This is a genomic window from Nakamurella leprariae (assembly GCF_016918035.1).
GTDB classification, from domain to species: domain Bacteria; phylum Actinomycetota; class Actinomycetes; order Mycobacteriales; family Nakamurellaceae; genus Nakamurella; species Nakamurella leprariae.
The window spans coordinates 1-57,671 of record NZ_JAERWK010000026.1; the positions used below are offsets into that span (position 1 = coordinate 1).

The window sequence follows — 57,671 nt, forward strand, 5'->3', positions numbered from 1 at the left end:
TCCGCCGCCTGTCCGAGCTGGCCCGCTACCGCGACGAGCTCACGGTGGTCGGCATCGGCGGGCGGTACGACGTGTCGCACGACTCGTTCCTGGGTGTCCAGGCGATCGAGCAGGTGGCCGGTATCCATGTCGACGCGGTGTTCATGTCCACCGCGGCCGTGTCCGGCACCGACCTGTACCACCAGGAGGAGCAGGTGGTGATGCTCAAGCGCCAGATGCTGGCCTCCGCCACCAAGCGCTACCTGCTGGTCGACCACCACAAGCTCAACCGTCGGGCGATGCTGAAGATCGCCCCGGTCAGCGAGTTCGACCTGATCATCACCGACAGCGGCGCCCATCCCGACCTGCTCGCCACGTGGCGGTCCAACGGCACCGCCTTCGAGGTGGTCGCGGTCGATCCCGCGGTCGACCGGTCCGACTGACCGGAGAGCCGGAACCCGGCCGACGCCGTACCGTCGGGCTCGACCTGAAGTCCCGCACCGTCGCCGCAGTCAGATCGCCAGACGTTGGCCCCGCCAACACCGTTCGTCACCACAGCCCGGCAGGGCCCGTTCGAAGGCATCGACCCATGACCCACGTGTACAACGATCCGGCTGCGTTCAAGGACGACATCCTCCGTGGGTTCGCCGCTGCGTATCCGCAGTACGTGGACCGGGTCGAGGGTGCGTCGGGCTTCCAGCGCGCGGGTGGGCCGCTGGAGGGCAAGGTCAGTCTGGTCATCGGGGGCGGTTCCGGGCACTACCCGTCGTACTCCGGGGTGACCGGCGTCGGCTTCGCAGACGCCGGCGTGCTGGGCGACCTGTTCGCCTCCCCGTCGGCCGAGCAGGTCTACCGGGTGGCCAAGGCGGCGCACGGCGGTGCGGGCGTGGTGCTCTCGTTCGGCAACTACGCCGGTGACCGCCTGAACTTCGCGGTGGCCCAGGAACGGTTGCAGGCCGAGGGCATCGACACCCGGATCGTCTACGTGACCGACGACATCGCGTCGGCGTCGGCCGACGAGCGGGGCAAGCGCCGTGGCATCGCCGGCACCTTCACCGTCTACAAGATGGGTGGCGCGGCGGCCGAGGACAGCGCCTCGCTCGACGAGGTCGAGCGCATCATGCACAAGGCCAATGACGCCACCTGTTCCTTCGGCGTGGCGTTCGCCGGCTGCACCATGCCCGGCGCGGACGAACCGTTGTTCGTGGTGCCGGACGGGCAGATCGAGTTCGGCCTGGGCATCCACGGCGAGCCGGGCATCTCGTCCTCGCCGACCATGTCGGCCGACGACCTGGCCGCGCAGCTGGTGGAGCGGGTGCTGGCCGAACGTCCGGCGGACGCCGACGGCCGTGCCGCCGTGCTGCTGAACGGCCTGGGCGCCACCAAGTACGAGGAACTGTTCGTGCTGTTCGGCCGGGTGGCGCAGCTGCTGGCCGATGCAGGCGTGACCATGGTGATGCCCGAGGTCGGTGAGCTGGTCACCAGTCTGGACATGGCCGGCTGCTCGCTCACCGTGACCTGGCTGGACGACGAGCTGGAGCGGTACTGGGTGGCGCCGGCCGACACCCCCGCCTTCCGTCGCGGCACCGCCGCCGGCAGCAGCAAGTTCACCACCCGGCGGACGGTGGCGGCCGACGAGCGGACCGCGGCGCAGGAGCAGGCCAGCCCGGAGTCGGTGGCCGCCGCGCAGGTGGCCCGGGACGCCGTGGTCGCGTTGAACCGGGTGGTCGAGGAGCACAAGGAGCGGCTCGGCCGGATCGACGCCATCGCCGGCGACGGCGACCACGGCATCGGCATGTCCCGCGGGTCCACCGCCGCGGCCGCCGCGGCGACCGAGACGCAGGGCGGGGTGCAGACCGTGCTGGCCGCGGCCGGAGCCGCGTTCGGCGACAAGGCCGGCGGCACCAGCGGCATCCTCTGGGGCATGCTGCTGGCCGGCGTGGGCACGGCGCTGGGCAACACCGAGGCGGTGACGCCGCAGCGAGTGGCCGCCGCTGTGCAGCAGTCGGCCACCGACCTGCAGGCGTTCAGCAAGGCCGAGCTGGGCGACAAGACCATGCTGGACGCGCTCTTCCCGTTCGTCGACGAGCTGGTGGCCGAGGTCGGCAAGGGACGGTCGCTGGCGCAGGCGTGGGCGACCGCGGCCGCCGCGTCGGTGGCCGCCGGTGAGGCGACCGCATCGCTCGTGCCCAAGATCGGCCGGGCCCGGCCGCTGGCCGAGCGGTCGGTCGGCACGCCGGACCCGGGCGCCATCTCGATGGGCCTCATCGTCACCGCGGTCGGCGAGGTGCTGGCCACGGCCGACTGCGGCTGAGGCAGGACCCGACTCAGGCGGCAGCACCGACCGGGCCGGCCGGTCGGCGCGGTCGTGCTCGACCGGTCCGTCTTGTCCGAGCTGGGGCGAGCCGGGGCGGGAGTCCGCGCCGATCGTCGTGATCCGCGCCGGATGCTCGAGTTCGCGCCGCCTGATGACGGCGTGTTCCCGGTTCTCGGGCGCGGGAGTGCCGCAGTACAGCGGTCGGAGGATGGAGCCGGTGTTCCGTCGTCGGGCCTGACCGGTCCCTCCGCTCTGCTGCGCGCGATGGTGCGCGGAGCCGCCGAGCTTCAGGCCGCTGGGCATCTTGCTGCCGATGGCAAAGGGCGCGCTGACGCCGCCGACCTCGTCGGGGACTTGCTGAGCCTGCTCCGGCGTTGAGGCGCGGTGCTCAGCCCTTCATCGCCCCGAGAAGACGTCCTGCACGAAGTATCGCTGGAGGAGAGGTGCGGGTCGGACGGACCGAGTCGGCCGCCACCGCGCACACGGCGACCGGCGACGAGCGGGACCGGCTGTGGCAGATGATCATCGCGGCCGCCCCGGTGATGAGCGACGACCAGCGGCGCACCACTCGCCGGCTGCCGGTCGTGTGATCACGCCGGCCGGCTGACCGCCGGACCGGCGATACAGTCGCCCACGGAGGCGTCTGTGTCCTGGTGGGCACCGCGGTCTTCAACACCGTCGTGGCCTGGTATCCAGGTCAGGTGGGTTCGATTCCTGTCCGCCTCCGCGACGCGCAGCTCCCGTCCGTGCGCCTGACGCAGTTCGCGCACGGCGGGGGCTGTGCGTGCAAGATCCCGCCCGGAGAGCTCGAGGCGGTGGTGGCCGGCTTCGCTGGTGGCCTGCCGATCGAGGCGCCCGAACTGTTGGTGGGCCTGGACTTCGGCGACGACGCCGCCGCGGTCCGGCTCGACGGCGACACCGCCGTCATCGCCACCACCGACTTCTTCACCCCGGTCGTCGACGACGCCTACGACTTCGGCCGGATCGCCGCCACCAACGCGCTGTCGGACATCTACGCGATGGGCGGGACGCCGCTGGTGGCTCTCAATCTGCTCGGCTGGCCGCGGGACGTGCTGCCGCTCGAACTCGCCGGCGAGGTGCTCCGCGGTGGTGCCGACATCACCCGCGAGGCGAACTGCCACCTGGGGGGCGGGCACAGCATCGACGACCCCGAACCCAAGTACGGGCTCGCGGTGACCGGTGTCGCCGACCCGGAGCGCCTGCTCCGGCTCGAGGCCGGCGCGGCCGGCGTCCCCATCTCGCTGACCAAGCCACTGGGCGTCGGGGTCCTCAACAACCGGCACAAGAGCACCGGCGAGGTGTTCCCCCAGGCCATCGCCACGATGACCACGCTGAACCGGGACGCCTCGCGGGCCGCGCTGGCCGCCGGCATCCGGTGTGCCACCGATGTCACCGGGTTCGGGCTGCTGGGACACCTGTTCAAGTTGGCCCGGGCCAGCGGCGTCACCGCCCGGCTCGACCCGGCGGCGGTGCCGTTCCTGGACGGGGCACGGCAGGCCGCCCGGGACGGCTTCGTCAGCGGCGGCACCCGCCGCAACCTGGACTGGGTCGCCCCACACACCGAGTTCGGCGCCGGTGTGGACGAGCTCGACCGGCTGCTGCTGGCCGACGCGCAGACCTCCGGCGGCCTGCTGGTGGCCGGCGAGATCCCCGGCGCCCCGGTGATCGGGGAGCTGGTCCCCCGGACGGAGCACGTGCTTGTCGTCGGGTGAGGACGGCGATCCGCGGCGTCGGGTGCCGCGCACCGACACCCTGCTCGCCGACACCCTGCTCGCCGCGGCCCGCGACCGGCTGGGGGATCGGGTGGTCAAGCGGGCCGTGCAGATCGCGCAGGACCGGGTGCGGCGCGGCGAGTTGCCGGTCGGCCGGCTGCTCGACACGGTGCTGGACAGCCTGCCGGATGCGCCCACCTCGCTGCGACGCGTCATCAACGCGACCGGCGTGGTGCTGCACACCAACCTGGGCCGGGCGCCGCTGTCCGAAGCGGCCGTCGCCGCGGTGAACACGGCCGCCGGGTACGTGGACGTCGAGTTCGACCTCACCACCGGGACCCGAGCCCGTCGCGGTCGCGGCGCGCTGGCCGCCCTGCTGACGGCGGTCCCCGATGCGCAGGACGCCCTGGTCGTGAACAACGGGGCGGCCGCGCTGGTGCTGGCCGCGACCACGCTCGCCCCCGGCCGCGAGATCGTGATCAGTCGTGGCGAGTTGGTGGAGATCGGCGACGGCTTCCGGATCCCGGAGCTGCTGCAGAGCACCGGCGCCCGGCTCCGGGAGGTGGGCACCACCAACCGCACCCACCTGGCCGATTACGCCGCCGCCGTGTCCGACCGGACGGGGTTCATCCTCAAGGTGCACCCGTCCAACTTCTCGATGCACGGGTTCACCGCCTCGGTGCCGGTGGACCAGCTGGCCACCCTCGGCGTCCCGGTGGTGGCCGACATCGGGTCGGGGCTGCTGGCCGCCGATCCGCTGCTGCCCGGGGAGCCGGACGCGGCGTCGTGGTTGCGGGCCGGCGCCGGCCTGGTCACGGCCAGCGGCGACAAGCTGCTGGGCGGTCCGCAGGCCGGGCTGGTGCTGGGCACCTCCGAGCTGGTCGGACGACTGCGACGGTCGCCCATCCACCGGGCGCTGCGGGTCGACAAGCTGACGCTGGCCGCCTTGGAGGCCACGCTGACCGGGCCGCCGACGCCGACCCGCGCGGCGCTGCGGGCCGATCCGACGGTGCTGCGCGGGCGCGCGGAGCACCTGGCGCGGTCCCTGCAGGACGCCGGCGTGCCGGCCGCGGTCGTGCCCAGTGACGGCCTGGTCGGGGCGGGTGGCGCGCCCGACCTGCGGCTGCCCGGCTGGGCGGTGGCGCTGCCCGAGGATCACGCCGCCGCGCTGCGCACCGGCCGACCGGCGGTGGCCGCCCGGGTCGAGGGCGGCCACTGTCTGCTCGATCTGCGCTGCGTCCCGACCGTCGACGACCGGGCGCTGCTGGGCGCCGTCCTGGCCGCCGCCGGCCGGATCGACGGGACCCCGCCGTGCACGTGATCGCCACGGCGGGCCACGTCGACCACGGCAAGTCCACGCTGGTGCGGGCGCTGACCGGGATGGAACCCGACCGGCTCTCCGAGGAGCAGCGGCGCGGGATGACGATCGACCTGGGGTACGCCTGGACGACGCTGCCCGGCGGCGACACGGTCGCGTTCGTCGATGTCCCCGGCCACCAGCGCTTCGTCACCACCATGCTGGCCGGGGTCGGCCCGGTGCCGGCCGTGCTGTTCGTGGTGGCCTCCGACGAAGGCTGGAACGTGCAGAGCACCGAGCACCTGGACGCGCTCGACGCACTGCAGGTCAGCCGGGGGGTGCTCGCGCTGACCCGAGCCGACCTGGGCGACGTCGAGCTGGCCGAGGCCGAGGCCCGCGACCACCTGGCCGGGACCGCGCTCGCGGACATGGAGGCGGTCGGCGTCAGTGCCGTCACCGGCGCCGGGGTCGACGACCTGCGGTTCGCGCTCGACCGGTTGGTCACCCGGCTGCCGGCCCGGGTGGACGGTCGGGTCCGGCTGTGGGTCGACCGGGTGTTCAGTGTCCGTGGCGCCGGCACCGTCGTCACCGGCACCCTCACCGCGGGCACCATCACCGTCGGTGACGAGCTGCAGGTCCACCCGTCGGGTGCACGGGTGCGGGTCCGGGGCATCGAGTCCCTGAAGCGGACGGTCGATCGGGTGCACGGGGTCGCGCGGGTCGCCCTGAACCTGCGCGGGGTGAGCGCCGAGGCGCTGCACCGCGGCGACGCGCTGGCGGCGCCCGGCGGCTGGGCGGACGTCGACGTGCTGGACGTGCGGCTCAGCCGGGCCGCGCGGCCCCCGACCGAGCTGGTGTTCCACCTGGGCTCGGCCGCGGTGCCGGCGCACGTCCGGCCGTTGGGGGAGGACACCGCCCGGCTGACGCTGGCCCGGCCGCTGCCGACGGCCATCGGGGAACGCGGGGTGCTGCGCGACCCGGGGGCCCAGCAGGTGGTGGCCGCGGCGACGGTGCTCGACCCGATGCCGCCGCCGCTCACCCGGCGCGGCGCCGCCCGACGGCGGGCCGACGAGCTGGCCGGGGTCGGTCCGGTCCCGGACGCGTCCGGCGAGGTGGCTCGGCGCGGCGCGGTACGGCGGGAAGACCTGGTGCGGGCGGGGGTCCGGATGTCCGGCGCGCCGCCTGGCGCGGTGGCGGTGGCCGGCTGGCTGATCGACGACGGCCGCTGGCAGCAGTGGCGCGAACGGCTGGGACCGGCCGCGGACGCCTGGGCGGCCGCGCACCCGATGCTGCCGGCCCTGCCCCGACGGACGGCCGTCGATGCCCTGGCCCTGCCCGATCCCGCCCTGCTGGAGCCGCTGGTCGGGCAGACGGACCTGGTCCTGGACGCGTCCGGGGTGGCCCGGCCCGGTCAGCGGGCCAGCCTGCCTGAGGCGCTGGAGCGGGCGCTGGCGCAGGTGCTGGTCCGGCTCGCCGCCGATCCGTTCGCCGCGCCCGAGGCACCCGACCTCGCCGCCGTCGGCCTGGACGACCGTGCGCTGGCCGTGGCGGTCCGGCAGTGTCGGCTGGTCGAGCTCGCGCCCGGCGTCCTGCTGCGCCCCGAGGCCCTGGACGAGGCCGTGCGCCGGCTGACAGGGCTGCCGCAACCGTTCGCGATGACCGACGCCCGGCAGGTGCTGCGCACCACCCGCAGGGTCGCCGTGCCGCTGCTCGAACACCTGGACCGGTCCGGGCGGACGGTCCGGGTGGACAGTCGGTTGCGACGTGTGGCCGAATCGTGATCTCGCCGTGACCGCACGCGGGCACACATGTTGAACACCTGTGAGCGGCGTTGAAATCGTCTGCCTCGCCGCGCTCCTCGCGGTGATCGGCGTTACGGTCGTTCACGTTCGGTGTCATCGACACGTCGGGGTCCGTCGCTGAGACGGGCTGGCGACCCGAGAGAGGGGAACGGACATGAGCATGGGCGACAAGATCAAGAACGCGGCCGAGGACGCCATGGGCAAGGTCAAGGAGGCAGCCGGTCGGGTCACCGACGACGAGGAGCTGCAGGCCCGCGGGCAGGCCGACCAGGCGTCCGCGTCGACCAAGCAGGCCGGCGAGAACGTCAAGGACGCCGCCAAGAACGTCTTCAAGAACCCCTGATCCCTGCGGGTCCGTACCGGGCCCGATCCGCGCAGCCGGGGCGATGGTCACCATCGCCCCGGCTGTTCCGCGTCCGGAGCCAGATCCCACCGCCCAGACACGGCGGCCACCACCGCACCGGTTGGCCGTGGCCACCGGATCCGACTGGTGCTGGCCCACGACGACCGTGGTCAGGGCGGGACGACCGTGCTCGGCCTCACACACACACCCCGGTCGGTGGGACGAGCCACACGGTGGTGGCGTCGTCGTCCCGGCTGCTGCTGCCGATCGTCACGACGTCGGACTGACGGCGCCGCCGACGGGCGAGTCGGTCACCCGTCCGGGAGCCCGGTGGTGGTCCGCGCCGTTCCGCCGAACGGGACGATCGCGTGGTCGGCCGCTGAGCATGATCGACGCGGGTGGGCACCCCGTGTAGTTTGCAAGATCATCAGATCGAAACCAGGGACCCCGCAGCGCATCCCGTCCGAAGTGGACGGATGAGCCTGCGGGGTCCTGGTGTGTTCCGCCGGGGGGCGGAGGGGGGACGGCACTGCCGCATGCGCAGTTCGGGGGAGAGGCGGACCGCCGGCGGTCTGCGACGGTTGGCCGGGCGGATGCGTCGGCCGGGGCGGGCAGCCCGGGTGGGGATGACGGCGGCGGTCGCCGGTGCGTTGGTGATCCATCCGATCCAGACGCCGGTCAGCTCGGCGGACACCACGGACGGGACGCCGCTGGCCGCGACCTGGACCGACTCGCTGGCGTCGTCGACGAACGTGCTGAGCAAGGTCTTCAACTGGTCCAGCACCAGCCTCGTCGGTGCGCCCGGGATCGAACTGGCCCTGACACTGGCCGGTCCGATCCTGACCAGCATCCTGGGGGATGAGGGACCCGACCTGCAGGACGTGCTGGATGAGCTCGACGACCTCCAGGACGACCTGCAGCAGATGCAGCAGGAACTGTCCACGATCAGCACCCAGATCCTCCAGGACGGCGTCGACACGGAGGTCGGTGACTGCGATCTCCAGATCAGTGAACTGGAGTCGTACCGTTCGACGATCGACGAGGCGAACGAGGACTACCTGGCCTGGATCACCGCGTTGCAGGACGTCCGGACGTCAGGGACGGCTGATGCCAAGAACGCCAGGGACCAGTTCATCAACTCGGTGATCGGTACCGATCTGCTGGTCTTCGACACCGAGCTGGCCAACGCCATCGACACCATCCACACCTCACTGACCAGTCAGGCCGGAATCATCCAGACCTGTGGCCAGGCGTCGATGACGACCTGGAAGGCGGACAACCTGCCACCGGCGACGGTCGGTGCAGACTCATCCGGTGCGTGGGTGGATGACCGCGAGTACTACGACGGTGTCACCCAGGTGGTCCAGTTCTGGCAGATCGCGGAGAGCCACGCGCTCTTCCTGCTGCAGCAGGCGGTGCTGATGAAGCTGGGCAGCGAGTGGCCCCGGCACACCGACGAACTGACCCGCGAGGACAGTCAACAGATCTGCTCGCTGGCCGTGACGGCAGTGCCCCATCTGCACTCCCTGTGCACTTCGATGCAGTCCTACGGGTCGACGACGGCGTACGGCTACTTGACGGCGGAGTGGGCTGCGGCGGGCGTTCCGTACACCGACGACGACGTCATCCTGTCGATCGGCTCGTCGACGACCAGCGGCGTGCCCGGTTCGGTGCCCTTCACGGCTTGGGTCCGTGACCCCGGCTCGTCCGGCATTCCGTGGGCCACCACGCCACAGTCATGGGCGACCACGCAGACCGCGGCCACGTTCGACGGGATCGACAACTGGCTGCCGGCGGGGAGCGTCCAGTGGGAGGGGCTGAACAGCGGATACCTGGCGACCCACACCTCGGTCGCGCCGGCCGAGTATCCGGCACGCGGTGCGTGGTACACCGGGAGCGGAGGATCGAGCGACATCTACGCCGGATCGAACCTCCCCGAGTACCGGCAGTTCGACCTGTTGACCACCATGCAGTCCGTCACGACGACCGACGGCGCGGCGTTCACCACGGCTGGCGTGGACCAGGTCTGGATGCCGAACGAGACGGCGTCCCAACCGCTGAACTCCTGGGACATCGCGGCCGGGACGTGCTGTGACAACACCAACCCCGGCTACGGGTTCCCGCCGACCTGGGTGACCGAGGGCACCGCGCTCGACGCGTCGACCCATGACGCGAACCCGTTCTACGGCGACACCGGCCTGACCGTCAAGTGCATGGTGCTCACCCCGGACGGCGTCCTGTGCGGCGACGCCACGGTCGCGTCCTGGTGGGTCGGCCAACTGCAGTCCAGCTTCTCGGTCGTCTCCTCCAACTTCTTCACCGGCAACTGGACCGCGTCCGGCTCGTTCTCGGTGACGCCGAGCAGCAGCACGGCCGGGGCGTTCGTGGCCTCGGGGCTCAACGCGGGATGCTCGCCCGGCCCGTGCGGTGTCGGCCTCAACACGATGACGAGCCTGCCGGGTTGGATCGTCGACTTCACGTCCGTCGACCAGGTCGCGTTCGACGCACCCGATTCCCCGGCTGCGGTGTGGCCGGCCTCCTCGGTGCCGACCGATCCGTCCTGCCTGTCGAACTGGGGGATGCCGACGCGGTGCGGCCCGGCCATGCAGGCATGGCTGGCTGCCAACGTCCCGAACCCGAACGTCACGGGACCGGTCGCCAGCACCGGGCCGACGATCACCGACAGCCCTGCGGGCCTCGTGTGTGGGGCACCGACCTGGGCCGCTCCCACCGACGCGGGCGGAGCCGCGCTGGTCACCGGGCCCACCGTCACATGGACCGCGACCGGCCCCGACGGGACGACGAGTTCGGCCACGTCGACGGGGACCACGCCGCTCCCGGTCAGTCAGCTGGTGACTGCCGCCATGGATGCCCCGAGCGCACTGAAGGTCGCGTGTTCGTGGACGGCGTGGTTCGCCGACGCCGCGGCCAACGTCACGCACACCACCTCGGAGTCCACCCCGGTCGCCCTGGTGAGCGGTGCCTGGGTGGTCGAGCATGCCGCGGTGGACGTCACGCTCGACGCCGCGCACCTCGAGGACGGTCGGCGGGCGACCGCGAAGCTCACCGTGACCAACACCGGCAACGTGCCGCTCCACGACGTGCAGGTCAGCCACCAACCGGGGACCGTCGGGTCGCCGGCCATGTCCTGGCCGGGCCGGACCGGGGCGCTGCAGCCCGGCGAGACCGCCACCGGGACCGCGATCGTCGATCGCAGTGCGACCGCCGACCCGGGCGCGGCGGTGCCGGTCGGCAGCCGGGCGGGACGGTCGGGTGGGCTGCTGATGACCGCGGCCGGCATCACGGTGACCTCGACCGTCCAGGGCACAGCCCCGTCCGGCACCGTGGTGACCGACACCGACCGCCGGGACCTGCTCTTCGCGGATCCGACGGCCGATCCGACCAGCCCGACGGATGCGGCGCCCACGGTCACGGTGACCGTGACGCCGACCACCCCGGAGCAGCAGGAGGCCGGGTCGGGCGATGGCTTCCCGTGGAACAGTGACCGCAAGGCCGGGCCCGGTGGGTACCCCGGGGACGGTCCGGGGAACGCGGCGGCGCAGTCTCCCTCGGGCGCACCGCTGGCGTCCACCGGTGCGGCGATCACCCCCGTCCTGTGGGTGGGGGGCGTGCTGCTGCTGGCCGGCGTGACCGTGCTGGTGCTGTCCCGGAACCGTCTGCTGCGTCATCGATCCCAGCACTGACCTGCGGCGGTGGCCCCTCAGCTCGGGACGGCGCTGCGCCGCCGTCCCGAGCTGCAGTGGTCCACGGCGGGTCCGACGATGCTGTCTTCATGATCGTGTCGGGTGCCGTTCACCCGGCGGCTTGATCGGTCCCGCACAGTTGACCGGCCCGGATCCCGACCGCTCGGACGCCAGGATCGGGTGAGCGCGGGCTCGGATGCGGGCCGGCGCGGGGACGTCCGGGACGCTGATCCGCCGGGGGGCGGGGGGACGGGGCCGCTGCATGCCCAGCACACGCACGACGGAAGCGGGTCGACGCCCGCGGCTGCGCGGCCGGCTGGTCGTGGCCGCCGTCCTGGCGGCCGGTCTGGTCGTGGTTCCGGTGACGCCGCCGGCACACGCTGTGAGCCAGCCACTCTCGGCCCTGTGGCTCAACGGCCTCGGGACCACCATGCGAGTGGTGAACAAGGTCTTCAACTGGGAGACCAAGCTGGCCGGCGGTGCCGGAGTGGCCATCGCGCTGTCCCTGGCGGCACCGCTGGTGTCCTCGCTGTTCGGGGACAGCGGCCCCTCGACCCAGGACGTGCTGGACAAGCTCGACGACATCGAGGGCGACCTGGATGCCATGGAGCTGCAGCTCGATCAGGTCGAGCAACAGGTGCTGCAGGTCGATGTCGACACCCTGATGGGCACGTGCCAGATCCAGACGAACCGGCTGACCTCCATGCTGGCCCAGATCGACCGGGCCACCACGAACTATGCCGAGATCGTCAACGAGATGCGGTCGTTGGAACCAGGTGACGACCCGGGCGTGCTCAAGGTCTCCATCGCAGACTTCCTGCGGACCGTGGTCGGGGACGCCAAGGTGGCGACGAACGCGCCGCTCGCCGCGGTCATCGCCGACATCCATCAGGCGATGGTGACCTCCGGGGGCGGCGCCGGCGTCATCGAGACGTGCGGCAAGGCCTTCCTCCAGCAGTGGCGGTCGTCGACGACCACGTCGGGCCCCGCCGCCGGGAAGGCGGCCACCGACAGCGCCGGCTGGGTGGATGATCGGCAGTACTACGACCGATTGAGCGACCTGGTGCGGTTCTGGCAGACCGCGCAGGCTCACGCCCTGTTCCTGCTCGAACAGGCCGTGCTGATGCAGGTCGGCCAGGTCTGGATGCGGCAGCAGCAGCCGCTGACCGTGGACGACGCCGAGAGCATCTGCCGGCTCGCCGAGACCCGGCACGTCGCTGACGCGCAGTCGTTGTGCCGGACCACGTCCCGCTTCGCGACGACCGTGCACACGAACGTGCTCACCGAGTGGTCACAGGTGGGTGTGCCGTACTCCGACGACCAGGTGGTACTGTCGCTCGGCACGGACGTGACTGAGCTGCGCGGTCCCAAGAACGCAGTCATCCCGAGCACCGCGTGGGTGCGCGACCCCGCCGCGTCGTCCATCCCCTGGGCCACTACGCCCCAGTCCTGGTCGGCCCGGCCGACACCCGGCACCGTCGGTGACCTCACCGGCTGGCTGCCGGCGAACTCGGCGCAGTGGACCGGACTGTCCTCCGGCTACCTGGCCTCCCATCCGTCGGTGGCGCCGAGCAAGGTCGGGCCCCGGCAACGTTGGGCGATCGGCACCAGCACCTCGCCGGACGCGTTCACCAGCTCCCACGTGCCGGCGTTCCAGCCGCTGGACGTGCTGGCCACGATGGATCGGGTCACCCAGCCGTCGGCCCCGGTCGCCGGCGGCGCCCCGGCCTTCAACACCCGAGGCGTGCAACAGGTCTGGATCCCCAATGAGACGGCTACCAAGAACCTGAACTACCACTTCAACGGCGGTGGCCTGTCGTTCCCCCAGGGGACCTTCCTCCCCGGCAACACCAACATCTGGGGCAAGAAGTTCCTGCCCTACTACGCCGACAACGGGTTCACGGTCAGGTGCATGGTGCTCGCCGGGGACGGTGTGCTCTGCGATCCCGACACGGTCGGCTCCTGGTGGGTCGCGCAGCAGGAGACCGAGTACTGGGTGGTCTCGTCGAACTGGTTCACCGACAACGACACCGGCGCGGCGAAGTTCACGGTGTCGCCCACCAGCGGGGCGGTCGAGGGGCTGGTGGGGTACGGCCTCAACCACGGCTGCACCGGCGGCCGGTACTGCGGGGTCTCCCTCAACGGTCTCGGGTCGTACCCGGGGATCACCAGCGTGCCGTCCTGGATCGCCCCGCACACCTCGGTGTTCGGTGTCGTCACCACGCCACCGGACCGGGCGCACTCCGTCTGGCCCGCGCTGACGCTGCCCACCGGACCCGGCTGCACCACCGTATGGGGTGCACCCACCCGGTGCGGGGCCGCACTGCAGGCCTGGTTCGCGGCGACGATCCCGGACCCGGCGGTCAAGGGGCCGGTGGCAGCCACCGCGCCGGCGGTGGTGGCGACGCCGACGTCGACCGCGGCGGACGGCATCTCGTGCCGGCAGCCGCAGTGGGCGGCGTCCGCCGATCCGGCCGGTCGGGCGCTGGTGGTCGACCCGACCACGACCTGGACGGTGACGACGGCGACCGGCAGCGGCACCGTGCCGGGCGCGGCCACGACCACCCTGAGCGCCCTGGCCGCGTCCGGCGCCGGGCCCGGCACGACGACCTTCACCCTGACCTGCTCGGTCACGGCGTCCTTCGCCGGCGCGGCGGCGACCCGGACCCCGTCGGACTCGACGACCGTGCAGGCGGCGCTGGTCGACGGTCGGTGGGTGATCGAGACACCCGACCTGACTGTCGATCTCGTGGTCGACCGGACCGACCCGACCGTCCGCGAGGCCGCCGCCTCGATCGTGGTGATCAACACCGGGAACGTCCCGATCACGCAGCTGGACGTCCAGCACGACGTGCCCGGGGCCGTCGAGCTGACCCTGGACTGGCCCGGGCGACCGGGCGTGCTGGCCGCCGGCGAGCGGGTGACCGGATCCGGCAGTGTCGACGCCGACGCGGTGGCCGACGCGGCAGGTGCGGCCGGCCTGGTGGGCGGCCCGGGCCGGTCGGCGTCGGTGCACCTCGAACTGGCGTCGGTGAGCAGCACGGTGCACGGCCGCGCCCCGTCCGGCGATCCGGTGACGGCGTCGGACACCGAGACGGTGCTCATCCGGGTGCCGGACGCCTCGACCACACCCACCACTGCGGCCGGGCCGACCGCTGCGACCAGCCTGCCGAGCATCCCGGGCGATCCGGCCGACGCGGCCGGACCCGGTCCCGACGAGACGATGCCGAGCGCCCCGCAGTCGACGGCCGGCTCGCCGGACACCGCGGCACCGGTCCCAGCACTGAGGGACCGGACTCAGTCGTAGACCACCGACGTGCGCAGCAGCACGTCCTGCACCGACCGGTTGCGCCGGCTGATCAGCACCCAGAGCAGGCCGGGCAGGAACACCACGCACAGGGCCGCCCGCACCGCAGCGCGCCACGGGGACAGCCGTGCGCCGCGCCGGTCGGTGACCCGTAGCCCCAGCAACTGGGCGCCCTTGCTCCGCCCCGGTCCCGCCCACGCGGTCGCCCAGTACACGAACAACCCGAGGGCGAAGGCCGCCAGCACCCAGCCGTACGTGGGGGCCGTCGGGCGGAACGACGTCGGGGCGAGCAGGAACCGCAGCCCGACCCAGCCGGCGTACCCGAGCCCGACGGCCAGGACCACGAGCACGATGTCGACCAGGTTCGCCGCCCCGCGGGTCACGATGCCGGCGGGCCGGCCGTGCGCCAGCACCCGCGGGGACGGTGGATCGGGTGGTGGTGGTGGCACCCGCCACGGGAACGGGCCCGCCTCGGCGTGAGTCATCCCCGACCGCCCGGGGCGCCCTCGTGGCGTCCGGTGCGCCGCAGCAGCAGACGGTCGACGATCCGCTCCACGGCCCGGTCCGCGTCGACGCCCTGCGCCCGGACGCTGCTGACCATCTCGTCGGAGACCGCGGCCGTGGACGTCCGGATCAGCGCGGCCAGGTCGATCTCGTCGATGACGTACCGGGCCAGCTCGACGATCCCGGCGCGGGCGATGATCGGGTCCACGTCCAGCCGGGCGGCGGCCCGGTCGAGATCCACCCGGGCGACGATGGCGTCGAGGTCGAGGCGGTCGATGACGGCGTCGAGGTCCACCCGCGCGACGATGGCATCGAGGTCCAGGCGGTCGACGACCGCTCCGAGGTCGACCCGGTCGGTCACCCGGCGGACGTCGACTCTGTCCACCAGCGTGTCGAGGTCGAGCCCCGCGGCGATCGCGTCCACGTCCACCCGGTCCACGACCCGACCCACGTCCAGCCGGGCCGCCACCGCGTCGACGTCGAGCAAGCGGGCGATCCGGTCGACGTCGACGTACTCCTCGATGAGCGCGGCCACGTCGATGCGGGCCAGCACCGCGGCGATGACGCGGGAGAGCGCCGCGTCGACGAGCGGACCGAGGTGACGGCGACCGGCGTCACGGACGTCGGCGGTGGCGGCGTGCAGCCCGCGACCGAGGGCCGGTGGCGGCGCCGGGCGCGGCAGCGTCACCCGGGCGGCGCTGCGAGCGCTCTGCGCGAGGTCCCGGGCGATCCCCGCGGAGAGCGACACCGCCGCGCCGGTCGCCGCGAGCGTGCCCCCGACGGCACCTCCGACGGCATGCCCGAGGACAGTGGTCACCGACCGCGCAGTCCACCCCATGGGTCCTCCCGCCGATCACCGTCCGTCGTCGTCCGGGGGACTCCGACTCTACCGTCAGCGACGGATGCGGCCGGGCGTGACGGGAGTCGAGCGATGGTCGCCTGCACGGGGAACCGCTGGGCCGGACGGGTCCTCGGGTGCGTCGGATCGCCCCGTGCGGGACGCGGGATCACCGACCCCCGACGCCGGTGACCTCCCCGAGCCTGCCCGGTACGGGTGAGCGACGACACGGCCAGAAGTCCTCGGTGCCCGGGCCGTCCGTCCGGCACACTGGGACCGTCGTGCCCCGGAGGTCCAACAGGGGGTTCCCAGGACGCGACGGTGTACCGCATGAGAATGTTCCAGCAGTCCAGCAGGACCCGCTCTGAGACCCACGCTCGGCCCGTCGAACAGCCTGCGAGCCGAGCGTGATCGACATTCCCAGCACGTCAACACGGCCCGGGATGGTGGCGACACCGTCCCGGGCCGTTCGCTGTCCGGGGCGGGTGCGTGCGCCGACCCGCCTTCATCAGTCCCGGAACGACCAGTGCCGCGGGAACGGCAGCCCGAAGTACAGCTCGCCCAGGGCGGCGATCTGCGTGGGCGAGGCGACGACCTGCTCCAGCCGGGCTCGCTGCAGGCCGCGATCGAACTCGTCGCCCGGGAAGCGGTGCAGCATGGTGGTCATCTGCCAGGAGAACAACTCGGCCTGCCAGATCCGCGGCAGGCTGGTCCGCGTGTACTCGGCCAGGTGGTGGCTCCCGGCGCCCGCGTAGTACCCCCCCAGTGCGTGGGACAGCACCGAGACGTCCGACACGGCCAGGTTGAGTCCCTTCGCCCCGGTCGGCGGCACGATGTGTACCGCGTCCCCGGCCAGGAACATCCGCCCGTACTGCATGGGTGAGAACACGACGCTGCGCAGCGGGGCCAGTGTCCGGTCGATGACCTCACCGGTGGCCAGCGGCCCGACGTCGTCGGCGGCATGACGGCGGGTGAGCTCGGTCCAGATGCGCTCGTCGGGCCAGTCGTCGAGCACGGTGTCCGCCGGGACCTGCAGGTACTGCCGGGTCAGTTCGTGTCCGCGCATCGAGTGGACCGAGAGCCCGTCCTGGTGGGCGCTGTAGACGACCTCGGGCAGCGTCGGCCGGGTCCGGGCCAGGATCCCCAACCAGGCGAACGGATAGGAGCGCTGCGCTGCGGTGATCGTCCCGGGCGGGATCGCGACCCGGCTGACGCCGTGGAACCCGTCGCAGCCGGCGATGAAGTCGGCGGTCAGCCGGTGCTCGCCGTGCTCGTCGCGCCAGGTGACGACGGCCGGCCCGTGGCCGTCCAGCGACTCGAACCCGGTGGGGGTGACGGCCTCCGCCTCGAACACCAGCGGTCGTCCGGTGGCCCGGCGGTGCCGGATCAGGTCCTTGACCACCTCGGCCTGGCCGTAGTTCATCGCCTGCCGCCCGGTGGTGCCGGCGAAGTCCAGCTGGTGGGTCCGGCCGTCGAAGCGCAGGTGGATGCCGTGGTGCTCGACGCCCTCGACGGCCATCCGATCGGCCACCCCGGCCTCGCGCAGCACCTCGACCGTCGGCGACTCGAGCAGTCCGGCGCGCACGCGGCCCAGCACGTACGCCTCGGAGCGCTGCTCCAGGATCACCGAGTCGATGCCCTGTAGGTGCAGGAGCTGGGCCAGCAGCAGACCCGCGGGCCCTGCGCCGATGATGGCCACCTGGGTGGTGGCCACGGCCGGCATCACGGTCGAGCTCGGGACGGCACTGCTCACGGTCACGCTTCCTTCTGCGACGGCGGGACGGGACCCGGGGGGACGGGCTGCGATTGGGGGACGGGCTGCGCCGGGCCGCCCGGGCGGAGCCGGTGTCGGCCGCCGTGGTGGCCGGTGTGATGGCCGACATGGTGGCCGGAGAACGCCCCGGACTCGCGGACCCACCGCACCAGCGGCACCGCGACGATCATCGCCGCGGCCACCTCGGCGATCACGTAGCTGACGCCCACACCGGGCACGCCGAGACGGGGCACCAGCAGCAGGCAGCCGGTGATCTGGGCGATCGTCACCACGGTCTGCAGCACCACGGCGAGCCTGAGCTTGCGGTGGATGCGGGCCAGCGCCCCGTACAGCACCGGCACGGCGGTGAGCAGCAGTCCGGCCGCCATGATCCGGGTCAGATCACGGCCCTCCTGGCCGTAGTCCTTGCCCAGCCAGCCGAGCACGATCGGCGCCCCGACCAGCAGGAACAGCGCGCCGCCGCCGGCCACCGCGCCCATGAGCAGCACGAACCGGCGCAGCAGCGGGCCGAGCCGGGACGGGTCGGTGGAGGCCTCGGCGATGAACGGGCCGACCACCGTGCCGAGCAGCAGCAGCAGCGCACTGGACAGTGTCCAGGCCATGGTGAAGTAGCCGTTGGCCTCGGTGCCCAGGCTCTGCACCACGACGAGCGGGGTGACCAGCGCCGGCAGGCTGGCGATGACGGTGAGGCCGTAGGTGCTGCCGAAGAAGTGCCACAGCTCGCGGTTCGGCGGCAGGTCGGGATCCGCGGCGTACTCGGGGCGGCGCAGCCACCAGCCGAACACCCACACGAGCACCGCCACCGCCATCACCGCGGCCGGCACGATCCACGCGACCACGATGGAGAAGCCGGTGGCGGTCGCGCCGAGCGCGATGACCAGGCCGAGCTTGACCACCGCGTGCACGACGTTCTTGAGCGCGGCCCAGCGGGCCAGGTGCAGGCCGACCAGCAGGTTGTCGTGCAGCGCGAACGCCGACAGCGCCCCCACGAACAGCGGGAACGACCACCGTTCCAGCGGGGTGGTCAGGATGCGTTCCGACGGCCCGATGAGCACGAACCCGGCGGCCAGGACGAGCGCCAGCGCGAAGGCCAGTGCCGAACTCGCCGCGATCGCCGGACGCGCGCGCCGGCCCGCGACCGGCAGGAACCGCTCGTACATGCCGCCCAGGCTCAGGTTGGCCAGCGCGGCGAGCATGGTCGCGGTCGAGATCGCAGCCGAGCCGCGCCCGACCTCGGAGACCGTGTACGAGTGCGCGGCCGCGGCCCAGAAGACCAGGCCGAGCACCCCGTTGATCAGCGACGCTGCGGCCAGGGACAACGAGCTGACGGCGAAGTCGGGACGGGTGCGACCCGGCGGCCGGCTGGGCTCCCCGGGCGGCACGTCGGCGGTGGCGGCCGTCGACGACGGCGGGTCGGCCTCGGTCACATCGACCGTGTCGCGGTGGGACACCAGGACGTTCCTCCGGACGGGACGACGGCTGACGGGGGCTGGGGTGGCATGCGAACGCTCCGCGTGGACCGTGCGCGACACCGGCAGGCCGTCACTCACGATAACAACGAAGGGCACCCTCACCGACCCGTTCGGCCCAGTCCCGGTGATCGCGGGTGTGACGGTGGTTGCGCTCGGCATGAGATCACGGCCGTCGGAACTAAGGTGAGGACACCCTCACCGATCGCTGCGCGACTGCCGCGCGTCCTCGTCCCCTGGAGTCCCCGAGTGCCTGGTCCCGGCCGCAGCGTGTCCGCCGGCACCGACCTCGCCGATCAAGACGCCCCGGTCGCTGACCGGTCGCTGACCGAGGAGATCCTGGCCAGGGGCAGGGTCACGGACCCCGGCAGCCCGCCGGCTGGTGAGCCGCCGTGGGCCGGCTCCCGGTGGGAAGCGCCCCGGTGGCCGGGCGGCCGGCGGCTCGGTGCCGTCGCGGTGGGCGTGGCCACGGTGCTGGCCGTGGCTGTCCCGCTGCTGGCCGTGGCCGACATCGCGCTGCCCGGTCGGGCCGTGCTGGCCGTCGCGTTCCTGCTCGCCGTGCCCGGGGTCCCGATCGCGGTCGCGCTGCGGCTGCCGGACGGCCGGGTCACCGCCGTGCTGGCCGTCGCCCTGTCCGTCGCGGCCACCGAACTCAGTGCGTCGATCGCGCTGGTCATCGACTCCTGGGACCCCGGGCGTTCCGCGGTGCTGCTGGGGGTGCTCGGGGTGGCCGCCGCGGTGCCGGCCGCGCTCGCCCTGCGGGCGCCGGAGGCCTCGGCAACCCCGGAGGCCTCGGCAACCCCGGAGGCGCCGGCCGGATCGGACGAGCGGGCCGGGTCCGGCCGGCGCTTCCGGCTCGCCGCGCTGTTGGTGGTGGCCGGCGGGGTGCTCTTCTGGTTCGCGGCGACCCGGACCGTCGACCTGCCCGCGGCCGGACGGCTGGGACTGTTCCCGGTGCTGCCGTGGACGTTCTGGCTGGCCGTGGTGCTGATCTCGGTCACGGTCGCGGTGGCCCTGCTCCGGCCGGCGGTCGACCACGTGGTCGTGGGGGCCGGTGTCGTCGCGACGGTGCTCGTGCTGTCCGGCGTGGTCAACGTCGCGGGCGGAGCCGGTTCGATGGGCGCCGGCTGGGTGCAGGTCGGGTTCATCGACGTCATCTCCCACACCGGCGCCCTGGCCGACGGCATCGACGCCCGGTTCAGTTGGCCCGGGTTCCTGGGCGGCTCGGCCCAGGTGGTCGACTGGGCCGGACTGTCCGACGCCGGTCCGCTCACCGTGCTGGCGCCGGTGTTCTTCGGGGTCCTGCTCATCCCGCCGGTGTGGCTGATCGCCCGCATCGTCACCGGCAGCGCCCGACTGGCCTGGCTGGGAGTGCTGCTGCACCAGCTGTTCAACTGGTACGGGCAGGACTACTTCTCGGCGCAGGCCACCGCCTGGGTGCTGGCGGTCAGCGTGGTCGCGGTGCTGTTCTGGGCGTTCGCGGCGGCACCGGCGCCGGCCCCGGTCGCCCGGCACGCCGCGGTCCGCTGGCTCGCCGCGGTCCGGCGCATCCCCGGTCGCCCGGCCGGGATGACCCCCGGCCGCACCGTGCTGGTCGAACTGACGCTCATGGTCGTGGTGACCGCCGTGGTGGTCGGCCATCAGCTGACCCCGGTGACGCTGACCGGGCTGCTGCTGTGGTTCGCACTCACCGGATGCACCCGGTGGCGCACGTTGTGGCTCACCGCCGGAGTGATCACCGTCGGGTGGTTCTCCTACGGCGCCACCGACTTCTGGTTCGGCCACCTGCAGACCGTGCTGGGCGACCTCGGCCAGGTCGGCGACGTGGTCAGCGGCGGCCTCACCGACCGGCTGTCCGGCGACGCCGTCTACCAGGGCATGCAGGGCGTCCGGATGGCCTGGACCGGGCTGCTCGGGGTGCTGGCCGTGGCCGGTTGGTGGGCGATCCGGCGCCGGCGGGACGCGGTGCTGCTGGCCGGTCTGGCGGCCGCGCCGTTCGGGCTGATCCTGCTGCAGTCCTACGGCGGCGAGATGCTCATCCGCTGCGCCCTGTACTCGTCGGTGTTCCTGGCGCCGCTGGCCGCCATCGCGGTGGCGCGCGCCGGGCTCGCCGTCACCCGGGCCGCCCCGGCCGGGCGGACGGGGGTGCGGACCGCCCTGCTGGCCACCGTCCTGGTGCTCGCGGCGTTCGGCCTGACCGTGACGCGCGGCCTGAACGTGTCCTTCGAACGGGTCAGCGACACACACATCCGGGTGGTCCAGCAACTGATGGCGACCGTGCCCGACGGTGCCTGGGTGGGAACCTTCGGCCGGATGGGGACGTTGCCCCTGGGCCGTGTCGGGACCGTGACCGTCGAACCGTTGTTCTCCGCGTCCTGCGGGGTCGACTCCACCGCCTGCGTCCTCGACGCGGTCGGGGCGGACGGCGGTGACGGCCCGGACTGGGTGGTGGCGGCGGCCACGGCCGAGGCGGCGGGACGGTTGCAGGGCGGCCGTCCGGCGGGGTGGGTCGGGGCCGGCGTGGCCGCGCTGCTGGCGACGGGTGGGTACGAGACGGTGGTCACGGATCCGGAGATCGTGGTGCTGCGTCGCGTCGCGTCGGGACAATCGGTGGGGAGCGGGACCGACCGCGGCCCGGACGGGGCGGACGGTACGGCGGTGGGCGACTGATGGGAGTGCAGGAGTGGTTGATCTCGGGTGCCGGTGCCGCGACGGTGCCGATCGCGCTCGTGCTCATGGTGATCTCCGGGGTGCTGCGCGAGCGGGACGTGGACGCCGGGGGCACCGCCGACTCGGGACTCGGACGGTTGCAGTTGGACGAGTCGGGACGGCCGTTGCGCTGGTCGACCGGCCTGCTGGTCGCCCGGCGGATCACCGTGCTCCTGCTGGCGGTGACGGTGACCGTGTTGGTGGTCGCCACGGCGACCCGGTTCGCCTTCCTGGCCTGACGGTTCCGGGTCCGAGCGCGCCCGGCGCCCGGACGGTGCGATGAGCCGCCGGACGTCCCGCGTCCCCGCAACCCGCCCGGCCCGTCGTCGATCACGCTCGGCGATCATCTGCTTGCTCAGCGTTCTGCTGGTGGTGGCCGGCTGCTCGAGCCCGTCCCCCCGCGCAGTGCCCGCCGAGCCGGGGTGGTCCCGCAGCCCGTCCGGGCTGTCGATGCCGACCGAGAGCCCCCAGGACTGGGACCTGCTGTTCACCGACGACTTCGACCGGGACGAGGTGGGCGGCGACTGGGGCGTCTACAGCGGCTCCCCGGGCGGTGATCCGTACAGCCACTGGGATCCCGACCAGGTGCGGGTGGCCGACGGGCTGCTCACCCTGCACGGATCGCAGGACGACGACGAGCAGTGGGTGACCGGCGGCGTCTCCAACTGGCCGGTCAGCCAGACCTACGGCAAGTGGGAGGTGCGGTTCCGCGCCGACCCCAGCGACGAGGTCACCTTCCACTTCCTGCTGTGGCCCAAGTCCGACCAGTGGCCGCCGGAGATCGACTTCCTCGAGGACTTCGGCGGCGACCGCACCGAGGTGTCGTCGTTCCTGCACTACCGGGAGTCCGACGGCGACCGGAACCGCAAGCAGTGGCAGCTCTCCGGCACCGACTTCAGCCAGTGGCACACGGCCGGGGTCGAGTGGATGCCGGGCAGCGTGAAGTTCCTGGTCGACGGCGAGGTGTGGGCGGAGACCACCGAGCAGCAGGCCGGGATCGTCCCGGACGAACCGATGTGGCTCGGTCTGCAGGCCCAGTCCGGCGGCTGCCAGCGCAAGATCGACTACGGCTACCCGGACTGCCCGATCGTCGGCGTCCCGGACACGGCCGACGTGCAGATCGACTGGGTCGCCGTCTACGCACCGGCGTCCCTGCCGTGACCCGTCGCTCGATGACCGTCCGCGCCCGGCTGCGCCGCTCGATGGCCCTGCTGGGGGTGGCCGCGGCGACGGTCGTGCTGGCCGGGGCCTGCAGCAGCGGGCCCGACGTGCCCCCGCTGCCGGCCGTCCCGGACGGCGTGGTGGCCGGCGCCGAGATCCTCCGCAACGTCCCGTACGCCGACGCCTCACCGGCCCAGACGCTGCACCTGTCGCTGCCCACCCGGACCGGGTCCGTGGTGCCGCTGGTCATCCTGGTGCACGGCGGCGGCTGGTTCTCGGGTGACCGGCACGACGTCGTCCAGCAGGTGCGCGACCTGAACGCGGCCGGCTACGCGACCGCGGCGATCGGCTACCGGCTGACCGGGGAGGCGCTCTTCCCGGCCGCCGTCCAGGACGTGAAGGCGGCCATCCGCTGGCTGCGGGCCAACGCCGCCGTCCACGGCATCGACCCGACCAGGTTCGCGCTGTGGGGGTACTCGGCCGGCGGCAACCTGGCCGATCTGGCCGCGGTCACGGGTACCCACCGCACCGAGTTCGACGACGACGCGCTCGGCCACGCCGACCAGTCGTCGGCCGTGCAGGCGGTGGTGAGCTGGTACGCACCGACCGACTTCGGCACCATGGACGCGCAGAACGAGGACCCCGGCGGCTGTCAGGGCACCCCGGAGGCGCACGGCGGGGCGGACTCGGCTGAGTCCCGCTGGCTGGGTGCGCCGGTCGAGTCCTCGCCGGAGCTGGTCGCCCGGGCCGCGCCCGCCACGTACCTGGACGACGCCGACTCCGACGCGCTGCCGCCGTTCCACCTGGCCCACGGCGACCGCGACTGCACCGTCCCGTACGGGCAGATGCTCGAGTTCGAACGGGCGCTGCAGGAGGCGGGCGTCCCGGTCACCGCCACGGTCGAGGAGGGCCAGGAGCACGCCACCTGGCAGTTCGCCGACGCCCAGTACGCCGAGTCGCAGGCGTTCCTGGACGAGGTGTTCGGCTGGACCGAGCCGTCCGACGGCTGAGCGCCGTCGGGCGACACCCCGCTCAGCGACGGCGGCGCCGGTCCCCGGCGGTCGCGGGCGGGCCGAACAGCGTCGGCGTGAACCACTCGGTGATGAGTGCCAACGGCCGACCTGAGCTGGTCGCCCGCATCCGGTAGGAGCGGGCGGGGACCGCGGCGGCCGGGGCGACGGCCAGCCGCTCGGCCAGGTCGCCGGCCGGCCGCAGGCCCCAGCGCACCAGTTCACGCCGCACCTGGATGCCGTGGGCGGCCAGCAGCCGGCCGATCGGCTCGTCCGTGGTGCCCAGCACGTGCACCAGCGACGGGGGCAGCACGCCCATCACCGCGACCAGGGTGGCGCAGGCCAGGATGCGGCCGGCGCCGAGCAGGTCGAGCTCGCGGACCAGCAGCGACTCGCCGACCTGGGCGTCCAGGTCGTCGATCCCCAGCTGGGCCCAGCGGCCCGGCTCGGTCGCGGCCATCCCGGTGTAGCCGTCGGCGCCGGCCAGGTCGTCCGCGCCCGGCGTGGGCTCGCCCCCGACCCGGTTCAGCGCCCGGGAGTCGGCGTGCAGCGGGAGCATCCAGTGCGCCCGGACCGCCGTGGTGATCCGGGCCCCGGAGAGGATCTCCAGGCTGGTGGTGGTCAGTCCGTCGCCGCGCAGCACCAGCTGCTCGGCCAGTCCCAAGCCGGGGACGGCGCGCGGCTCGCTCACCGCTCGCCGCTGCGCAGCACGACGTGGGTCGTCGACGGCGCCCCCCACCACTGCCGCAGCCGCCGGCCGACCGGGCCCGCCGCCACCCGCTGCAGCAATGGCGAGCCCGGCCGTCCCGGCGCCGTGCCCGCGCTCCCGGACTCCGCGGAGGCGGCGGCCGCCCGGTCGGCGAACTCGGCCAGGGTGGGCGCGAGGGCCAGATCGGTGGTGCGCAACCGCACCCCGAGCCGGTCCGAGACCAGCGCCAGCATCTCCTCGGCGTCCAGCGAATCGCCGCCGAGCTCGGTGAAGTCGGCATCCCGCCCGACCACCGGGACATCCACCACCGCCGCCCAGATGTCGCCGATCATGGCCTCCCACGAGGTGCGGGCCGGCTCGACCGGACCGGCCGGCGCGGGCGCCGGCAGCGCCGAGCGGTCGATCTTGCCGCGTTCGTTGCGGGGCAGCTCGGGCAGCACCACGATCGCCGACGGCACCATCCACTCCGGCAGCCGGTCGCGCACCAGCCGCCGCACCGCGCTCACCGACAGCGCCCGTTCCCGTGACTTGGGGGCCAGGTAGGCGACCAGCCGCGCCGGGCGCGCCGGCTGATCGGTGGTGTCGGCGGGATCGCCGGCGCCGTCCCCGGTCCCGGGGAGCGGCTCGCGGTGCCCGACCACCACCGCCTCGGCCACGTCGGGGTGGGTGAGCAGCACGCCCTCGATCTCGGCCGGCTCCACCAGGTAGCCGCGGATCTTCAACGCGGAGTCCCGGCGGCCCAGCAGGTGCAGCGTGCCGTCCGGGTCGAAGCGACCGAGATCGCCCATGGTGTACCGGGTCCGGCCGTCCGGGCCGGGGAAGAACCGTTCCGCGGTCTGGGCGGTCAGCGCTCCGTCGGCGCCCAGGTAGCCGTCACCGAGATACGCCGATGTGACGGTGATCTCGCCGATCTGACCGGCCGGCACCTCGGCGCCGGTGCCGTCCAGCAGCCGGACCTCCTTGTTGGTCGCCGGTCGGCCCACCGGCACGATGCGGTCCGGGATCGGGTCGGTCGGGCCGAGGCGGTGGAACGCCAGGTGGCCGGTCTCGGACGACCCCGACCAGGACGAGTAGTGCGCGTCCGGATCGAGATGCTCCCGCAGCAGGTGGATGTCGCGGCCGTGCACCGCCTCGCCGCAGGTCGTCACCAGCCGTACCCCGGGTAGCCCGCCGCCCGGCGGCAGCACCGCGAGCAGGCTGCGCAGCAGGGACGGGGTGGTGTGCACGGTGGTGACGCGGGCGTCCGTCAGGAAGGTCGGCAGGTCCCGCATGCCGGCCAGTCGCGGATCGGCCGCGCACACCGTCGCCCCGTTCAGCAGACCCATGAACAACACGGTCAGACCGGCGGCGAACGCGGCCGGCAGCACCAGGGCGGTCCGGTCACCCGGCCCCAGGTCGAGCGCGTCGGCCGCGCCCAGTGCCTCGTTGAGCAGCCAGCCGTCGGAGTAGCTGACCGCCTTGGGCACTCCGCTCGAGCCGGAGGTGAACACGATGCAGCGGCGGCCGTCCGGGACCGCCGGCCGATCGGCCACGGCCGGCGCGGTGAGCAGCTCGGTCACGTCGAGGTGGCCGATGCCCAGGTCGCGGGTCAGGTCGGCGCCGGTGTCGCGGAACCGCTCGTCGGTGCACAGCGCCACGGCCCGGGCGTGCCGCAGCACGGTGACCAGGCGGTCCGGCGGCAGCAACGGGTCGGCGAGCACCAGCGGGCGGCCGGTGGCCAGCACGGACAGGGCCACGGTGAGACTGTCGGTCGCCTGTTCGGCCAGTACGGCGACGGGTCGGTCCAGGGAGGTGCCGGTCCCGGTCGCCGTGGTCAGGGCGGCGGCCACCGCGTCCATCCGTTCGGCCAGCTCGGCGAACGTCACCGACCGCCCGTTCGAGGCCAGCGCCTCGGTGTCACCCTGCCGGTCGGCCAGGTGCCGCAGCCGGGCCACCACCGTCGGGCGCGACGCCGCCGGGTCGGGCACGGCCGGCAGCAGCAGCGGCGCGGGGCCGTCGGAGGTCACGGTCACTGGAGGTCGACCAGCCGCGCCGGCGATCGGCAGCCCGGCGATCGGCAGCGGGGGGTGGCTCACGGATCAGCCCTTCCGGCAGTTCTGTCGTCGGCGTCCGGGACAGCACCGATCGGACGACGCGGTTCGGACAGCAGGGCCGGACGACGGGTCGGACGACCGGCCTGGACGGTCGGCGCGCCGGTACGTCGGTGGACCCGGAGGTCAGCCTAAGGGCTCTGGGTGACCGTTCACCGATCAGCAGTGTCCGGTTCACCCGACCGGGCCGTCCCGAACGGGCGTGCGTCAGCAGGGTTCCGGGAGACGCTCACCCGACCGCTGGAGCAGATCCACCGTCCGGGTCGCCCCGGCGGAGGTACCGGACTTAGGTAGGGATAGCCTAACCTTCGCTTGGAATCGTCCGAGGAGAGGAAGAGGATGGCGCACCCTGGCGTCGCACAGCGGCGACGATCGAGATGGGCGGTGAGCGGCGCAGCCGCCAGCGCTCTGGCAGTGGTCCTGGGTCTGGTGGTCGCGCCGGCGACCGCGAACGCCCAGACCTACACCGGGACGACCGACCCGACCGTGACGTTCACGGTCGAGGACGAGCTGGAGGTCGGCGAGCCCATCACCGTCTCCGGCACCGGTTGGACCGACCGGGCCGGCACCGCCGGTTCGGTGATCGCGGTCAAGCTCAACGACGGCGGCGTCTCCACCACCGGCACCGTGACCAACCCGGCCACCGGTGTGGTCGCCCCGGACAAGACCGTCTGGAGCATCATCCAGGCCGCCCCCGACGGGTCGTTCTCCGTCGAGCTGCCCTACCCGACCAGCTCGAACGCCACCTTCACCGGGACCGCCTGGGCGGCCGGGGACAGCGTCGCGATCCGCATGCTCACCGGGTCCCTGCTGACCGGAGACAAGGTCCGCTCCGAGGTGGCGAACTCCACCCTGGTCTCGGCCGGCACCGAGCCCACGGAGCCGACCGAGCCCACGGAGCCGACCGAGCCCACCGAGCCGACCGAGCCGGGTACCCCGGCCGGCTGGACCTTCGACGTCGAGGACCCGTTCACCGTCGGCGAGGGCGTCTACCAGGCCGCCTACTCGGAGCGCAACAACTCCATCTGGATCACCCGGTCCGTCGGCACGCCGCCGATCCTGGATTCGGAGTTGATCGAGATCGATGCGGACACCCACGAGGTGCTGCAGGAGATCACCCCGCCGGCCGCCTACGACGGCGCCGGGCTGGAGGCCGTCTACGGCATCGCCGTGGACGACGAGCACAACACCGTCTGGGTCAGCACCACGCGGCAGAACGGTGTCGACGTCTACTCGCAGGAGACCGGCGAGCGGCTGGCCACCTTCCCGAACACGATCAACCACTCCCGCGAGATCGTGGTCGACCCGATCGGCGACGCCGTCTACGTCAGCGCCGTGTACGGCAACGAGGTCGTCAAGTTCAGCTCCGACCCGGCGCAGGACTTCGGGCTGCTCGACCGCATCGCGGTCCCGGGCCAGCCGATGGGCCTGGACATCGACGTCGAGGGTCGCAAGATGTACACCTCCACGTTGACCGGCGGCGAGCTGGTCATCTTCGACCTGGCCGCCGGCGCCTCCACCCGGCACGACCTGCCGGGTGCGGTGCGCTCCTCGAACGTCGCCGTGTACCCGGCGCTGAACCGGGTGTACGCGGCCAACCAGGACTCGGCCGACGTGACCGTCCTGGACGCCACGACCGGCGAGTTCATCACCTCGATCCCGACCGGCAACGGGTCCCTCGCCCTCGAGGTCGACGAGGTCACCGGCCTGCTGTTCGTGGCCAACTTCTTCGACGCCTCGATCTCGGTCATCGACACCGCGACCAACACCACGGTCGAGAAGCTGCCGCTCGAGGAGTACAGCCCGAACTACGTGCTGGGCGTCAAGGGTTCGATCTACGTGCTGGAGAAGTTCGGCGCCGACGGGCAGGACCCGATCACCAAGATCACCCCGGTGGCGGTCACCGAGCCGACGGAGCCGACCGAGCCGACGGAGCCGACCGAGCCGACCGAGCCGACGGAGCCGACCGAGCCGACGGAGCCGACCGAGCCGGGCACTCCGTCCGCCTCCGGCGCGATCACCATCTCGGCGGTCGTCGAGGCCGGTCAGACCGACGGCCCGCTGACCCTGACCGCGGCCGACTCGGCCGTGACGCTGTCCCGCAGCGGTGACCTGGACGACCGGCTCAGCTACACCGGTCTGCTGCCGATCATCAAGGTGACCGACGCCCGCAACGACGCCACGGCCGCCGGTGGCGGCTGGGCCGTGTCGGCGCAGGCCTCGGCCTTCTCGGCCGGCGCCAGCACCGTCTCCGCCGCTCACCTGGGCTGGACCCCGGAGATCGTCACCCCGAAGAGTGGCGTGACCGCCGGTCAGGCCGTCGCCGGTGAACTGGACGGCGGTGCGGGTCTGGCCGCGCCGGCCGCGCTGGCCACCGCCGACGCCGCCGGACGCTCCGGCGACACCCAGCTGGGCGCCCAGCTCGCCTGGGACGTGCCGGTCGACACCGCCGCGGGTGAGTACTCCTCCACCCTGACGGTCTCGCTGTTCCCGACCGACTGATCCGTTCCACCATCCCCCTGACCGTCCCGGGCCCGCGCACGTCGCGGGCCCGGGACGGCCGCACGAGAGGACCGACCATGGCAGCAACTGCCGTCGCCCCGCGGCGACGATCCCGGTGGGTGACCGGGATGGCCGCCGCCGCGGCCGTCACGACGGTGTTCGGGTTCCTGACGGCGCCGGTGGCCACCGCCGCCACCGTCCCGGGCACCAGCGACCCCGCCGTCACCATCACCATCGACGACGAGGTGACGGTCGGTGAGCCGATCACCGTGTCCGGCACCGGCTGGACCACCCAGGCCGGGGACGCCGGCTCCGTCATCGCGTTCAAGCTCGATGACGGCGGCATCTCCACCACCGGCACCGTGACCCACCCGGTCACCGGCGCAGCCCAGGGCAACAAGACGATCTGGGCCATCGCGGCGGCGGCCCCGGACGGCTCGTTCTCCATCGACCTGCCGTTCCCGACCTCGGCGAACGCGACGTTCACCGGCACCCCGTGGGACGTCGGGTCGCCCGTCTCGGTGCGCATGCTCACCGGCAGCCTCACCGCCGGGGACGTGATGCGCACCGAGCTGGTCACCTCCACCGTCGTCCCGGCCGGCACGCCGACGGAGCCGACCGAGCCGACCGAGCCGACCGAGCCGACGGAGCCGACCGAGCCGACGGAGCCGACGGAGCCGACCGAGCCGACCCAGCCGGGTGAGCCCGCCGGCAGCACGGCCATCACCATCTCCGCGGTGGTCGAGGAGTCCACCGGTCCCGTCGACGGGCCCCTCAGCCTGACCGTCGATCAGGGCGCCGCGGTGCAGCTGACCGCGGACGGCCAGCAGGGCGACCGCCTGGCCTTCTCCGGCCTGCTGCCGGCCGTCGAGGTCAACGACGCCCGGTCCGAGGAGACCGCCGCCGGGGGCGGCTGGGCCGTCTCGGCCCAGGCCGGTGCCTTCGCGGCCGGCGAGGCCTCGGTCGGGGCCGATCACCTGGCCTGGACCCCCGAGGTCCTCACCCCGCGCGCCGGCGTCACCGCCGGTGCCGCGGTCGCCGGGGCCCTCGACGGTGGCGCCGGCCTGGCCCAGCCGGCGTGCCTGGCCAAGGCCGACAGCAGTGGCCGGGCCGGTCTGACCCAGCTGGGCGCCCAGCTCGCCTGGGACGTGCCGGTCGACACCGCAGCGGGTGAGTACACCTCGACCCTGACGGTGTCGCTCTTCCCGACCGACTGATCCCGGTCACCGGCTCGTCCGCGACTCCGACCGGGGTCGCAGGCGTGCCACAGTGCAGTCGAGCGTTCCCGGGGGTGGGCGTCGCCGTGTGCGATGCCCGCCCCCGGTGCGTGTTCCGGAGCCGACGTGAGGATTCCCCGCAGTGACCGCAGCACTCCCGTCCGTGAAGTCCTCCGCGTCGGTGACCGATGTTGGGCCGGGCGCCGGCGTCCGCCGCGCGTGGCCGGCGCGTCTGCTGGCCGTGCTGGCGTTGGTCCTGTCCGTGGCGCTCGTCGGGGGCGGCACGGCCGGAGCCGAGCCGTCCGGATCGAGCAGTGCGCCGAGTGACGGCACGACCGTCGAGCTGAGCCCGGGCAGCACCAGCCCGTACGACGGCCAGGACGAGCCGCCGGCCGACCAGCGGGTGACCTGGGCGGTGGAACCGTCCACCGCCGACGGGCCGGACGGCCGGGTGTCGTTCCGGTACGAGCTGGACGGCGGAGCCGTGGTCGACGACTTCGTGACGGTCAGCAACTACGGGCAGAGCGACGTCACGTTCCGGCTGTACGCCAGCGACGGCATCACCACCGAGGAGGGTGTGTTCGACCTCCGGCCCGGGGCCGAGACGCCCACCGATTCGGGCAGCTGGATCCAGCTCGCCCAGAACGAGATCACCGTGCCGGCCCGGTCCCGCGCCACGGTGCCGTTCCGCATCACCGTGCCCGCCACCGCCACCCCGGGCGACCACCCGGCCGGCGTCGTGGCCTCGTTGTCCGGTGCGGGCGCCGACGGGTCGGTGAACGTCGAGCAGCGGGTCGGCGCGCGGGTGCACCTGCGGGTGGCCGGTGAGCTGACGCCGCGGCTCGAGGTGCAGGACCTCGCCGCGGACTACCGGGGCGGCTGGACGCTCGGCGCCGGTGGAACCTCGACCGTGGGCTTCGACGTGGTCAACACCGGCAACGTCCGGCTGTCCGGCACCGCGACGCTCACCGTGGAGGCGCCGTTCGGGGTGTGGGACCGGACCGTCGAACTGGGTCAGGTGCCGGAGATCCTGCCCGGCAACCGGGTGCACCTGACCGCCACCGTCGACGGCGTGCCGCCGCTGCTGGTGCTGAGCCACCGGGTGAGCCTGACCGTGGCTGCGGTGGCGAGCGACGACGTCGGCGCCCTTCCCGGTGCCACCGAGGCGACGGCGCGGTCGGCGGCCATGCCGTGGCTCTGGATCGTCATCCTGATCATTGCGGTCGCCGTGGTCACCATCCTGGTGCAGCGGCGCAGCCGCAACCGGCGGGTGCTGGCCGAGGCGGTGGCCAAGGCCCGGGCCGAGGGCCGGGAGGAGGCCCGTCAGGCCGAGGCCGTCGGCGAGGAGGTCGGGGCCGTCGGCGAGGAGGTCGGGGGCGGTGGCGGCACGACCGCCGACGAACCCGGTCCGCGGCGCCGCGGCGGCGACCACCGCTGAGCGCCCCGGGTGGCAACGCTCACGCCCGATGGATGATCGCGTCAAACGAAGGTTATGCTGACCTCACTTCGGCTCGACCAGGATGTCGGTCGGCCGCAGCGTCCGAGAGGAAGACCATGCGCCTGGCCAGTTCTCACAGCGCCACCCCGAGCGTGCTGACCCGCTGGGGCGTCGGGACCGTCGCCGTCGGCGGCGCGGTCCTGGTCGGCATGTTCGGCTGGCAGACGGCGAACGCCGCCGGTATCGGCGCCTCGGACGTGCAGGTGCTCGCCGTCGCCGCGGCGCCGGTCCCGGCAGCCGCTCCTCAGCCCGCGGTCGGGCAGGTCGTCATCAAGCGACTGCCTCCGGGCGGCGCCAGCAACAACACCGAGGGCACCACCTCGTCGGTCAGCCCGGGCTCGGTCGCCGTCGGCGGCACCCTGTCCTTCTCGGTCACCGGCTACCCGGCCGGCGAGACGGCCTACGTGAAGATCGACGACGGGCAGTACACCGGCGACGCGGTCATCCAGGGCGCCGACGTGGTCGCAGCCGTCCCGATCGGTGCCGACGGCGTGGCCTCCGGGTCGCTGACCATCCCCGCCGACCTGGCCCCGGGCGAGCACTGGCTGCGCGTGCTGGCCTCGACCCGGCCGGCCACCGGCTCCGGGGTGCTCGGCTTCACCCACGCCACCGACACCTTCACCGTGACCGCCGCGGCCGCGCCGACGACCTCGTCCAGCGTCGCGCCGACGACCTCGTCCAGTGTCGCGCCGGCGCCGAGCCAGTCGAGCTCGTCCTCCTCGAGTCGCCCGTCGGGCAGCTCGTCGAGCGCCGCCCCGTCCGCGTCGTCGGTGACGACCGCGCCGCTGAGCCCCGGCAGCCGCACCACCACGACGAGCGCGCCGGCCGCCTCGGGTGGATCCTCGGGCACCCCGACGAGCGGGCAGCAGCTCGCGTCGACCGGTCCGACCGAGGACGCCGCGCTGGCCATCGGCGGCGGCCTGCTGCTGGCCGGCCTCGGCCTGACCATCGCCGGTCAGCGTCGCCGGTCCAGCGCGTCCTGACGCGTTCACCCGCCCTGGTCCCGATGTCGTGAGGTCCTGCTGATCGTGCGCCCCCGTGTCTCGTCCCGCTTGTCCCGCTCCCGGGTCGCCTCGCTGCTGGTGGCTGTGTCCGCGGGGATGGCCCTGACTGCCTGTGGCGGCGGATCGGGCGCCGTCGAGGTCTCGGTGTCGGACCCGGACGCCGGCGCCGGGACCGGTGTCGCGACCGCCGCGGAGCGGACGGTCGTGGGTGCGGACGAGGTCGCCCAGCAGGTGCCGGGGGAGCCGCGGCAGGTGGTGACCCTGTCCGAGCCGACGCTCGACGCGGCCATCGCGCTCGGGGTCACCCCGGTCGGGACCGTCGCCGCCCGTGGGCAGTCCGGGGTCGCGGCCTACCTGGCCGGCGAGGCGGCCGAGGTGCCGATCGTCGGCGCTGTCGCGCAACCCAACCTGGAGCAGATCGCGCTGATCGCACCGGATCTGATCCTGGTCGACGGCACCTCGGTGAACAACGCGCCCGGGATGATGGAGGCGCTGCGCGGCATCGCGCCCACCGTGATGACCGGCTACGCCGGCGGCGACTGGCGGGCCAACCTGGCCCTGACCGCCGAGGCGCTGGGTCGCGAGGACGAGGAGCAGCAGGTCCTCGACGCCTACCAGGACCGGGTCGACGACATCCGCAGCCGCCTCGGCGACCAGCAGGACGCGCAGATCTCAGTGGTCCGCGCCCAGTCCGGTGGGTTCTCGCTCATCCTCAAGGAACTGCTGGCCGGCCAGGTGCTCACCGATCTGGGTCTGCCTCGCCCGCCCGACCAGGACCGCGAGGGCCGCGGGCACTCCGAGCCCATCTCCGAGGAACAGCTGTCGATGATCGACGGCGACTGGATCTTCATGGGCACTCTGGGCGGCTCGTCCGTGGGCAACCCGAACGGCGGCGGTGCCAGCGACCAGGGGGCGGCCCAGCGCGAGATCGACGAGGCGGCCGCGTCCATCCCCGGCTTCACCTCGCTGCGCGCGTACCAGGAGGGCCACATCGTCCCGGTCGACGGCTCGGCCTGGACCTCCACCGGCGGCCCGCTGCTGCTCAACACCATCCTCGACGACATCGACGCCGCGCTGACCCAACCCAGCTGACCCAACCCAGCTGACCCGGAACGGTGCCCGGCTCGCCCGCTCGGATCCAGGTCGAGGCAGGACGAGCGGCAGGCGGACGACGTGCACCCCGCGGAACCGCCGTCCCGAGCACCTGATCAGCGAGCCGCGTCGTCCCGTTCAGCGGCGCGTCGCTCCAGCTCTGCCGCCCGCCCGGCCAGGTGACGCTGCTCGCGCACGTTGCCGGCCCGGCGGGCGGCCTCCCGGTACCAGTGGGCGGCGGCGGAGCCGTCACCGGACCGTGCGAGCAGATGCGCGCGGACCGCGGCCACCCGGTGGTGCCCGGCCAGCGGACCGTCCTGCAGCGCCTGCAGCTCGTCGAGACCGGCGGCCGGACCGCCGACCATCCCGACCGCGACGGCGCGGTTGAGACTGACGACCGGGCCGGGCGTCAGCCGCACCAGGACGTCGTACAGCGCGACGATCTGCGCCCAGTCGGTGGCCGCGGCGGTGGGTGCCTCGGCGTGGACCGCCGCGATGGCCGCCTGCACCTGGTACGGGCCGAGTGGTCCGCTGCGCAGAGCCGTCGTCACCAGCACGGTGCCTTCGGCGATGGCGGCCCGGTCCCACCGGGAGCGGTCCTGCTCCTCGAGGACCACGAGCTCGCCGTCGGGGTCCGTCCGGGCCGCCCGCCGGCTGTCCTGCAGGAGCATCAAGGCGAGCAGGCCGGCCGTCTCGGACGACGACGGCAGCTTCCGGTGCAGCGATCGGGCCAGGCGCATCGCCTCGGCGGTCAACGCCGGTCGCATCAGGTCCGGTCCGGCTCCGGCCGTCCATCCCTCCGTGAACATCAGGTACAGCACCTGGTGCACGATGTCGAGCCGACCCAGCAGTTCGGCGCCGGCCGGGACGGTGAACCGCGCGCCCGCCGCCCGGACCGTCGCCTTGGCCCGGGAGACACGCTGCGCCACGGTCGCTTCCGGCAGCAGCAACAGGCGGGCGACCTCCGGGGTGGTCAGGCCGCCGAGGGCTCGCAGGCCAGGGTGAGCTGCGCCGGGGCGGTCAGCGCCGGATGACAGCACAGGAACAGCAGCGCCAGCGTGTCGTCGCCGGTGACGCCCGGCTGGTCGGCCGCGGGCGCGAACAGCCGGACCTGGGCGGCGATCCTGGCCTCGCGCCGCTCCCGGGCGGCGTCGGCCCGGATGCCGTCGACCAGACGACGGGTGGCCACCGTGCGCAGCCAGCCCAGCGGATGCTCCGGGATGCCGGCCCGCCGCTGCTGGTGGGCGGCGATCACCGCCTCCTGCACGGCGTCCTCGCAGCGCGCGAAGTCGCCGTGGCGGCGCACCATGGCCGCCAGGACCTGGGGCGCCAGCCGGCGCACCAGGTCCTCGGCATCCGGCTCGCCGCTCACGCCGGCGGGGCTCCGTGGGTCATCAACGGCCACACCTCAAGGCCACCGCCGCGGGTGCCGTGCCGCAGCCCGGGGTAGGACGAGGCCAGTTCCAGCGCCCTGGCCTCGTCGGCGACGTCCAGGACGAAGTAGGAGCCCACGTACTCGGCCGCCTCCAGGTACGGGCCGTCCGACACCACCGGCTGCCCGCCGGCCACCCGCACCGCGTGCGGCCGGGATTCCAGTCCGTCCACCGCCACCATCTCGCCCGACGCCTGCAGCTCGGCGTTGAACCGGTCGACGTCGGCGACGAGCGCCGCGAAGTCGACGGACGGATCGCCCCAGATCGCGTCGTTGCCGTACACCATCACCAGGAACTTCACGGTGTCCTCCTGTTCCGGCCGGCCCGGTGGCCCGGCTCCGCTGGTGGATCGGCGCCGACGCAGCGTTCTCGACACGATGCCGGAACGATCTTCCTGTGCGGGCGCCGGGATGGCCCGCTGGCGGTGGCACGGGCACCGGGCGATCGTCCCGGGGATCTTCCTGGATCACCGTCGTATCAGAGGCCGGCTGGACGGCTCCGACCTCCTGTCACCGCGACGCACCACCGCGCCACGGACGAGAACCCGTTCAGTGCAGCGTGATCGGGCCGATGGGAAGGAGCCCCGCGTGTCCGCCGAGAAGCTGTTCGGAACCGCCACCACTCGGGTCGAGTTCGAGGAGACCGCGGCCCACTGCTGACCCGCCCGCCTGACGGTCACCTGAGCACTCCGGACGACCGACCCACCGCCGCACCCGCCCTCGCTCCGTCCCCGGCTCGCCTCGAGGAGTCCGTCATGCCCGCGTTGTCGCCGACCCGAGGCCCGCAGGCCGTCCCGGCACCGACACCGGTGCCGAGCGGGCCGACCCCCGTGCCTACCCGGGTCTCCGCGGACGCCCTCGACCTGCTCACCGATCTCACCGCGGCCGGCGTGCTGGACCTGGCCGCCGTCACCGACGTCCAGATGGTGCACCGGCGCAGCGCCGGCTACCGCATCACCCTGCAGGACGGCCGTCGGTGGTTCGCCAAGCGGGCCCAACGGCGGGTCGACGGCACCTGGTCGGCCGACCTCACCACCGAGGGCGCCAACCACCGCGTCGCGCTGGGTCTGCCGGGTGTCCGGCCGCTGCTGCCGCGCCTGGTGCACGCCCGGCACGACATCCTGGTCACCGAGTGCATCGACGACCACCGGCATCTCGACGACCACCGGGCCGCCGCCGGGGGCACCGACCCCGTCGCGGCCGCCGCGCTCGGCTCCGTCGTCCGCCGCCTGCACGCCGCCGGCCGGCGCGCCACCGGCGCCCGCCCGGTCAACCACGCCGCGGCGGCCGTCGGCACCTGGTTGTCCCCGACGCCCACGCTCGTCGCCCAGCACCCGGCCGGGTTCACCGAGCTGACCGTCCGCATCCGCGCCGCCGGCCTGGCCGCGCCGCTGACCCGGCTCGCCGCCGGGTGGCGCTCGATCACCTTCATCCACGGAGACCTCAAGTCCGACAACTTGTTCCTGCGGGCAGCGGACGACGATGGGCATCCCGCCGTCCGGATCATCGACTGGGAGACGGCCGGCCTGGGCGATCCGCGTTGGGACGTCGGCTCGCTCATCGGCAACCATCTGTTCAGCTGGCTGGCCGGTCTCGACTTCCGGCAGGGGCAGACCCTGGCCGACTGGCTGGCCGGCGCGGAGGTGCCGTGGCCGCGGGTGCAGGACGAGACCCGCACGCTGCTGTGGGCGTACGACGCCGGACCGGCCGACGATCACCCGGCGCCTCTGGACGCCGCGGGCATCACGACGGTCGGCGGGTACGCCGCCGTGTTCCTGCTGCAGCGGGTCACCGCCTCCGCGCTCACCGCACCGGTCCTGCCACCGCTGGCTCTGGCCGCGGTGCAGGTCGCCGCCGCCCTGCTCACCACCGACGCCGCCGTGGAGCTGCTCTCGTGACCGCCCTGCCCGCCCCCGCTCCGCTCGCGCCCGGAGCACCCCGCCGACCACCCAGCGGACCCGGTGACGCTCCGCCGGCCTGGAACACCAGCTCTACCAGCACCACTACCTGGGCCGGACCACCTCGGTCGACGAGACCGCCGACCAGCGGCCGTCCTTCGCGCGGGAGGTCGCCACGCTGAGCCGCCGGCTGCACGCGACGGCACCCACCACCGCGGTCGGACCGGCGCTGCTGGTGGCCAACCTGATCGCGGTGGGCGGATCACTGCCGCCGCACCCGGACACCGACGGCGCGCGGGCGCTGCGGGCCTGGCGGGTACTGCGTCAGCGCCGGAGTCACCGCAGCCCCGAGGTGACCGGCCGCTGATCAGCCGAGGCTCACGGTTCGGCGCGACGCCGTTCCAGCGTGCGGCGGGCTGCCCTGAACAGCGCGGATGCGGTGGTGCCGTCGGTCGGCGACACCGCCGCCCCGCAGTGGGCCCGCGCCGTGATCGGCAGCACCGGTGTCGGGATCTGTCCCTGCAGCGCCTCGGTCACCTGTTCGGCCAGCCACTCGGCGGTCGCCGCCGCGTCGTCGGCGGTGGTCGGCCGGACCAGCAGGAAGTTGTCGGCGTCTCCGTGCGCCAGCAGGTCGTCCGGTCCGGTCACGGTGGCCAGCCGGTCCGCGACGCCGCGCAGCACCACGTTGCCCACGTCGTAGCCGAACGTCTCGTTGATCTCCGAGAAGCCGGCCAGGTCGATGGTGAGTACGGCGACCGCCTGGTCGTCGCCCGCGTCGGCCAACAGCTCCTCGAGCTGGTCGAGCAGGTGATCGCGGGTGCTGAGCCCGGTGAGGGCGTCGCGGTGGGCGAGTTCGGTGAGTTCCTGCTCCCACTCCACCCGCTCGGTGACATCCAGTTGGTAGCCGATGAAGTGGGTGATCCGGCCGTCGTCGTCCCGGACCGGGGAGATGCCCAGATCGTTCCAGAAGGTGGTGCCGTCCTTGCGCTGGTTCAGCAGCACGATCTGGATCTCCCGCCCGGCGGCCATGGCCTGCCGGATGGCCTGCGGAGCGGTCGGATCGGTGTCCGGTCCCTGCAGGAACCGGCAGTTGCGGCCGATCACCTCGTCGAGCGGGTATCCCGTCATCCGCTCGAAGGCGGCGTTCGCGTACACCAGCGGGACGTCGGGGGCGAGAGCATCCGCGATGGTCACGCCTTGGGCGGCGGCCGCCACGGCACGCATCAGGACGGTGGGCAGCACGTCGGGCGACAGGCTGGACGCCGCGGAAGGCTCGGTCATGCCTCGATGTTCTCCCATGCCCGAAGGCGCCGGAAATCCGGTCGGCGGATGCCGCCGACCGTCCTGGTGCTCCTGCTGACCGATACCCGCCGGGACGGGCCACCAAGCAGAACCACGCGACCGTCACGGACCGGCCGGTGTCATGCTCGAGGAGTGACGGCGCTGACCGACCGCGAGCTGAACCGTGCGTTGCTGGCCCGGCAGGGCCTGCTGGCCCCGTTCGACGCCGACGTGCCGATCGCGGAGGTGGTCCGGCGCACCGGTGCCCTGCAGTCCCAGCAGTGGACCACGGTCCCGATCGGGTTGTGGGCCCGGACCAGCGGCTTCGATCCGGCCGCGGTATGGGCGGCGCTGGACGCCGGCGACCTGATCACCGGCACGTTGCTGCGCGGCACCCTGCACGTGGTCGACGCCCAGGAGTACCCGGCCTACGCCGCCCACGCGGCGGCCCATCTGCCGTTGGCCCGGGCGAAGGGGACCGACCCGGCCGGCCTGGAGCGGCTGGCCGCGGACCTGGTGACCGCGTGCCGGGGGACGGTGATGTCGGCCGACGCGACCCGGGACTTCGCGGACGCCTGGGTGGCCGAACACCCGGACGAGATCGACGCTGCGGAACTGGAGCAGCAGCAGGCGTCCCGGTGGCGGAACCTGCGCGCCCACCCGCGGTTGGTCCGGGTCCCGGAACGTGGCGGGTACGGGTCGAAGACGCCGTCGCACTTCGCCGCCGCCCCGCGGCGTGCGGCGTTGCCCGCCGAGACCGCCGCCCTGGAGGTGCTGGTGCGGGCCCACCTGCGGGCCTTCGGGCCGGCCGCACCGGCCGACGTCGCGTCCTGGCTCGGCACCCGGGTGAGCACCGTGCAGCGGGTCGTGGATGGGGCCGACGACCTCGAGGTGCTGGCCGGTCCCGGGCGCGGGTCGCTGGTCGACCTGGTGGACGCACCGCGTCCCGACGGGGACGTCGAGGTCCCGGCCCGGTTCCTGCCGGCCTTCGACAACGTGATCCTGGCCTACGACGCGTCCCGCCGGGGCCGCATCGTCCGCTCGGAGGACGGCCCGAGGATCTGGGGCGGCCGCAACCTGCGGATCGATCCGCTGGTGCTCATCGACGGGATGGCCGCGGGCAAGTGGTCGAGCGCGGCGTCCCGGTCCCTGGCCACGGTCACGGTGCAGCCGTTCCAGCGGGTGCCGGCCGCGGCGCGGCGGGCGGTGGAGGCGGCCGCCGTGTCGCTCACCGCCTTGCTGCACCCGAGGGCGGCGGACACCAGGGTGCAGTGGTCGACGCCGTGACGCGACCCGGCCGGGTCAGTCCGCCACGGCGCTGCGGTGGTTCTCCCGGGCGCTGATCCACAGCACGGCGATGGCCACCAGCATCAGCCCGGCTCCGACGGTCAGGGCCACCGCGCCGGAACCGGCCCGCACGATGGCGGCACCGACCAGGGCGCCGGTGCCCATGGCCACGATGGCACCGAGCCGCTGGACCCAGCGGTGGCCGCTGCCGGCCGGGGCGCCGGCCAGCCGGCTGTCCCGGGACAGATTGGCCAGCGTGCTGGTGACCACCACCGTGGTGATGTCGGCGTTGCCGATCGGACGCACCGCCGCCACCTGGGCGCCCATGGCGGTGGCCAGAAGCGCGGTGAGCACCACCATCACCGGGGTGCCCAGGGTGCCCATGACCAGCCAGACCGCGGCCACCACGATGGAGACGGCGGTGTTGGCGCCGATGGTGAGCAGGCTGCGGGTCGGCACGGTCAGCGGATGCCCGCGGCCCACGAACCGGGCGGCGACGATCGCGCCGGCGGCGAAGCCGAGCAGCGCGACCAGGTTGTTCAGGAACGGGATGTCGTCCACGCCGACCAGCGCGAAGCCGATGAACAGCACGTTGCCGGTCATGTTGCCGGTGAACACCTGGTCCAGGCTCAGGTAGCTCACCGCGTCGATCACGCCGGTCGCCGCGGTGAGCAGCAACAGAGCGCTGACGTGCTGGCGCAGCACGCGGGTGGTGCGGTCGGGTCCGGACGCAGGCATCGGACCAGCCTCGCCGATCACGGACGAGGACGGCGGCGCGGCTCGCGGTGTCGGGGCCGGGTGAGCCGGACGGCGGCAGCTGATTGGCCGGTGACGCCGGGGGATACCGGGGTGGAGACCACTGCCGCCCCGTCGGGCGGTGGACGGCCGTTCCATCCCGAGCCGCTCGCCGGCCCGGCCGTGGGAAGTGTGCGCCCGCGGCCGGGTCGGACGGGCCCGGATCCGTGTCCGACGCCGGTCAGCCGGGCCGCACCACGGCCCGGGTCTCGGCGGCGATCTGCCGGTCCTCCCGGGGCTGTACCAGCACGACCGGGATCGGCGCGTCCGGCCGGGTCAGCACCTCGTCGGTGTCGATGGCCGCCGCGTTGCGGGCCGGGTCGAGGGCGTCCCCGAGCCCGAGCACGGCCAGCCCCTCGCAGACCGCCGCGCGGATCTCCGGTTGGTCGGCACCGATCTCGCCGGTGAAGACCACGGCGTCCAGCCGGGGCAGGCAGGCGGCCGCCGCGGCCAGGTGCTGCCGCACCCGCAACGAGTACACCTCCAGGGCCAGCCGGGCGGCGTCCCGTTCGTCCGGGCGGTGATCGCCCGCCGGGTCCCCCCACGGACCGCCTCCGGCCGCCTCGACCAGGACCCGGGTGTCGCCGGACAACCCGCGGGACAACGCGGTCAGCCCGGCGGCGTGCTCCAACCCGTCGGCCACCTCGTCGACCGAGAGCCCGCCCTGCTGCAGCAGCCACAGCACCAGTCCGGGATCGACCGAGCCGCTGCGGGTCATCATCGGCAGGCCCTCCAGCGGGGTGAAGCCCATCGAGCACCACACGCTGCGACCACCGCGCACCGCGCACACCGACGCGCCGCTGCCCAGATGGGTCAGCACCAGGTCGAGCCGCTCCACCGGCCGGTCCAGCAGCGCCGCCGCCCGCCGCACCGCCCAGGTGTACGACAGTCCGTGGAAGCCGTACCGGCGCAGCCCGAACCGGTCCCGCCAGGCCGCGGGCAGCGGATCGACCCGGGCCGCCTCCGGCAGGTCGGCGTGGAAGACGGTGTCCAGGCAGGCCACCTGCGGCACGTCCGGCAGCGCGTCCAGGCAGATGCGGATGGCGGCGAGCGCCGGGGGGACGTGCAGCGGGGCCAGCTCGGCCGCCACCTCCAGCGCCGCGAGCACCCGGGCGCCGTCGGCGCCGGTGAGCTCGGCGTGCCGGCTCAGCTCGGCGCCGCCGTGCACCACCCGGTGCCCGACCGCGTCGACCGGCCCGATGCGATCGAGGAAGTCCCGCAGCGCCGAGCGCGCCTCGTCGCTGTCCGGCGCGGCGTCGATCGCCTCGCCGTCGATCAGCTCGTCGTCGGCGGCCAGCAGGCTCAGCTTGAGGCTGCCGCCGCCGGCGTTGACCACCAGCACCCGCTCCGCCGCGCTCACCGCAGACCCCAGGTCCAGTCGGTGATCTCGGCCGGGTCCTGGCCGGTGCGCCGCACGTGGGTGAGGATGTCGTCGCGCTGCCGGGCGTACCGGTCGGCCAGGTCGCCACCGGCCGAGGCCCAGCCGCGGGCCCGCTGCAGCACCGCGATGGCCAGATCGTGCCGGGTCACCCCGTTGCTGGCCAGCAGGTCGTACGGCGTGGTGGTGGTGCCCTCCTCGACGTAGCCGCGGACGTGGAACCGGCCCGGGTCCGGCCGACCGTGCAGCAGCTGGTGCACCGCCGAGGGATAGCCGTGGAAGTCGAAGACCACGGGCAGGTCGTCGCCGAACAAGGCACGGAAGTCGTCCTCGGACAGGCCGTGCGGATGGGTCTGCGGTGTGCGCAGCGACACCAGGTCGACCACGTTGACCACCCGCATCCGCAGCTCGGGCGCGTCCCGGCGCAGCATCTCGGTCGCGGCCAGGGTCTCGACCGTCGGCACGCCGCCGGCACAGGCCAGCACCACGTCGGCCCGCTCCTGCACGGCCGCCGGGTGACTCGCCCACGCCCACACCGAGGCGCCGGCCGCGCAGTGGGCGACCGCGTCGGACAGTGAGAGCCATTGCACCGCCGGGTTCTTGCCCGCGACCACCAGGTTGATCCGGTCGGTCGAGGCCAGACACGTCCGCATCACCGCCAGCAGCGTGTTCGCGTCCGGCGGCAGGTACACCGCGGTCGTCTCGGCCTTCTTGGTGAGCATGGTGTTGATGAAGCCGGGACCCTGGTGGCTGTACCCGTTGTGCTCCTGCCGCCAGCCCTCGCTGGTCAGCAGGTAGTTCAGCGCGCTCACCGGGGTGCGCCACGGCACCTCGCGGGACAGCTTGAGGAACTTGGCGTACTGGTTGACCATCCCGTCGACGATCGAGACGAAGGCTTCGTAGCACGGGAACAGGCCGTGTCGGCCGGTCAGCAGGTAGCCCTGCAGCCATCCCTGGCAGTCGTGCTCGGACAGCACCTCCATCACCCGGCCGGCCGGGTCGAGGTGCTCGGCGGACCCGGGCACCGGCCAACTGAACGCCCGGTCGGTGGCCTCCAGCACCGCGGTCAGCTTGTTCGACTCGAGTTCGTCCGGGCAGACGATGCGGAAGTCCCGGGTGGTCTCGGTGCGCCGGAACACCTCGGCCAGCCACGACGCCAGCACCGCGGTGGCGCCCGCCGTCACCGTGCCGGGAGTCCCGACCTCCTGGGCGAAGTCGGCGATCTCCGGCAGGTCCAGCGGCCGGCGCAGGTCGCCGCCGACGGCGGCCGGGTTGGTGCCCATCCGCCGCTCCTCCGGCGGGCAGACCGCCAGCACGGCCGGCACCGGCCGCCCGTCGTCGAAGAGCTCCTCGGGCCGGTACGACCGCAGCCACGCCTCGAGCGCGGCCAGCTGCTCGGGGTCCTCGGCGACGTCCTCCATCGGCACCTGGTGGGCGTGGAAGGTGCCCTCCAGCGGGCTGCCGCCCAGCTCGGCGGGCAGACCCCAGCCCTTGCGGGTGCGCAGCACGATCACCGGCCACGCCGGCCGCTCCGGGCGTCGCCCCGAGCGGGCCTGGCGCTGGATACCGGTGATCCGGTCGTACGCCTCGTCCATCGCCACGCCCAGCCGCTCGTCGGCGACAGCGCCCTCGGTGTAGTCGATCTCGGCATAGACGATGATCGGGTGGTGGCCGTACCCGCGGTACAGCGCGGTGAGCTCGTCGTCGCTCATCACGCCGGTCTGAGTGGGAGAGGCGATCTTCCAGCCGTTGCCGTGCACGATCGGCAGCACCGCGCCGCTGGTGGCCGGGTCCAGGTACTTGGTGCTGTGCCAGGCCGCGGCGGTGGGTCCGGTCTCGGCCTCGCCGTCACCGACCAGGCAGGCCACGATCCGGTCCGGCGCGTCGAGCGCGGCACCGTAGGCGGTGGCCAGCGCGTATCCGAGCTCGCCGCCCTCGTGGATGACGCCCGGAACCTCCGGGGACAGGTGGCTCGGGAATCCGCCGGGCCAGGAGAACCGGCGGACCAGCTCGGTCAGGCCGGCCCGATCCCGGGTCAGCGCCGGGTCGAACCGCTCGTGCGCGCCCTCCAGCCACAGGTTGGCGTGATTGGCCGGCGCACCGTGCCCGGGCCCGGTGACCAGCAGCACGTCCGCCCCGGTGCGACCGATGAGCCGGTCGAGACCGGCGTACACCAGGGTGATCCCGGGGCAGGTGCCCCAGTGGCCGAGCAGTCGCGGCTTGAGATGGTCCGGCCGCAACGGCTCCTCGAGCAGCACGTTGTCCCGCAGGAAGATCATCGCGGCGGCCAGGTAGTCGGCGGCGCGGCGGTAACGCGCCAGTGGCGCCACGTCCTCGGGCGCTGGTCCGATCGACATCGGCGTTCCTTCCGAGTGTGTCGGTCGGGCAGGCCGGGTCGGCCGAGCCCGGTCGATCAGGCCGGGCGGCGCTCCGGGTCGGGCCCGGACGGTGGTGCCGCGACCGGCAGAGGGTGCGTCGGCTGCAGGAAGACGACAGGGTCGACCCGGTTGAACAGCGATCGTCGGCCGGCGAACCGCCGCTCCTCCAGGACGCGCAGGTCGCCGTCCACGGTGGGCGCCATCGGGCGTCGGCGGCGCAGCACCCACGGCAGGCCGCGCACGAACATGCCGACACCACGCACCCAGTCCCGGTTCTTCGGGGTGTCGACGAGGATGAACACGGTGTAGCGGACTGCGCTGCGGAACCGCCGGTGGATCCAGGCGTTCCACAGCGTGTTGCGCATGCCGTGCGCGCGCAGCGTCGGCGCGTTGGCCAGGCTCGGGTGGTGGTGCATCACCAGCTCGGGCAGGTAGCGCATCTGCCAGCCGCGTCGGATCAGCTTGTGCGCCAACGTCTCCTCCTCGCCGCCGAGGAAGAACTCCGGGTCGTACCCGCCGACCTGCTGCAGCGCCGCGACCCGGGCCACGGCGGCGCCGGCCATGAAGCTGAGCAGCACCGGGTTGGGGATGCCGGCGCGGTCGGGCAGGGGGCTGTCGGCCATCTCGACCGAGATGACGTCCAGTTCCTGTGCGTCGCCGACCAGGATGCGGGCGTTCAGCAGCGCCAACTGCGGGTACCGCTCCAGCCACTGCACGGCGGTGACCAGGCCGTCCCGGTCGTACCAACCGTCGTCGTCGCAGAACACCACGTAGGGCGTGCTGGCGTGCTGATAGCCGAGAGTGCGCCCGGCGGCACCGATGTTGGCCGCCGACCGGACGACTCGAACCTCCGGCCGACGCTCCAGCACCGCGACGGTGTCGTCGGTGGAGTCGTTGTCGACGGCGATGATGGGGAGGCCGAGCTCGGTCAGGTGGTCGAGCACCCGGTCGATGCGGTGGCCGCACTGGTAGGTGAGCAGCACAACGGTGAGCCGATCGGCCAGCCAGCGGGGATCCGTGCCCGGGCCGGTCGAGTCCTTCGAGGTCCCGGCCGTACCCATGGACTCACCCTCCCACCGCACTCCGGCCCGTCGGTTCGAGCCCGGGAGGACCTCGACCACCGCGGCCGGCGGCCAAGGTATCACCGGGCGAGGCGGCCCGATCGCGGTCGACGAGCCCCGTGGCCGGGTGACCGACCGGGGCCGTGACCGACCTGTTGCCGCGACCCGACGGCGGCCGTACGGTCGGGCGGCGCTGCTTGTTTGATGACCGTCCGACTTGGATACCGAGCCGGGGCTCGACTTCCCGGCCGTGCACGTCCGGGCGGAGTGGGACGCGCAGGACCGAACGGCAGAGACGGACATCGGGACGTCGGGGAAGGCAGCATGCGGGTACTGGGTGTCAACGCGATCTTCCACGATCCTTCCGCCGCGCTGGTCATCGACGGCCAGGTGGTGGCGGCCGCCGAGGAGGAGCGGTTCAGCCGGCGCAAGCACGGCAAGCGGCCGGTGCCGTTCTCGGCCTGGGAGCTGCCGGAACTGGCCATGAAGTGGTGCCTGGCCCACGCCGGGCTGCGCCCGCAGGACCTGGATGCGGTGGCCTACTCGTTCGACCCGGCGCTGGCCAAGCCGGCCGGGGAGATGGGGCTGGACGACCCGTTCGACTGGATGCGCATCCAGTACGCCGAGCAGGCGCCCGGTTTCCTGCAGGCCGCGCTGCCCGGCCTGGACCCGGCGATCGTCCGGTTCGTCCCGCACCACGTCGCGCACGCCGCGTCCGGAGCGCTGGCCTCACCGCACCGCCGCAGCAGCGTGTTGGTGCTCGACGGCCGTGGTGAGCGGGCCTCGCACCTGTCCGGCCGGTACGACGACGGCAAGCTGCAGGTGCTGGCCAGCCAGGAACTGCCGCACTCCCTGGGGCTGCTCTACGAGTCGCTCACCGAGCACCTGGGCTTCCTGCGCTCCAGCGACGAGTTCAAGGTGATGGCGTTGGCCTCCTACGGCACGCCCGCCTACCTGGACGAACTGCGGGAACTGGTGCACGCCACCGACGACGGCGGCTTCGTGGCCGACATCCCGGACTGGAGCCGGTGGGCGCCGGCCCGGATCGACGACGGCAGCTGGGGCGGCACTCACGCCGACCTGGCCTGTTCGGTGCAGGCGCGGCTGGAGGAGGTGCTGGTCGACCTGGCCACCTGGATCCACGGGCAGACCGGCGACACGGTGCTGACCATGGCCGGCGGCACCGCGCTGAACTGCGTGGCCAACTCCCGGATCTGGCGGGAGACGCCGTTCGAGGAGGTCTGGGTCCAGCCCGCGGCGGGCGACTCGGGCACCGCGCTCGGCGCCGCGCTCCAGGTGGTGGCGGACGAGGGCACGGTGCCCCGGCCGATGCCAGGCGCCGACCTGGGGCGCGGCTGGTCGGACGAGGCGCTGGCCGACTGGCTGCGCACGGCCAAGGTGCCGTTCACCACCCCGGACGACCTGCCCGGGCAGGTGGCCGACATCCTGGCCGGCAACGGCGTCATCGCCTGGTTCGACGGACGCAGCGAGTTCGGCCCGCGCGCGTTGGGTCACCGCTCGCTCATCGCCAACCCGGGGCCGCCGGAGAACCTGGAGCGGCTCAACGACGTCAAGGGCCGCGAGCAGTTCCGTCCGGTCGCACCGATGGTGCTGCTGGAGCACGCGGCCGAGATCTTCGACTCCGGCCCGATCCCGTCGCCGTACATGCTGTTCGTGCACCGGGTGAAGGAGGAGTGGCGGGAGCGGATCGCCGCCGTCGTGCACGTGGACGGCACCGCGCGGATCCAGACCGTCGACCCGGCCCGGCAGCCCCGGCTCGGAGCGATGATCGAGGCGTTCCGGGACCGCACCGGCGTCCCGGTGGTCATCAACACCAGCCTGAACACCGCCGGCCGGCCGATGGTCGACGATCCGCGGGACGCGTTGGAGCTGTTCGGGTCCGCGCCGGTGGACGCGCTGGTGCTCGGGCCGCACCTGGTCCGGCGCGGCCGGCTCACGGCTGACGGACCCACGGACGCCTCGGCCGACGGCACGGCACCCGGGGTCGCCGAGTGACCGCAGGGGGCGCCGGCCCCGTCGCCGACCGAGCGCGGTACGGGATCGTCATCCCGTCCATCGGGCGGCCGTCCCTGCAGGTGCTGCTGGCCGCGCTGGCCCGGCAGCCGGTCGGCGAACCCGACCGGCCCGTGCTGGTGGTGGTGGCCGACGACCGCCGCGCGCCGCTCGACGCCGCCGCCGCGCGGGTGCCGGAGCTGACGCTGCCCGCCGACCTCCCGTTCCCGGTGACGGTGGTGCGCACCGGTGGCCGCGGGCCTGCGGCGGCTCGCAACGCCGGCTGGCGGACCCTGCTGGCCGGTGCCGGTGCCGACCTCGAGTGGATCGTGTTCCTGGACGACGACGTCACCGTCCCGGACGACTGGACCGGGCACCTGCTGGCCGACCTGGCCGGTGCCGCCCCGACCGTCGGGGGCGTGCAGTCCAGACTGGACGTGCCGCTGCCGCCGGACCGGCGGCCCACCGACTGGGAGCGGAACACCGCGGCGCTGGCCGTCGGGCGCTGGATCACCGCCGACATGGCCTACCGCCGCGACGCCCTGGTCGCCGTGCACGGGTTCGACGAGCGCTTCCCGCGGGCCTTCCGCGAGGACGCCGACATCGCCTTCCGGGTGCAGCGGGCCGGCTGGACCCTCACCCGCGGCACCCGCACCACCGTGCACCCGGTCCGGCCCGCACCGGACGGGATCAGTCTGCGCACCCAGGCCGGCAACGCCGACGACGCGCTGCTGGCCGCCATGCACGGCCGGCGCTGGCGCGAGGTCACCGAGTCCGGTCCCGGCCGGACCGCCTGGCACCTGGCCACCGCGGGGGCGGCCGCCGCCGCCGTCGGCGCCGCGTCGGCCGGACGTTCCCGGCTGGCCGCCGTGGCCGCCGCCGGCTGGGCTGCGCTCACCGTCGACTTCGCCCGCCGCCGCATCGCCCCCGGCCCGCGTCCGGGACAGCCGGGCTGGGCGGCCGAGTGGCGCCGGATGGCCTGGACCAGCGCGGTCATCCCGTTCGCGGCGGTGCGGCACCGGGCCGTCGGTGCCTGGCGCCACCGCCGGGGCGTGGCGGCCTGGCCGCCGCCGGTCCGCGCGGTGCTGTTCGACCGGGACGGCACCCTGGTGCACGACGTGCCCTACAACGGCGACCCCGAGCAGGTCCGTGTCGTCGACGGCGCCTGCGCCGTGCTGGACGACCTGCGCCGCCGCGGCATCGCGGTCGGCATGGTCAGCAACCAGTCCGGGGTGGCCCGCGGGCTCATCACCGCCGACCAGGTCAGCGCGGTGAACACGCGGGTGCAGCAGGATCTGGGGCCGCTGGACACCGTGCAGGTCTGCCCCCACGGTCCCGACGACCGCTGCTGGTGCCGCAAGCCCGAGCCGCTCATGGTGCTCCGCGCGGCGGCCGCCCTGGGCGTGACGCCGGCCGAGTGCGCGCTCATCGGTGACATCGGGGCGGACGTGCAGGCCGCCGTGGCCGCGGGGGCCCGTGCCGTGCTGGTGCCGACCGCGGTGACTCGGACCGAGGAGATCGATGCCGCGCGCGGAGCGGCGGGCGCCGTGCACACCGCGCCCGATCTGGCCACCGCGGTGCTGCTGCTGGCCCTGCACGGCGAGTCCGGGGCGGTGCCGGGCAGCGGCGGCGTGGCGGTCGCCGGGAGCGCGGCATGACCCGGGTGCTGGCCGTCCGGCTGGACAGCGACGGCGACGTGCTGCTCACCGGGCCGGCCATCCGGGCGCTGGCCGGGCCGCTCGGACCGGGGGACCAGCTCGACCTGCTGGTGTCCCCGGCCGGAGCGCAGGCGGGACGGCTGCTGCCGGACGTCACCGAGGTGCTGGTCTTCGCCGCGCCGTGGACCGGGTTCCGGCCCCCGCCGGTCGACCTGGACGGGACCACGGCCCTGGTCGCCGAGCTGACCGCCCGCGGGTACGGCCGGGCCGTGATCTTCACGTCGTTCCACCAGAGCCCGCTGCCGATGGCGCTGCTGGCCCGGCTGGCCGGCATCCCGTCCGTGGCCGCCACCAGCGTCGACTACCCGGGCTCGCTGCTCGACCTGCGGCACGTCCGGCCCGAGGGGCACGAGGTGACCGCGGCGCTCGACCTGGCGCTGGCCGCGGGCGGGCGGTTGCCGGCCGGGGACGACGGCCGGCTGGCGGTCCGCCGTCCGCTGCCCGACGTCACCGATGTGGTCCCGGTCCGCCCGTACGTGGTGCTCCACCCGGCCGCCTCGGTGCCGTCCCGCGGCATCACCGCCGCGCACGCCGGTTCACTGGTGGCCGCGTTGGGCGACGCGGGCTGGCCGGTCCTGGTCACCGGCGGCCCCGCGGACCGGGGCCTGACCGCGGCGACGGTCGTTGCTGCGGGCGGGGTCTCGTCCCGGGCCGTGGACCTGGCCGGCCGCACCTCGTTCGCCGAACTGGCCGCCGTGCTGGACGGCGCGGCCTGCGTCGTGGTCGGCAACACCGGTCCGGCGCACCTGGCGGCCGCGGTCGGAACGCCGGTGGTGTCGCTGTTCTCGCCGGTGGTGCCGGCGGACCGCTGGGCGCCGTACGGGGTGCCGACCGTGCTGCTCGGCGACCAGGATGCGGCCTGCCGGGACACCCGGGCGCGGGACTGCCCGGTGCCCGGCCATCCGTGCCTGACCGGCATCGGCGGCGACGAGGTGGTGGCCGCGGTGGCCCGACTCACCGGCGTCCTCGTCGACGGGGCAGCCGGAACCGCGGCGGGGCAGGAGGTGTCGGTGTGAGGATCCTGATCTGGCACGTGCACGGGTCGTGGATGACCGGCTTCGTGCAGGGGCCCGACGAGTACCTGATCCCGGTGCTGCCGGACCGGGGCCCGGACGGCCGCGGCCGGGCCCGCACCTGGGACTGGCCGGCGAACGCCCGCGAGCTGACCCCGGCCGAACTGGCCGAGGCCGACTTCGACGTGGTCGTGCTGCAGCGCCCCGAGGAACTGGCCCTGGTGCAGCGGTGGACCGGCCGGCGACCCGGGATCGACGTCCCGGCGGTGTACGTCGAGCACAACGCGCCCGAGCCGCACCCGGTGCTCAGCCGGCACCACCTGGCCGACCGCGAGGACATCCCGGTCGTGCACGTCACCGACTTCAATGCGCTGATGTGGGACTCCGGGCGCGCCCCGACGACGGTCGTCGACCACGGGGTGGTCGACCCCGGGCACCTGTACATCGGCTCCCGGGCGCGGGTGGCGGTGGTGGTGAACGAGCCGGTGCGGCGCGGCCGGATGGCCGGGACCGACCTGGTGCTCGGCATGGCCGCCCGGGTACCGCTCGAGGTCTACGGCATGGGCACCGCCGAGCTGGCCCGGCTGGAGCCGTCGCTGGACGGGTTCATCCACGACCTGTCGCAGGCGGAGCTGCACCGGTCCATCGCGCACGACCGCGCCTACTTCCACCCGTACCGGTGGACCAGCCTGGGCCTGTCGCTCATCGAGGCGATGATGGTGGGACTGCCCGTGCTGGTGGTGGCCAGCACCCAGGCGCCGGTGGCCGTCCCGGCCGCGGCCGGGGTCGTCAGCCCGGACCCGCAGGTGCTGCAGGTCACCGCCCGTCGCTGGCTGGCCGATCGGGACGAGGCCGCCGAACGCGGTCGCGCCGCGCGGGCGCACGCCCTGGCCACCTTCGGGGTGGAACGGTTCCTGACCGACTGGCAGGCCGTGCTGAAGGAGGTCGTGCGATGAGCTCCCACCCGTTCAGGCCCCGGTCCGTGGTGACCGATCCCGACCCGGTGACCGACCCGGACACCGGGGGCGCCACCGACCTCCAGCACCGGCCGCTGGACATCGCCATGGTCTCCGAGCACGCCAGTCCGCTGGCTGTGCTGGGCGGGCAGGACGCCGGCGGTCAGAACGTGCACGTGGCCGAGCTGGCCCGGGCGCTGGCCGCCCGCGGGCACCGGGTCCGGGTGTACACCCGCCGGGACGCCGCTGACCTGCCCGAGCGGGTCGCGCTGACCGAGGGCGTCGAGGTGGTGCACGTGACCGCCGGTCCCGCCGTCGAGATCGGCAAGGACGAGCTGCTGCCGCACATGCCGGAGTTCGGGCGCCGGCTGACCGAGCAGTGGACGGCCGGGCCCCCCGACGTCGTGCACGCGCACTTCTGGATGTCCGGCGTGGCCTCGCTGCCCGCCGCTCGGGAGACCAGGACGCCGCTGCTGCAGACGTTCCATGCGCTGGGGACGGTCAAGCGGCGGCACCAGGGCAGCCGGGACACCAGCCCGGCCGAGCGCATCGCGCTGGAGACCGAACTCGGCCGAGCCGTCGACACGGTGGTGGCCACCTGCACCGACGAGGTGGCCGAACTGGTCGCCATGGGCGTGCCGGCCGACCGGGTGACCGTGGTGCCGTGCGGGGTGGACGTCGACCACTTCTCCCCGGGGGCCGGCGCCCGGGGAGAGCCGGGCCGGCTCCGGCTGCTCTCGGTGGGCCGGCTGGTCGAGCGCAAGGGGGTCGACACCGTCCTCCGCGCCCTGGTCGAGCTGCCCGACTGCGAGCTGCTGGTCGCCGGCGGACCCGAGATCGCCTCACTGGGCCGCGATCCCGAGGCGGTACGGCTGCGCTTCGTGGCCGCTGAACTGGGCGTGGCCGACCGGGTCCGGATGCTCGGCCGGGTCGGCCACGACGACATGCCCGGCCTGCTCCGGTCGGCCGACGTGGTGGTGGCCACGCCCTGGTACGAGCCGTTCGGCATCGTGCCGATCGAGGCGGCCGCGTGCGGTCGCCCGGTCGTCGGCAGCGCGGTCGGTGGCCTGCTGGACACGGTGCTGCCCGGCCGGACCGGTCTGCTCGTCCCGCCGCGGGATCCGGCCGCGCTGGCCGCCGCGGTGCGCGAGCTGGCCGCCGATCCGGACCGGCGGGCCGCGATGGGCCGGGCCGCCCGCGAGCGCGCGGTCCGGCAGTACAGCTGGGCGTCGGTGGCCCGCGCCACCGAGGCGGTCTACCGGGAGGTGCGCCGCAACGCCATGGGTGAGGCGGCCCGTCCCGGTCCGGACGGGACGCGGGCGGCTGCACGGATGCTGGGGGTGGCGGGATGACCGCACAGGTGCACGACACGCAGGCCTGGCTGGCTGCACACGCCGACGAATTGGCCGGTGCACTGGCCGATCTCACCCGGGCCGCCGATCGGGTCGCGGACTGGGCCCGGCAGCTGGACGCGGTGTACGCGCGACACGGTCGGGTGCTGGTCGCCGGCAACGGCGGCAGCGCCGCCGAGGCCCAGCACCTCACCTCCGAGCTGGTCGGCCGGTTCCTGGACGAGCGGCGCCCGTTGTCGGCCATCTGCCTGAGCGCCGAGACCTCCGCGCTCACCGCCATCGTCAACGACTACGGCGCCACCGAGATGTTCGCCCGGCAGGTCCAGGCGCACGGGCGGCCCGGTGACGTGCTGATCCTGCTGTCCACCTCCGGACGCAGCCCGAACGTGCTCGAGGCCGCGCGCCGGGCCCGGCAGCTGGGTCTGCGTATCTGGGCGCTGACCGGTCCGGGTCCGAACCCGCTGGCCGAGCTGTGCGACGAGGCGCTGCCCATCGCCGCGACCAGCACCGCCGGGATCCAGACCGGGCATCTCGTGGTCATCCACGCCCTGTGCGCCGCGCTCGACGCCCACCTGACCGGGACGGCCGCCCCGGAGCCGGAAGCGCATGTCCGGCAACCGGTGCCGACGGCACCGGCAGGCACGGCGGTCGCCGAGCCGGTGCCGGCCGACGACCGCCCCGGGCCGTCGGTGGTGGTCATCGGGGACGTGGTGCTCGACCGGGACGTGCACGGTCGCACCACCCGGATCAGCCCGGACGCACCGGTGCCGGTGGTCGACGTGCAGCAGACCCGGGTCAGCCCGGGCGGTGCGGGCCTGACCGCGCTGCAGGTGGCGGCGGCCGGCGCGGCCACCACGCTCATCGCCCCGCTGGCCGACGACGCCGACGGCCGGGCCCTGGTCGAGCAGCTGACCGCCGCCGGCGTCCGGGTGGTGGCGCTGCCGCACCAGGGCGGGACGCGCAGCAAGACCCGGATCCGCAGTGCCGGCCAGTCGTTGGTGCGGGTGGACACCGGCGGCCCGGGTACTCCCGGGGACGTGTCCGAGGCGCTGGCCCGGGAGGTGGCCGCGGCACTCGCGGGCGCGGCGACCGTGCTGGTCTCCGACTACGGCGCCGGCACCACCACGCACCCGGTCATCCGGGACCTGTTGACCCGGGCGGCGTCCCGCGGCCGGATGGTCTGGGATCCGCATCCGCGCAGCGGTCCGCCGGTCCCGGGCTGTCTGCTGGTCACGCCCAACGCCGCCGAGGCCCGCGGCCTGCTGGGCGAGGCCGGCACGGACACCGCGGCCCGGCAGCTGCCGGCCGACGTGCTGGCCGATCGGCTGGTCCAGAAGCTGGGCGTGCGGGGCGTCTCGGTGACGGCCGGCGCGCGCGGGGCGTTCCTGGCCGCGGTGGGGTCCGCGGCGCGGTACCTGCCCGCGCCGGCCGCGTCCGGAGGCGACCCGTGCGGCGCCGGTGATCAGTTCGCCGCCTCGGCCGCAGTCGCGCTGGCGCGCGGCGCGTTGCCGTCCGAGGCGGTGCAACGGGCGGTGCACGACGCCTCGGCCTGGGTCGCGGCCGGAGGCGCGGAGGCCTTCCGGGTCCGCTCGGCGACCGGACCCGCGGCGAGCGGGTCCACCGAGGTGCCGGTGGTCGCGGTCGGGTCGGGCGACTCCGACGTGCACCGGCTGCTGGCCGGGATCCACGCCCGCGGCGGCACGCTGGTCGCCACCGGCGGCTGCTTCGACATCGTCCATCCCGGTCACGTGGCCACGCTGCAGGCCGCCCGCCGGCTGGGCGACGCCCTGGTCGTGGTGATCAACTCCGACGAGTCGGTGCGCCGGCTCAAGGGCCCGACCCGTCCGGTGGTGCCCGAGCAGGACCGGGCCCGGGTGCTGTCCGCGTTCGACTGTGTCGACGCCGTGGTGATCTTCGACGAGGACGACCCGCGGGCGGTGCTGGACTGGATCCGGCCGCAGGTCTGGGTCAAGGGCGGCGACTACGGCGGGACCCCGCTGCCGGAGACCGACGTGGTGGAGCGGCACGGTGGGCGCGTCGTGCTGCTGCCGTACCTGGACGGGCGGTCGACCACGGCCATCCTGGCCCGGTCGGCGGCCGGCTCCGGTGCCGGTTCCGGAGGTTCCGACGGGTTCGGCGACGGAGCCTCCGCGTGACGCTGCCGTCGGCACCGGCGCAGGCTCCCGGCGCGATCGAGCCGGCCGCCGTGGCCGGGTCGGTGCTGGTGCTGCGGGCCATCGGCCTGGGCGACGCGCTCACCGGCATCCCGGCACTGCGGGCGCTGCGTCGCGCCCATCCGGACCGCCCGCTGCTGCTGGCCGCCGGGTCCGCGGTGGGCCGGTTCCTGGTCGCGGCCGGCGTGGTCGACGGCTTCCTGCCCACCCGCGACCTCGCCCCGCTGCCGGCGGTGTCGCCGCCGTTCCTGGCCGTCGATCTGCACGGCAACGGCCCGGCCAGCCATGACGTGGTGGCGGCGACCCGAGCGCTGCACCTGCTCACCTTCGCCTCGCCGGACGCCGGCTACCCGGACGGACCGGTGTGGCGGCGGGACGAGCACGAAGTGCTGCGCTGGTGCCGGCTGGCGGCCGAGGTGGTCCCGGCCGCGCTGGCCGGCACGCCGGACGATCTGCTCCTCGCGCCGACCTGGGACGACGGGCCTGGCGCCGGACCGGACGCGCCCGTGGTGCTGCACCCGGGCGCGGCGTTCGGGTCGCGGCGCTGGCCGGCGTCGCGGTTCGCCGAGCTGGCCACCGCGCTGGTCGACGAGGGGCACCGGATCGTGCTCACCGGCGGCGCGGACGAGGTCGAGTTGTGCGCGGCGGTGGTCGCCGGGATGCCGGCCCACGCCCGGGCCGCGGTCCGGGTCACGGCCGGCGCGCTGGACCTGCCCGCGCTGGTCGAGACGGTGCGCACCGCGCGGCTGGTGGTGTCCGGTGACACCGGCGCCGCCCACGTGGCCACTGCGGTCCGCACCCCGTCGGTGCTGCTGTTCGGGCCGACGCCGCCGCGCTGGTGGGGGCCGTTGGTCGATCTCGACCGGCACCCGGTGCTGTGGCCGGCGGCGGAGGGGTACCGGGGCGACCCGCACGGCAGCCAGGTCGACGCGGTGCTGGACCGGATCGATGTGGCCGCGGTGCTGGGTGCCGTGCGGGACCTGGTGACGGGAGCCGAGAACCATTCGGGGGTTCACGAACTGGAGGAGCAGCGGTGAGAGCGGTCGTGACCGGCGGGGCCGGGTTCCTGGGAAGTCACCTGTGCGAGACGTTGCTGGCGCGCGGGCACGAGGTGGTGTGCCTGGACAACTTCCTGACCGGGACGCCCGCCAATGTCGCTCACCTGATGGAGTCGCCGCGGTTCCGCATGGTGCGGTGCGACGTCACCGACTACATCCACGTCCCCGGCCCGGTGGACCTGGTGCTGCACTTCGCGTCCCCGGCGTCGCCGGTGGACTACCTGCAGCTGCCCATCCACACCCTCAAGGTCGGCTCCATCGGCACCGGGCACGCGCTGGGCCTGGCCAAGGACAAGGGCGCCCGGTTCATCCTGGCGTCCACCTCCGAGGTGTACGGCGATCCGCAGGTGCACCCGCAGCGCGAGGACTACTGGGGCCACGTCAATCCCATCGGTCCGCGCGGGGTGTACGACGAGGCCAAGCGGTACGCCGAGGCGCTGGTCACCGCGTACCGGACCACGCACGGCATGAACACCGGCATCGTGCGCATCTTCAACACCTACGGCCCGCGGATGCGCCCGATGGACGGCCGGGCCATCCCGACGTTCATCCGACAGGCGCTGGCCGGGGAGCCGATCACCGTGGCCGGCGACGGCCTGCAGACCCGCTCCATCTGCTACGTCTCAGATCTCGTGGCCGGGATCCTGGCCATGGCCGAGCTGGACCACCCAGGTCCGGTGAACATCGGCAACCCGACCGAGCTGACCGTCGCGCAGATCGCCCGCGACGTGGTCGAGGCCACCGGCTCGTCGTCGACCATCGAGTTCGTGCCGCGACCGCAGGACGACCCGCAGGTGCGCCGGCCCGACACCACGCTGGCCCGGCAGCTGCTCGGCTGGGCACCGCAGGTGGACTGGCCGGACGGACTGCGCCGCACGGTGGATCATTTCGCGCAGGCACTGTCCCAGTCCGCCTGAGCCGCCGGCCAGCCAGCCAGAAGGGTCCACGATGCAGCCGCTGCTGATCCCCGCCAACGTGATCCCCACCTTCTACCGCGGCGGGGGGAAGATCCCGGCGTTCCGGCGGGATCCGTCCGTGGACGCCGGCCGCCCGGAGGACTGGGTGGCGTCGGTGACGGCGCGGTTCGGGGACGCGCCGAACGGGCTGTCCACGCTTCCGGACGGTCGGACGCTGGCCGATGCGGTGGCCGCGGATCCGCAGGGCTGGACGGGTCGCCCGGACGCGGACACCACCGGGCTGCTGGTGAAGCTGTTGGACGCTGGACAGCGGCTGCCGCTGCACCTGCACCCGAGCCGGTCGTTCGCCCACGAGCACCTGTCCGACCCGCACGGCAAGACCGAGGCCTGGATCATCGTCGACGCCGACCCGGGTGCGGTGGTGAACTTCGGCTTCGCGCAGGACGTCTCGGCCGAGCAGCTGGACGACTGGGTGCAGCGGCAGGACGTCGAGGCGATGCTGGCCGCCACCAACGAGATCCCGGTGGCGGCGGGCGACGTGTGGCTCTGCCCGGCCGGGGTGCCGCACGCCATCGGCGCCGGCATCCTCTGCGTGGAACTGCAGGAGCCGACCGACTTCTCGATCATGCTGGAGTGGCGGGACCTGCCGCTCGACCCGGACTCGGTGTTCCTCGGCCTGGACCGGGACCTGGCCCTGCAGGCGGTGCGCCGCGAGGCGGTGACCCCGGCGGAGCTGGAGCAGTGGCGCGGTCAGGCGCTCAGTGCGCTGCCGAGCGGGGTACCGGGCGGCCGGCGGTCGCTGCTGCCGACCGCGGCCGACGAGTTCTTCCGCGCCGAGCAACTCACCCCGGCCGGGAGCGCGCTCACCCTGGACCCGCGGTTCGCCGTGCTGGTCGTCGAC

The 57,671-nt window shown here is 74.0% G+C and carries 40 protein-coding genes, 1 tRNA gene and 2 pseudogenes (1 of these 43 running past the window's edge); 30 read left to right on the plus strand and 13 right to left on the minus strand.

The window, feature by feature from the left end; all coding sequences use genetic code 11:
• The 10 genes and pseudogenes from JL106_RS18795 to JL106_RS18840 all read left to right on the plus strand — a co-directional run.
• Positions 1 to 422, plus strand: a pseudogene (locus JL106_RS18795) (hypothetical protein); the annotation flags it as partial.
• A 146-nt stretch (positions 423 to 568) separates the two neighbouring features.
• The gene (locus JL106_RS18800) at positions 569 to 2,293 is read left to right on the plus strand and encodes a dihydroxyacetone kinase family protein (protein WP_205262310.1); all 1,725 of its coding nucleotides are present in this window, start codon (positions 569 to 571) and stop codon (positions 2,291 to 2,293) included.
• 446 nt (positions 2,294 to 2,739) lie between these two features.
• Positions 2,740 to 2,886: a nitroreductase/quinone reductase family protein gene (locus tag JL106_RS18805; RefSeq protein WP_205262311.1), complete on the plus strand. Its 147-nt coding sequence runs from the start codon at positions 2,740 to 2,742 to the stop codon at positions 2,884 to 2,886.
• Positions 2,887 to 2,931: 45 nt separating this feature from the next.
• Positions 2,932 to 3,023: transfer RNA gene (locus JL106_RS18810), tRNA-Sec, on the plus strand.
• Positions 3,007 to 4,029, plus strand: coding sequence for a selenide, water dikinase SelD (gene selD / locus JL106_RS18815; RefSeq protein ID WP_205262403.1), 1,023 nt, complete (start codon positions 3,007 to 3,009; stop codon positions 4,027 to 4,029). Before JL106_RS18810 ends, selD begins: the two co-directional genes overlap by 17 nt.
• A complete protein-coding gene (gene selA, locus JL106_RS18820; protein ID WP_205262312.1) occupies positions 4,016 to 5,350 on the plus strand; it encodes an L-seryl-tRNA(Sec) selenium transferase in 1,335 nt (444 codons plus the stop codon). Before selD ends, selA begins: the two co-directional genes overlap by 14 nt.
• Positions 5,341 to 7,107 (plus strand): selenocysteine-specific translation elongation factor, encoded by a 1,767-nt coding sequence (gene selB / locus JL106_RS18825; protein WP_328842588.1) that lies wholly within the window; start codon positions 5,341 to 5,343, stop codon positions 7,105 to 7,107. The genes selA and selB overlap by 10 nt, the downstream gene beginning before the upstream one ends.
• A gap of 175 nt (positions 7,108 to 7,282) precedes the next feature.
• Positions 7,283 to 7,471, plus strand: coding sequence for a CsbD family protein (locus JL106_RS18830; RefSeq protein WP_205262313.1), 189 nt, complete (start codon positions 7,283 to 7,285; stop codon positions 7,469 to 7,471).
• 653 nt (positions 7,472 to 8,124) lie between these two features.
• Complete coding sequence (locus tag JL106_RS18835) at positions 8,125 to 11,175, plus strand: DUF7507 domain-containing protein (RefSeq protein WP_205262314.1); 3,051 nt, start codon at positions 8,125 to 8,127, stop codon at positions 11,173 to 11,175.
• Between the two features lie 262 nt (positions 11,176 to 11,437).
• A complete protein-coding gene (locus tag JL106_RS18840) occupies positions 11,438 to 14,482 on the plus strand; it encodes a DUF7507 domain-containing protein (RefSeq protein ID WP_205262315.1) in 3,045 nt (1,014 codons plus the stop codon).
• On the opposite strand, the gene JL106_RS18845 is transcribed toward JL106_RS18840, so the two are convergent.
• The 4 genes from JL106_RS18845 to JL106_RS18860 all read right to left on the minus strand — a co-directional run bounded on the left by JL106_RS18845 (position 14,473) and on the right by JL106_RS18860 (position 19,049).
• A complete protein-coding gene (locus JL106_RS18845; RefSeq protein WP_205262316.1) occupies positions 14,473 to 14,895 on the minus strand; it encodes an RDD family protein in 423 nt (140 codons plus the stop codon). The two genes, JL106_RS18840 and JL106_RS18845, sit on opposite strands and share 10 nt — an antisense overlap.
• A 68-nt stretch (positions 14,896 to 14,963) precedes the next feature.
• On the minus strand, positions 14,964 to 15,824 hold the full coding sequence (locus JL106_RS18850) for a hypothetical protein (protein ID WP_205262317.1): 861 nt from the start codon (positions 15,822 to 15,824) through the stop codon (positions 14,964 to 14,966).
• A gap of 508 nt (positions 15,825 to 16,332) precedes the next feature.
• Complete coding sequence (locus tag JL106_RS18855; protein WP_236008008.1) at positions 16,333 to 17,547, minus strand: 4-hydroxybenzoate 3-monooxygenase; 1,215 nt, start codon at positions 17,545 to 17,547, stop codon at positions 16,333 to 16,335.
• Positions 17,548 to 17,579: 32 nt separating this feature from the next.
• Positions 17,580 to 19,049 (minus strand): lipopolysaccharide biosynthesis protein, encoded by a 1,470-nt coding sequence (locus JL106_RS18860; protein ID WP_205262319.1) that lies wholly within the window; start codon positions 19,047 to 19,049, stop codon positions 17,580 to 17,582.
• A gap of 267 nt (positions 19,050 to 19,316) precedes the next feature.
• On the opposite strand from JL106_RS18860, the gene JL106_RS18865 reads away from it, so the two are divergent.
• The 4 genes from JL106_RS18865 to JL106_RS18880 all read left to right on the plus strand — a co-directional run bounded on the left by JL106_RS18865 (position 19,317) and on the right by JL106_RS18880 (position 23,947).
• Positions 19,317 to 21,737: a hypothetical protein gene (locus JL106_RS18865; protein ID WP_205262320.1), complete on the plus strand. Its 2,421-nt coding sequence runs from the start codon at positions 19,317 to 19,319 to the stop codon at positions 21,735 to 21,737.
• Positions 21,737 to 22,015, plus strand: a complete 279-nt coding sequence (locus JL106_RS18870; RefSeq protein WP_205262321.1) for a hypothetical protein — start codon at positions 21,737 to 21,739, stop codon at positions 22,013 to 22,015. Before JL106_RS18865 ends, JL106_RS18870 begins: the two co-directional genes overlap by 1 nt.
• 112 nt (positions 22,016 to 22,127) lie before the next feature.
• Positions 22,128 to 22,937 carry a glycoside hydrolase family 16 protein gene (locus JL106_RS18875; protein WP_205262322.1) on the plus strand — a complete coding sequence of 270 codons (810 nt, stop codon included), beginning with the start codon at positions 22,128 to 22,130 and terminating at the stop codon, positions 22,935 to 22,937.
• 11 nt (positions 22,938 to 22,948) lie between these two features.
• A complete protein-coding gene (locus JL106_RS18880) occupies positions 22,949 to 23,947 on the plus strand; it encodes an alpha/beta hydrolase (protein WP_205262323.1) in 999 nt (332 codons plus the stop codon).
• Between the two features lie 22 nt (positions 23,948 to 23,969).
• Here the strand turns inward: JL106_RS18880 and JL106_RS18885 are convergent, their stop codons facing one another.
• Together JL106_RS18885 and JL106_RS18890 are read right to left on the minus strand one after the other, a co-directional pair.
• Positions 23,970 to 24,638 carry a chorismate pyruvate-lyase family protein gene (locus JL106_RS18885; RefSeq protein ID WP_205262324.1) on the minus strand — a complete coding sequence of 223 codons (669 nt, stop codon included), beginning with the start codon at positions 24,636 to 24,638 and terminating at the stop codon, positions 23,970 to 23,972.
• Positions 24,635 to 26,731 carry a non-ribosomal peptide synthetase gene (locus JL106_RS18890; protein WP_205262325.1) on the minus strand — a complete coding sequence of 699 codons (2,097 nt, stop codon included), beginning with the start codon at positions 26,729 to 26,731 and terminating at the stop codon, positions 24,635 to 24,637. The genes JL106_RS18885 and JL106_RS18890 overlap by 4 nt, the downstream gene beginning before the upstream one ends.
• Positions 26,732 to 27,130: 399 nt before the next feature.
• Here JL106_RS18890 and JL106_RS22260 point away from each other — a divergent pair, with 399 nt between their 5' ends.
• The 5 genes from JL106_RS22260 (at position 27,131) to JL106_RS18915 (ending at position 34,059) form a co-directional block, all read left to right on the plus strand.
• Positions 27,131 to 29,248, plus strand: coding sequence for a YncE family protein (locus tag JL106_RS22260; RefSeq protein WP_205262326.1), 2,118 nt, complete (start codon positions 27,131 to 27,133; stop codon positions 29,246 to 29,248).
• Positions 29,249 to 29,325: 77 nt separating this feature from the next.
• On the plus strand, positions 29,326 to 30,465 hold the full coding sequence (locus JL106_RS18900) for a hypothetical protein (protein ID WP_205262327.1): 1,140 nt from the start codon (positions 29,326 to 29,328) through the stop codon (positions 30,463 to 30,465).
• A 142-nt stretch (positions 30,466 to 30,607) separates the two neighbouring features.
• The gene (locus JL106_RS18905) at positions 30,608 to 31,903 is read left to right on the plus strand and encodes a COG1470 family protein (RefSeq protein ID WP_205262328.1); all 1,296 of its coding nucleotides are present in this window, start codon (positions 30,608 to 30,610) and stop codon (positions 31,901 to 31,903) included.
• Positions 31,904 to 32,019: 116 nt separating this feature from the next.
• Positions 32,020 to 32,946 carry an LPXTG cell wall anchor domain-containing protein gene (locus JL106_RS18910; protein ID WP_205262329.1) on the plus strand — a complete coding sequence of 309 codons (927 nt, stop codon included), beginning with the start codon at positions 32,020 to 32,022 and terminating at the stop codon, positions 32,944 to 32,946.
• Positions 32,947 to 32,991: 45 nt separating this feature from the next.
• Complete coding sequence (locus tag JL106_RS18915; protein ID WP_205262330.1) at positions 32,992 to 34,059, plus strand: ABC transporter substrate-binding protein; 1,068 nt, start codon at positions 32,992 to 32,994, stop codon at positions 34,057 to 34,059.
• A gap of 116 nt (positions 34,060 to 34,175) precedes the next feature.
• On the opposite strand, the pseudogene JL106_RS18920 reads toward JL106_RS18915, so the two are convergent.
• Both JL106_RS18920 and JL106_RS18925 read right to left on the minus strand, forming a co-directional pair.
• A pseudogene (locus JL106_RS18920) lies at positions 34,176 to 35,368 on the minus strand (RNA polymerase sigma factor).
• Between the two features lie 59 nt (positions 35,369 to 35,427).
• Positions 35,428 to 35,793 (minus strand): YciI family protein, encoded by a 366-nt coding sequence (locus JL106_RS18925; protein ID WP_205262331.1) that lies wholly within the window; start codon positions 35,791 to 35,793, stop codon positions 35,428 to 35,430.
• A gap of 453 nt (positions 35,794 to 36,246) precedes the next feature.
• Here JL106_RS18925 and JL106_RS18930 point away from each other — a divergent pair, with 453 nt between their 5' ends.
• Entirely contained in the window at positions 36,247 to 37,389 is a 1,143-nt protein-coding gene (locus tag JL106_RS18930) for a phosphotransferase family protein (protein WP_205262332.1), read from the plus strand.
• Between the two features lie 378 nt (positions 37,390 to 37,767).
• Here JL106_RS18930 and JL106_RS18935 read toward each other — a convergent pair whose 3' ends face one another.
• Entirely contained in the window at positions 37,768 to 38,670 is a 903-nt protein-coding gene (locus JL106_RS18935; RefSeq protein ID WP_205262333.1) for a GGDEF domain-containing protein, read from the minus strand.
• Positions 38,671 to 38,823: 153 nt separating this feature from the next.
• Between JL106_RS18935 and JL106_RS18940 the strand changes: the two genes are divergently transcribed.
• Positions 38,824 to 39,957 carry a winged helix DNA-binding domain-containing protein gene (locus JL106_RS18940; RefSeq protein ID WP_205262334.1) on the plus strand — a complete coding sequence of 378 codons (1,134 nt, stop codon included), beginning with the start codon at positions 38,824 to 38,826 and terminating at the stop codon, positions 39,955 to 39,957.
• 15 nt (positions 39,958 to 39,972) lie between these two features.
• Here JL106_RS18940 and JL106_RS18945 read toward each other — a convergent pair whose 3' ends face one another.
• From JL106_RS18945 to JL106_RS18960, 4 genes are all read right to left on the minus strand, one after another.
• Positions 39,973 to 40,695, minus strand: coding sequence for a YoaK family protein (locus JL106_RS18945; protein WP_205262335.1), 723 nt, complete (start codon positions 40,693 to 40,695; stop codon positions 39,973 to 39,975).
• A gap of 238 nt (positions 40,696 to 40,933) precedes the next feature.
• Positions 40,934 to 42,112, minus strand: coding sequence for an acetate/propionate family kinase (locus JL106_RS18950; RefSeq protein ID WP_205262336.1), 1,179 nt, complete (start codon positions 42,110 to 42,112; stop codon positions 40,934 to 40,936).
• Positions 42,109 to 44,487 carry a phosphoketolase family protein gene (locus JL106_RS18955; protein ID WP_205262337.1) on the minus strand — a complete coding sequence of 793 codons (2,379 nt, stop codon included), beginning with the start codon at positions 44,485 to 44,487 and terminating at the stop codon, positions 42,109 to 42,111. Before JL106_RS18955 ends, JL106_RS18950 begins: the two co-directional genes overlap by 4 nt.
• 56 nt (positions 44,488 to 44,543) lie before the next feature.
• Entirely contained in the window at positions 44,544 to 45,569 is a 1,026-nt protein-coding gene (locus JL106_RS18960) for a glycosyltransferase family 2 protein (RefSeq protein WP_205262338.1), read from the minus strand.
• A 324-nt stretch (positions 45,570 to 45,893) separates the two neighbouring features.
• Between JL106_RS18960 and JL106_RS18965 the strand changes: the two genes are divergently transcribed.
• From JL106_RS18965 to JL106_RS19005, 9 genes are all read left to right on the plus strand, one after another.
• Positions 45,894 to 47,585 (plus strand): carbamoyltransferase family protein, encoded by a 1,692-nt coding sequence (locus tag JL106_RS18965; RefSeq protein ID WP_205262339.1) that lies wholly within the window; start codon positions 45,894 to 45,896, stop codon positions 47,583 to 47,585.
• Positions 47,582 to 49,240 carry an HAD-IIIA family hydrolase gene (locus JL106_RS22265; protein ID WP_205262340.1) on the plus strand — a complete coding sequence of 553 codons (1,659 nt, stop codon included), beginning with the start codon at positions 47,582 to 47,584 and terminating at the stop codon, positions 49,238 to 49,240. The genes JL106_RS18965 and JL106_RS22265 overlap by 4 nt, the downstream gene beginning before the upstream one ends.
• The gene (locus JL106_RS18975; RefSeq protein ID WP_205262341.1) at positions 49,237 to 50,316 is read left to right on the plus strand and encodes a glycosyltransferase family 9 protein; all 1,080 of its coding nucleotides are present in this window, start codon (positions 49,237 to 49,239) and stop codon (positions 50,314 to 50,316) included. Before JL106_RS22265 ends, JL106_RS18975 begins: the two co-directional genes overlap by 4 nt.
• Positions 50,313 to 51,269, plus strand: a complete 957-nt coding sequence (locus JL106_RS18980) for a glycosyltransferase (RefSeq protein WP_205262342.1) — start codon at positions 50,313 to 50,315, stop codon at positions 51,267 to 51,269. The genes JL106_RS18975 and JL106_RS18980 overlap by 4 nt, the downstream gene beginning before the upstream one ends.
• A gap of 95 nt (positions 51,270 to 51,364) precedes the next feature.
• The gene (locus tag JL106_RS18985; protein WP_407940207.1) at positions 51,365 to 52,621 is read left to right on the plus strand and encodes a glycosyltransferase; all 1,257 of its coding nucleotides are present in this window, start codon (positions 51,365 to 51,367) and stop codon (positions 52,619 to 52,621) included.
• Complete coding sequence (locus tag JL106_RS18990; protein WP_205262344.1) at positions 52,618 to 54,777, plus strand: PfkB family carbohydrate kinase; 2,160 nt, start codon at positions 52,618 to 52,620, stop codon at positions 54,775 to 54,777. Before JL106_RS18985 ends, JL106_RS18990 begins: the two co-directional genes overlap by 4 nt.
• Positions 54,774 to 55,832: a glycosyltransferase family 9 protein gene (locus JL106_RS18995; RefSeq protein WP_205262345.1), complete on the plus strand. Its 1,059-nt coding sequence runs from the start codon at positions 54,774 to 54,776 to the stop codon at positions 55,830 to 55,832. Before JL106_RS18990 ends, JL106_RS18995 begins: the two co-directional genes overlap by 4 nt.
• The gene (locus tag JL106_RS19000) at positions 55,829 to 56,770 is read left to right on the plus strand and encodes a UDP-glucuronic acid decarboxylase family protein (RefSeq protein ID WP_205262346.1); all 942 of its coding nucleotides are present in this window, start codon (positions 55,829 to 55,831) and stop codon (positions 56,768 to 56,770) included. The genes JL106_RS18995 and JL106_RS19000 overlap by 4 nt, the downstream gene beginning before the upstream one ends.
• A gap of 31 nt (positions 56,771 to 56,801) precedes the next feature.
• Positions 56,802 to 57,671, plus strand: partial view of a class I mannose-6-phosphate isomerase gene (locus JL106_RS19005; RefSeq protein WP_205262347.1) — the 5' portion only. It continues 138 nt past the right edge of the window; 870 of the gene's 1,008 nt are visible here — the first part of the coding sequence; its start codon is at positions 56,802 to 56,804; its stop codon lies beyond the right edge, outside the window.

Excerpts from the sequence above, each read along its gene's own strand:
- JL106_RS18900 (WP_205262327.1), top strand. The coding sequence starts at position 29,326 with ATGGCAGCAACTGCCGTCGCCCCGCGGCGACGATCCCGGTGGGTGACC.
- JL106_RS18880 (WP_205262323.1), top strand. The coding sequence starts at position 22,949 with ATGACCGTCCGCGCCCGGCTGCGCCGCTCGATGGCCCTGCTGGGGGTG.
- JL106_RS18855 (WP_236008008.1), bottom strand. The coding sequence starts at position 17,547 with ATGCCGGCCGTGGCCACCACCCAGGTGGCCATCATCGGCGCAGGGCCC.
- JL106_RS18955 (WP_205262337.1), bottom strand. The coding sequence starts at position 44,487 with ATGTCGATCGGACCAGCGCCCGAGGACGTGGCGCCACTGGCGCGTTAC.
- JL106_RS18870 (WP_205262321.1), top strand. The coding sequence starts at position 21,737 with ATGGGAGTGCAGGAGTGGTTGATCTCGGGTGCCGGTGCCGCGACGGTG.
- JL106_RS18935 (WP_205262333.1), bottom strand. The coding sequence starts at position 38,670 with ATGACCGAGCCTTCCGCGGCGTCCAGCCTGTCGCCCGACGTGCTGCCC.
- JL106_RS18945 (WP_205262335.1), bottom strand. The coding sequence starts at position 40,695 with ATGCCTGCGTCCGGACCCGACCGCACCACCCGCGTGCTGCGCCAGCAC.
- JL106_RS18830 (WP_205262313.1), top strand. The coding sequence starts at position 7,283 with ATGAGCATGGGCGACAAGATCAAGAACGCGGCCGAGGACGCCATGGGC.
- JL106_RS18960 (WP_205262338.1), bottom strand. The coding sequence starts at position 45,569 with ATGGGTACGGCCGGGACCTCGAAGGACTCGACCGGCCCGGGCACGGAT.
- JL106_RS18990 (WP_205262344.1), top strand. The coding sequence starts at position 52,618 with ATGACCGCACAGGTGCACGACACGCAGGCCTGGCTGGCTGCACACGCC.
- JL106_RS18910 (WP_205262329.1), top strand. The coding sequence starts at position 32,020 with ATGCGCCTGGCCAGTTCTCACAGCGCCACCCCGAGCGTGCTGACCCGC.
- JL106_RS18840 (WP_205262315.1), top strand. The coding sequence starts at position 11,438 with ATGCCCAGCACACGCACGACGGAAGCGGGTCGACGCCCGCGGCTGCGC.
- JL106_RS18800 (WP_205262310.1), top strand. The coding sequence starts at position 569 with ATGACCCACGTGTACAACGATCCGGCTGCGTTCAAGGACGACATCCTC.
- JL106_RS18965 (WP_205262339.1), top strand. The coding sequence starts at position 45,894 with ATGCGGGTACTGGGTGTCAACGCGATCTTCCACGATCCTTCCGCCGCG.
- JL106_RS18850 (WP_205262317.1), bottom strand. The coding sequence starts at position 15,824 with ATGGGGTGGACTGCGCGGTCGGTGACCACTGTCCTCGGGCATGCCGTC.
- JL106_RS18975 (WP_205262341.1), top strand. The coding sequence starts at position 49,237 with ATGACCCGGGTGCTGGCCGTCCGGCTGGACAGCGACGGCGACGTGCTG.
- JL106_RS18930 (WP_205262332.1), top strand. The coding sequence starts at position 36,247 with ATGCCCGCGTTGTCGCCGACCCGAGGCCCGCAGGCCGTCCCGGCACCG.